The organism is Enterobacter cloacae complex sp. CARB60, assembly GCF_036487345.1.
Lineage (GTDB): Bacteria > Pseudomonadota > Gammaproteobacteria > Enterobacterales > Enterobacteriaceae > Enterobacter > Enterobacter asburiae_D.
Map to the genome: position 1 here is coordinate 2983179 of NZ_JAZKLC010000002.1, position 54972 is coordinate 3038150.

Genomic DNA, 54972 nt, shown 5'->3' on the forward strand with positions numbered 1-54972 from the left:
GTGGGCGAATGGGCAAGTTTACGCAACACCTCTCCGGAGATTGCCGAAGCTATCTTTGAAGTCGCGAAGTACGACGAGAAGCTGGCCGAGCAGATTTGGGAGGAAGGTAACGATGAGGTGCTGGTGCGCGCCTTCGAAAAAACGGACAAAGACTCGCTCTTCTGGGGCGAGCAAACCATCGAACGTAAAAACGTCTAAGCGTTTCCCCCCCGCCGCAGCGGGGGGTTCTCCTTTACTTCGCCGCGTTGTTCATGACCGCATTGAATTTATCGACGGGACAGAAGCCGTTCGCATCCACCGGACAGCCTTTCAGCTCCAGCGTCACGCGCTGCGCGGGCGACTGCAGCGACAGCACGCTGGCGTTACGCAGCTGTTCTGAGCTCTGATAGACATACTCAATTTTCATCAGCTCCTGGTTGGCATTTTTGTCATGCCAGCGCTGGAAGACAATTTTGCCGCCAATCGGAGTGCGCTCCTGCTGGTCGTGCAGCTGATACGGTTTGAAATCCAGGGCAGTCAGCAGGGAAGCAATGTTCGAGTCATGCCCCACCAGCAGGGTGATTTTAGGCGCTTTCGCCTGTTCGGTGACCAGGGTTTTATCAATGTACTTCACCAGCGGCTTCGCCACGTTTTGCGCCACTTCGGTGGAGGTAAACAGCGAATCCTGATAGCCGTTCTTCAGCTTCGACAGCACGCGCCACTGCTGGTCGGTTTTGATTTCGCCCCAGGCCACCTGGTCGGCCGGGAAGCCTTCGTAATACTGCAGCGTGAACGCGTCCACCAGCGAGTTACCCACCTTCAGCGGCCCGGATACGCCAGGCTCTTTTTCATAGTCGGCGCTGAAGGTATCTTTCGCGTCTGCCAGCGAGCAGACCTTTTTCTCTTTGCAGGACGGGGAATCCGCGTAGTTCGTCAGCTGTTCCAGCAGCTTATAGCTTTCCGCGAGCTGCATTTTCTGCCGCTCGGACTCCATCGCCTTGAGCGCTTTTTCGCGGAATTCCGGCGAGTTATCGGTAATCACCGGATTGAAGGTCGGATCCATGGTGCCCATTTTTTCCTGATGGTGCACGGGGACGTCGCAGCCCGGGAACGCGCCGGTGATAAAGAACTGTGCGGTGGCGACGGTGCGCTGCAGGCTGTTGGCATAAGCATAAACGCTATCCGCCGCTGGACACTCTCCCGTCTTCACCATCCCCTGCTGCGCCAGCCACTCGCGCATGTAATGGCCCATATAGACTTCCAGCACGCCCCCCTTGGTGGTGAGCTGGCCGCCCGGCACCTCCCACTCCGGCCACTGCTTCGGCGTGGACTGCTCCAGCACGCTGCCGTTATTGGCGAGCGGCGCGCGCAGGTTATGGCGACTCATGATTAAAACTTGCTCCAGCTGATACTCTTCCGGCGTCTCTTGCGCCTGCACGCCAAACGTTGCTGAAATGGAACCGGCGACTGCCAGCGCGAGTAGTGCTTTTCTCATCCCTAATTCCTCACTCGTTTTAAAATGTCGCGTTCAGTGTGACAGATTCGTGACAGTTTTCCGGGAAGCATTTCTCAAACTGATGATTAACCTGCTTACGACGCGCGCAAATTAGTTTTATAATAAAACCACACCCTACCGGAGAATTGACCGTGAAACGTACCCGCCTCGAAGAGAGCACCTGCCCCGTCGCCCGTTCGCTGGATATCATCGGCGACTGGTGGTCGCTGCTGATCGTGCGCGACGCGCTGCGCGGAATTAAACGCTTCGGCGAGTTCCAGAAAAGCCTCGGCATCGCGAAAAACATGCTGACCACGCGGCTCAAGCTGCTGGTCGACGAAGGGATCCTCCGGCTTCAGCCCGCGTCCGACGGTAGCGCCTGGCAGGAGTATGTCCTGACCGAGAAAGGGCGCGCCCTGCAAACGGTGCTGGTTGCATTGTCCCAGTGGGGCAATGAATTTTTGTTTGCTGAAAACGAATGCGGCACCGTGCTGGTCGATGCTGAACAGCGCAAACCCCTGCGCAAGCTGGCGCTTATCGCCGACGATGGGCGCGAACTAACGCCTGAAGAGATCGTGGCTAAACTCCCCTCCTGATCGTTCCCGACGGCAAAAGCACAAAATGATCGCCAGAATAGTTGCATTATAAAACCAAATAGCAGAGAGTTGATTCAGTTTCATATTGAAACCAAATAACCCACTTTGCCTTGAGGTAACACACGATGACTACGCAAATCACCACCGCCCTGATTACGGGCGCCTCTTCCGGGATTGGTGCCGTCTATGCCGACCGTCTTGCCGCGCGCGGCGCTAACCTGGTGCTGGTTGCCCGCCGCGAGGATCGCCTGAAGACCCTCGCCGCCGACCTGCGCGCGCGCTATGGCGTGGCCGTCGATATTCTGGTGGCCGATCTTACCGATGAAGCCGGGATCCGCGCCGTGGAGGAGGAGCTGCGCAGCAATACCGCCATTGATACGCTCATTAACAACGCGGGCACCGCGCAGATGGCACCGTTCCTCGCGGGCGAGGTAGCGCAGCATCAGGCCATTAACACCCTGAACACCACGGCGCTGATGCGTCTGACCTACGCCATCCTGCCACGCCTGGCGCAGAACAATCGCGGCACGCTGATCAATATCGCCTCGGTGTTAGCGCTGCACGTCCGCGCCGGTAGCGCCCTCTACAGCGCCACCAAGGCGTGGGTACTGAGCTTTACCCGTGGGTTACAGGAAGAGTTTGCCGACAGCAGCGTGCGCATTCAGGCCGTACTGCCCGCCGCCACGGCGACAGAAATCTGGAGCCATTCGGGCGTCACGGTGAACGATCTGCCGGAAGGATCGGTGATGACCACCGACGATATGGTGGATGCGTCGCTGGCGGGTCTGGATCAGGGTGAACCAATCACCATCCCGCCGATGCATGACGCAGGCCTGTGGGAGCGCTACGAAGCGGCGCGCCTTGAGCTGTTCAACAGCGCGCGCACCGGCATTCCGGCACCGCGCTACGTAAAACAGTAGCCTAACGCTCAAGCTGGTCGCCGTACTCGCTCATCCAGGCGGCCAGCGGCGAGAGCGCATTTTGCAGGGTTAACCCGAGCGCGGTAATTTGATACTCCACGCGCGGCGGGATCTCCGGGTAGACCGTCCGCGTCACCAGCCCGCGCTGCTCAAACAGGCGCAGCTGCTTCGTCAGCTCTTTCTGCGTGATGGGGGCAGCGGCACGCAGCAGATCGCCAAAGCGTACGGGCGTGTTGAACACAATCAGGCGGTAGAGAATGGGGATTGCCCACTTACCGGATATCAGGTTGACAAACTGCGTCATCGGGCAGGTATACGCCTCAGATTTTTTTTCGCAGCACGCCTCCAGCCTTTCTGCCATAGCACACCTCTTGCCTCGTTAGTATCCATTTGGTACCTGGTTTCCTTTCGATACTAACGTTTCTATAGTGCTTTCTCCAGAGACATTTCAGGAGAAGAACAATGGGTCGTTTAACAGATAAATATACGCTGATTACCGGCGGCACCAGCGGCATCGGCCTCGCCACCGCGCAGGCGTTTATCGCCGAAGGCGCGCGCGTCGCCGTGACCGGACGCAACCCGGAAACGCTCGCCGAGGCAGAACGTATTCTGGGCGATAAGGCCTGGGTAATCCCAACCGATGCGGGCGATATCGCGTCGCAAAAAGCGCTGGCGGAAACCCTCGCCGCCCGCTGGCCACGCCTGGACGCGGTGTTTCTCAACGCGGGCGACGTCACGCACGCGCCGCTGGAAGCCTGGCAGGAGGAGGCCTGGGACCGCCTGATGGGCATCAACCTGAAGGGACCGTTCTTTTTAATTCAGGCGCTGCTGCCGCTGCTGAATAATCCGTCGTCGGTCATCCTCTGCGGCTCCGTAAGCGCGCGCATCGGCCTGCCCACCAGCAGCGTGTATGCCGCGAGCAAGGCCGCACTGCTGTCGCTGGCGCGCACGCTGTCGGCGGAGCTGCTGCCGCGCGGGATCCGCGTCAACGGCCTGAGCCCCGGCCCGGTGGAAACCCCGGCGTTTACGAAGACGGGCCTAAGCGACGAGGCGCTTAACGCGATGATGGCAGAGGTCATTAAGCTGGTGCCGCTGGGCAGAATGGGCTCGACGACGGAGCTGGCAAAAGCCGCGCTCTATCTGGCGTCCGACGAGTCGAGCTACACGGTGGGAACGGAGCTGCTGGTCGACGGCGGGATGGGGAGTTTGTAACTCAAAAGGCGCTGATGCCGGTGACGATGCCGACATACAGCGCCGCCCATACGCAGGCGGAAATCAGGCCGACGGCGTAGACCTTGACCGCATTCAGCCTGAGCATCCCTGCCGCCAGCGGGACGATGTAACGCAACACCGCCAGAAAGCGCGACGTAAACAGCACGATGACCCCGTTCTTTTGCAGCTGATGCTGTACCCGCAAGAACTTATCGGCATGCTTTGAGGTAAAACGCGTGACCAGCCGGGAGTGCCCCATCAGCTGGCCGATATGGTAGTTCAGCACCGAACCCACCGTTGCCCCCAACACCACGGCCAGCCACGCCAGCGCAGGATGCATGCTCGTCTGGCTGACGGTAATCCCCGCCAGCAGCATCACCGAGGCGGGCGGCAGCACGGAGGAGATCAGCACCGTCGATTTACTCAGCGCCATTACGAATAACAGCGCGAAAAGATGTGCCGGATACAGCGCAAAATGATTCAGCAGATTATCAAACCACGCCATTTTCCTCTCCTCCGTTGATTATATAATCCTCCATTAGAAATGAATTATCTTAAATAAACCTTCAACGCTTTATTAATATCATTCTCCTAAACCGTTCTTAAACATTAATTAATTTCCTGAGCGCTAAAATTAAATAAGCGTATTATCCCTCTCGTTTTACAACGATCTCGTTATGGCGAGGCTCCTGTACAAATACACGTTATCGCTCTGGTGGGTTCGAGAGAACCGGCACAGGGTAAAACAGGCACTGTCGAATCAAGGCTTTGTCAGTATAACTTCCCTCACGGGATACGGTGTACAGTGCTGAACCCAGGACGTGGGGATCTCCTCTTCGACATGCCCTGTCTTGCTCGCCCCTGAGAGATGTTATTATTCAAAGGGAATTCACAATGTCTTACGCTATTCACAACCAAAACCTGGCATTCAATGACAGCGCGATCGCGCAATATATGAATACCGATTTTATCGTCCTCGATATTTCATTATGCGTGGCGCTGGCGCGCGAGCAATTCTTCGAAAAATTAAAAGACGACGATATTCCGTCTCATATTTTTATTGAAGACAATGGCCGCCTGGCGGGCATGATTGCCGTGCGTAAACTGCTGCAGACCGCCGATACGGTACAGCCGATGAAATCGCTGATGATTTCGCAGTTTTTGCAGGTCAAACCGGAGGATGAACGTGCCGACGTTGCCGGACTGCTGGCGCACGGCGGCGCGGACGTGGTGCCCGTGGTCACCCACGGCAAGCTCGTCGGCTGCCTGACCGAGCGCGAAATAGCCCATCTGCTGGAAGATGACGTCACCGAAGATGCTCAGCTTCAGGGGGCGACGCTGCCGCTGGAGAAACCCTATCTGGACACCAGCCCGTACAGCCTGTGGAAGAAACGCTCCGTCTGGCTGCTGCTGCTGTTTGTCGCGGAAGCCTACACCAGCTCGGTGATCCAGCATTTTGAAGAGGCGCTGGAGTCCGCCATCGCGCTGGCGTTCTTTATTCCGCTGCTGATCGGCACGGGCGGCAACAGCGGGACGCAAATCACCTCCACGCTGGTGCGCGCCATGGCGCTGGGGGAAGTCCGTCTGCGCGACGTTGGCCGCGTGCTGCGTAAAGAGATGACCACCTCGCTGATGATTGCCGCTACGCTCGGTATCGCCGGGTGTATCCGCGCCTGGATGATGGGTATCGGCCTGGAAATCACGCTTATCGTCAGCCTGACGCTGGTGTGCATCACGCTCTGGAGCGCGATTGTGTCGTCCGTGATCCCGATGGTGCTCAAACGTTGCCGGATCGACCCTGCCGTGGTGTCCGCGCCGTTTATCGCCACGCTGATCGACGGGACCGGGCTGATTATCTACTTCAAAATTGCCCAGTACACGCTGGGGCTGGAGTAACGCGGTTCCCTGCCGGGTGGCGCTGCGCTTACCCGGCCTACCTATCCCGTAGGCCCGTGCAAGCGTAGCGCCGCCGGGCAATATTCAGACCGCACCAAGCTTTCTCACCGCCCGCCCAAACGCCTCAATCGCCAGGGCAACGTCCTCAGCCATCACCGATTCCGCCGGATGGTGGCTGACGCCCCCTTTGCAGCGCACAAACAGCATGCCGACCGGCCAGCGTTCTGCCAGCGCGATGGTGTCATGCCCGGCACCGCTCGGCAGCGATAATGAGCGCCCCTGCACCGATTCAACGGCCTGTTCCAGCAGATCCTGCAAACGTGCATCGCACGGCGTGGCGGCGATACGGTAAAACTCCTCGGCGCTGAAGCTCAGCCCGCGACGAGCGGCAATGGTTTGCGCCTGCGCCAGCAGTTCCGCGAGCAGCGCGTCAAGCGGGCCATCCTGCGGGCCGCGAATATCCAGCGAGAGCGTAACCTCGCCCGGGATCACGTTGACCGCGCCGGGCAGGCAGCGCAGCTCCCCGACCGTCGCCACCCGATTACCGCCCTGCTGTCGGGTGGTGTTTTCGATCAGCACCATCCATTCGGCGGCGGCGGCCAGGGCATCCTTACGGTGATTCATCGGCACGGTTCCCGCGTGTCCGGCCTCCCCGGTGAAGCGGCAGCTGAGGCGGCGCGCGCCGTTAATGGCTTCCACCACGCCCAGCGCCAGACCTTCCTGCTCCAGACACGGCCCCTGTTCGATGTGCAGCTCCAGACAGGCGCTGAAATCGTCCGGATGGCGTGCCGCGAGCGCCACGCGGGCGGGATCGAGCCCCGCCTGCACCATCGCCTGCGCCACGCTGATGCCCTGGGCATCGCAGGTCTCCAGCCAGCCCTGCGGCCAGGTGCCCGTTATGCCCCGGCTGCCTAGCAGGGTGATCCCAAAACGGGTCCCCTCTTCGTCGCCAAACCCGACAATCTCGATGGCCTGCGCCAGATGCAGCCCCTGCTGGTGCAGGCTGTCCACCACCTCAATGGCGGTGAGCACCCCGAGCATGCCGTCGTAGCGCCCGGCGTTGCGCACGGTATCGAGATGCGAGCCGAGCAGCACCGCCTGCGCCCCTTCCTGCGCGCCCTCATAGCGTCCGCAGATGTTGCCCACGCTGTCCTGCCAGACGGTCATTCCCGCCTGGCGCATCCACTCGCCGACCAGCTGGTTGGCCTGCAGATGCTGCGCAGAGAGGTACACCCTCGTCAGCGCATCCGGGGTTTCGCTGATGGCGGCCAGCGCGTCGGCGCGCGCCATCACCCGTTGTGCCGCCGGGCTCATTGCGGCGTCTCGCGACGATAGTGGTCCCACGCGGCCTGCATGGCGGCTCCCTGCGTTGTGGTGAATTTCAGGTAGTTCAGCACCGACTCCAGCGCGCTCAGGGTGGTCATCACGCAGTCTTTGCGCGCGTTGTAGCCCATGGTGCCAATGCGCCACACTTTGCCGTGCAGCGGGCCAAACGATGTGCCGATTTCAATCCCGAAATCCTCCAGCATCAGCTTGCGCACCTGGTCGCCGTTAACGCCCTGCGGGATAACCACGCCCAGCACATTGTTCATCTTGTGCTTCAGGTCGCCGAAGGTCTCCAGCCCCATCGCCTGAATGCCCTTCAGCAATGCGTCACCGTGCAGCTTATGACGCGCGATGCCGTTATCCAGCCCTTCCTGCAGGATCAGCCGCGCGCATTCGCGGGCGCCAAACAGCGCGGTCGTGGCTTCGGTGTGGTGGTTCAGCCGCTCCGGCCCCCAGTAGTCCATCACCATGCCGAGATCGAAATAGTTGGAGTAGATCATCTCCTCGTCGCCGTCGCGGTGGGCGTCGGTGCGAATGCCTTCCTCAACGCATTTTCGGCGGCGGATCGCCTCCTCCATGCGCGCGCTCAGGGTGATCGGCGACGTGCCCGACGGGCCGCCGAGGCATTTCTGCATCCCGGCCGAGACGGCATCCAGCCCCCAGGCGTCGGTCTCCAGCGCGTTGCCGCCGAGCGAGGCGGTGGCGTCGGTGTAAAACAGCACGTCGTAGCGGCGGCAGAGGGCACCCAGCTCGGCGAGCGGCTGCAGCATGGTGGTGGAGGTGTCGCCCTGCACGGTCAGCAGCAGGCGCGGACGAATACGCTTAATCGCATCCTCGACCTGGTCCGGGGTGAACACCTCGCCCCACGGCACCTCAATGGTATGCACCTCCGCGCGGCAGCGGCGGGCAATTTCGCACAGCAGATGACCAAAGCGGCCAAAAACCGGCACCAGCACCTTATCTCCCGGACGAATGGCGGAAACCAGAATGGCTTCAATTCCCGCGCGGGAGGTACCGTCCACCAGCATCGTCCAGCGGTTCTCTGTGCGGAACACCCCGCGATAGAGCGCCATCACCTCGTTCATATAGTGGGTCATGGCCGGGTCGTACTGGCCGATCAGCTGGCTCGACATGGCGCGCAGCACGCGCGGGTCGGCGTTGATCGGGCCCGGCCCCATCAGCAGGCGCTGCGGCGGATTGATTTGCGGAAAGCGTGCGATATCCATTGTTAAGTCCTTATCAGTTGAGGCCGCGCACGGAGGAGATGAACTGCTTCAGTTCCGTGGTCTGCGGGTTGGCGAACAGCGTTTTGCTGTCGCCCTGCTCCCAGACTTTCCCCTGGTGCATAAACACCACGCGGTCGCCCACTTCGCGGGCAAAATTCATTTCATGGGTAACAAGTATGAGCGTCATCCCCTCGGCCGCCAGCTGCTCCAGCACCTTGAGCACTTCGCCCACCAGCTCCGGGTCGAGCGCGGAGGTGATCTCGTCACAGAGTAAAACTTTAGGCGACATGGCCAGCGCCCGGGCAATCGCCACGCGCTGCTGCTGGCCGCCGGAGAGGCTCGACGGGTAGTAATCCAGACGATCGCCTAAGCCCACTTTCTCCAGCATCTGCTGCGCCAGCGCCCGGCATTCGGCGGCGCTTTTCTTCAGCACCCGACGCGGGGCGAGCATCACGTTTTCCAGCGCCGTCATGTGCGGAAACAGGTTGAAGCTCTGGAACACCATCCCGACCGAGCGGCTAATTTCACGCGCCTGAGAATCCCGGTCGGTAATGGTCATGCCGCCCAGCTTGATGCTGCCGTCCTGATAGCCTTCTAGGCCGTTGATGCAGCGCAGCAGCGTGCTTTTGCCCGATCCGCTGCGCCCGATAATGGAGATCACCTGGCCCATGTCGATATCCAGATCGACGCCCTTGAGCACGTGGTTATCGCCGTAATACTTCTGCACCTGATTAATGGTGATGAGAGGCATTGAATTTCGTCTCCAGATAGCGGCTGTAGCGGGACAGCGGATAACACAGAATAAAGTAGCCCAGCGCCACCAGCGCAAAGACCTTAAACGGCTGATACGTCACGTTGGTCAGCATGGTCCCGGCCTTGGTCAGCTCGATAAAGCCGATAATCGACGCCAGCGCGGTGCCCTTGATCACCTGCACGGCAAAGCCGACCGTCGGGGCGATGCCGATGCGCAGCGCCTGCGGGGCGACCACGCGAAACAGGGTCTGGCCAAAGGTCAGCCCCAGGCAGCGCGACGCTTCCCACTGCCCTTTTGGCAAGGCGCGAATACTGCCAAACCAGATGTCGAGCAGAAACGCGCTGGTGTAGAAGGTTAACGCCAGCGACGCGGCGGTCCACGGCGAGACGTCGATGCCGAACAGCGCCACGCCGAAGAAGGCCAGAAACAGCTGCATCAGCAGCGGCGTGCCCTGAAACAGCTCAATATAGCCGCGAATAATGCGCTTCACCGTGCGCCCGCCCGTCAGGCGGAGCAGCAGGAGCGGCAGCGTCACCGCCGCCCCGCCGACAAACGCCACCAGCGACAGCAGCACCGTCCAGCGTCCGGCCAGCAGCAGGTTGCGAATAATGTCCCAGTCGGTAAAAGTGGTCATCATGCCTGCACCCCCAGCCATTTCCGTCCCGCCGCCATCATCAGCTGGCGCAGGGTAATCGACAGCGCTAAGTAAATCCCGGTTGTCACCAGATAAACCTCAAAGCTCAGAAACGTTCTGGACTGGATCAGGTTGGCGGCGAAGGTCAGCTCTTCATACGAGACCTGCGACACCACCGACGAGCCGAGCATCACGATGATGCACTGGCTCACCAGCGCCGGGTAAATGCGCTGCAGCGCGGGCGGCAGCACCACGCGAATAAAGGTCTGCAGGCGGGTCAGCCCCAGCACGCGTCCGGCTTCCCACTGCCCTTTCGGCGTGACCTGAATGCCCGCGCGGATAATCTCGGTGCTGTAGGCGCCAAGGTTCACGACCATGGCCAGCAGCGCCGCTTCCCCCGCCGTCATCTTCAGCCCCAGATTCGGCAGGCCGAAGACGATGAAAAACAGCTGCACCACAAACGGCGTGTTGCGGATGATTTCCACGTACGCGCCCCAGATACGGCTGAACCAGGTGGTGCGTCCGCTGCGGATCGCCGCCCCGAAAATCCCTATCGCCAGCCCGCCGACGGTTGCCATCACCGTCAGCTGAACGGTGACCCACAGCCCCGCCAGCAGCTCCGGCCAGTGCGGCCAGAGCGCGGAGAAATGAAGTTGCTCAGTCATCGGCTCAGGCGCCAAGGTTTGCCGGCAGCGGGGCCTTCAGCCATTGCTCAGACAGGCCGTTCAGCGTGCCGTCCTTGATGCCCTGCTCAATCAGCGCATCCACTTTTGCCTTCAGGGCCGGTTCGTTTTTCTTCAGGCCAATAAAGCACGGCGAATCTTTCAGCATAAAGCTCGGCACCGGGGCTTTATCCGCGTTCTGGCGCGAAATGGCCGCCACCACGAGGTTGCCGGTTGCCACGTACTGCACCTGTCCGGAGAGGTAGGCGGAGAGCGTGGTGTTGTTATCTTCGTAGCGCTTCACGTCCGCGTCTTTCGGCGCGAGGCTGGTCAGCACCATGTCCTCTACCGCACCGCGCGTCACGCCGATGGTTTTTCCGCTCAGCGCGGCGGCATCTTTCAGCTCGGCCCCTTTTGGACCAAACACGCCGAGGAAGAACGGCGCGTAGGCGCGGCTAAAGTCGATCACCTTCTCGCGCTCCGGGTTTTTACCGAGGCTGGAAATGACCAAATCCACCTTATCGGTTTGCAGGTACGGCACGCGGTTAGCGCTGGTCACCGGCACCAGCTGCAGCCTGAGCTTCATCTGTTTGGCCAGATAGCGCGCCATGTCGATATCATAGCCCTGCGGCTGCAGATCGGTCCCTACCGAGCCAAACGGCGGGAAGTCCTGCGGAACGGCAATGCGGATAGTGCCGCGCTTCTCGATATCCTGAAGCTGGTCAGCCTTTGCCGGCAGCTGTGTGAAGAGACATGCGGCCCCGGCCAGTGCAATCAACAATTTTTTCATGGTGCTTCCCCGTAACGTTAACATGAAACAAAAGATTCTTTGAATGTGATTTTGCAACTAATGTGCCAGATAAAGCGAAGCGGGAAATATTGTTGTGAAGCCTGATAAAACGCGGACGGGGCGAAAATGCTCTCCATTTTTGCCCCGTCAAATTGCACCATTTCAATGCAAAGCACCAGCCTGATGCCCCATTATCGCTGTTCGAGTTCGTCCAGCTGCTGGTAGAGGGAGGCAATCTCGTGAATGCGCGGACGGCCTTTGTCGAGAATTTCATGCAGGAAGGCATTCGCCAGCAGGTTAATCAGGCTGTTGACCGAGGAGTAGCTGTCATAGGCCGAGACGCTGTCCAGCGGGGCGCAGAGCTGCCAGCTCGCCAGCGGAAACAGGCTGTGCGCCTGCGGCTCGCACATCAGCAGCACCGGAATACCGCTGCTCTGAAGCTGCTGCATCAGCGGGCGGATAATGCGCGGGCGGCGGCGAAAGGCCATCATGACCACCAGATCGTCCGGCGTTAAATCCACCAGCTCTTCGCCCAGGCTCTGCCCCGGCTGCGGCAGGACCAGCACCTGACCGCGCGCCTGGAGCAGCTGCTGGCGCAGGTGCAGCGCCGCCGGATAGGCGTTACGCATGCCGATAATGACGATGCGCCGCGCCTTCACCATGCAGGCCATGGCGTCGGCAAACTGCTGCGCGTCGAGGGCATTGACCCACTGGGTCAGGTTCGCCATCTCCTGCTTATAGTGGCGCGCCAGCAGCGTATTGCCCTGCACCGCGTCGCGGTTATCGGTGAGCGGCATCCCGCTCTGGCGCAGGGTGCGCAGCTCGTCGCGCATGTCCTTATATTTCTCATAGCCCAGACGCTTAAACAGACGGCTGACCGTGGCTTTCGACACCCCGCTCAGCTGCGCCAGCTCGGCGCTGTTGTAGCTAATGAGATCGTCAAAATGGTCGAAAATAAAATCCGCCACCCGCTGCTCCTGCGGCGACAGCGACGGGTACTGTGCTTTCAGACGTTCGTCCAGTTGTTCCATAGCGCCTCTGTAACTTTTGTTTCATCACATTTTGCCTTTCATTCTACCTTTCATTATACGTGCCAGTTTACTGAAACTTTTCTTTCAGAACTGGAACAGCTTTTGCAGCACCTTGTGACTTTCAGGGTTACGAGGATGCTTCATGCAAAGTAATGTCTCCACGCACGGCATGGCCGTTGCGCCCCACCATCTTGCCAGCCAGAGCGCGCTGGCGGTGCTGCGCGAAGGCGGCAGCGCGATAGAGGCGATGGTCGCCGCGGCGGCCACCATCGCCGTGGTTTACCCGCACATGAACGGGCTGGGCGGCGACGGCTTCTGGCTTATCGTGCCGCCGGAAGGCGAACCTGTCGCCATTGACGCCAGCGGCGCGGCGGGATCGCGCGCAACGCTCGCCGCCTACGACGGTCTGGCGCATATCCCCCATCGCGGCCCCCGCGCGGCGCTGACCGTCGCCGGCACGGTCAGCGGCTGGGACGAGGCGCTGAAGGTCTCGCGCGAGATGACCGGCAAGGCGCTGCCGCTGGCTCGCCTGCTGGCCGACGCCATTGAGTACGCGCAGAACGGCACGCCGGTCACGGCCTCACAGGCCCACGCCACGGCCAGCAAATTCGACGAGCTGAAAGACATCCCCGGCTTCGCGGAAACCTGGCTGGTGGACGGTAAGCCGCCGCAGGTCGGGAGCCGCTTTTACCAGCCCGCCATGGCCACGACGTTGACGCGCCTGGCGGAAGACGGTCTGGACAGCTTTTACCGCGGCCCGCTGGCGGACGTGCTGGCGCACGGCATGGAGACGCTGGGCCTGCCCGTGACGCTGGCCGATTTACGCGCGCACGCTGCCCGGCGCACCGCGCCGCTGAGGCTGCAGCATCAGCAGGGGGAGATCTTTAACCACGCCCCGCCGACGCAGGGGCTGGTCTCGCTGGCGATACTCGGCATCACCGACCGGCTAAACATGGCGGAGGCCGACGACGCCGACACCCTTCACCGCATCGTTGAAGCCACCAAGCTGGCCTTTGGCCTGCGCGATGCCCACATCACCGACCCGCGCGAGCTGAAAACCGATATTCAGAAACTGCTGGATCCCGCCGCTCTGCAGGCGCTTGCCGACAGGGTTGACGACGGCCGCGCCGCGCCGTGGGGCACCGGAAAAGGCCCCGGCGATACGGTGTGGATGGGGGTGATGGACAACAGCGGGCTCGCCGTGTCGTTTATCCAGAGTATCTATCACGAGTTCGGCAGCGGCGTGGTGCTGCCCGACACCGGCATCGTCTGGCAGAACCGGGGGGCATCGTTCAGCCTCGATCCGAATCATCTTCTGGCTCTCGCGCCGGGCAAACAGCCTTTCCACACCCTGAACCCGGCGGCGGCGCGTCTTAAGGACGGACGCGTGATGGTCTATGGCTCCATGGGCGGCGACGGCCAGCCGCAAACCCAGGCCGCGATCTTTACCCGCTACGCGATTCAGGGCGTGCCTTTACAGGAGAGCATTTCCCGCCCGCGCTGGCTGCTGGGGCGCACCTGGGGACAAACCTCGGACACGTTAAAGCTGGAAGGACGCTTTAGCGCTGAAACGGTCTCACGGCTTCAGGCGCTCGGACATGAGGTTGAAATATTCCCTGACTTCAGTGAAGCGATGGGCCACGCGGGCGCGATTGTTCGCCACCCCAACGGGCTGTTCGAAGGGGCATTTGACCCGCGCAGCAACGGCGTGGCCGCCGGATTCTGAGGAGAAAACAATGACGACACCACAACCCGACTGGCAGGCGTATCTTGCACAAATGGAGTCCGTGCTCGGCGTAGAGCTGGACGATGCCCGCCGCGCCGAGCTGCATCTGCAGTTCAGCCGCATTGCCACCCTGGCAGCCCCGCTGATGGCGCTGCCGCTCGACGACCGTCTGGAGATCGCAGGAGTGTATAAAGCATGAGGCTACACGAGATGAGTATCAGCGCGATCCAGCATGCGCTGAGCGCAGGCGAGCTGAGCGCGAGCGAGATTGCCCGCCAGACGCTGGAGGCGATTGCGCGCGTGAACCCGCAGATTAACGCCTGGACCGCCGTGACGGAAGAACGCATGCTCGCCGAAGCCAAGAGCATTGACACCCTTCGCCGCGAGAAGCGCCCCCTGCCGCCGCTGGCGGGCGTGCCCTACGCGGTAAAAAACCTGTTCGACGTTGCCGGCCACACCACCCTCGCCGGGGCAGAGCTGTTCAGCCAGCGGCCCGCCGCCGCCGCTGACAGCTTCGCGGTGCGCCAGCTGCGCAGCGCGGGCGGGCTGCTGACCGGAATGGTGAATATGGACGCCTACGCCTATGGCTTCACAACCGAAAACAGCCACTACGGCACCACGCGTAACCCGCACGATCTGGCGCGCATTGCGGGCGGATCGTCCGGCGGTTCAGCCGCCGCCGTGGCCGCCGGGCTGGTGCACTTTTCGCTCGGCACCGACACCAACGGCTCGATTCGCGTTCCGGCCTCCCTGTGCGGCATCTATGGCCTTAAGCCCACCTTTGGCCGCCTGTCTCGATCCGGCAGCCATCCGTTTGTCGCGAGCCTGGATCATATCGGCCCCTTTGCCCGCCGCGTGTGCGACCTGGCGTCCGTATACGACGCGCTGCAGGGGCGGGACAGCAGCGACGGTTTTCAGGCAGAGAGCTCGCGCGAGCAGACGCGCCCCCTGCTCGATCGCGGGCTTGACGGCCTGCGCTGCGCGGTGCTCGGCGGCTATTTCACCACCTGGTGCGACGCGGATGCCAGAGACGCCGTGGCGCGGGTGGCGAAGGCGCTCGACGTGCAGGATGAGCTGCAGTTTCCGGACGCCGAGCTGGCGCGCTCCGCGGCGTTTATCATCAGCGCCTCCGAAGGAGGAAACCAGTACCTGCCCGCGCTTCGCCGCGAGCCCGAGCGTTTTGAACCGCATTCCCGCGAACGGTTGCTGGCCGGGGCGATGATCCCCTCCGCCTGGTATATTCAGGCCCAGCGGTTTCGCGCGCACGCCCGGCAGGCGTTTAAAACCCTGTTCGCGCAGGCCGACGTGCTGATCGCCCCGGCAACCCCGCGCAGCGCGACGCTCGCGGGTGAGCAGACCATGGAGATTAACGGCCAGCCGCTCCCCGTCCGCGCCAGCATGGGGATGCTGACCCAGCCGATTTCGTTTTTGGGCCTGCCCGTCACCACCGTTCCGCTGCGCACCGCCCAGGGTGCGCCGATTGGCCTGCAGCTGATTGCCGCGCCGTTTAACGAGCAGGCGTGCCTGCGCGTTGCGCGCGTGCTGGAAGAGAGTGGAATCACCGATGCCCGTCCGGCGGAGGTGGCCGCATGATGAATCACGATGACATTAACCTGCCGTGGGTGGTTGCCGAGGTGACCGCCGCGTTTTACCGCTATGAAGACGCGCTGGTCAGCAACAACGTTGCGGTGCTGGACGAGCTGTTCTGGCACGACAAAAACACGGTGCGTCTGGGGGCGGGTGAAAACCTGTACGGGATTGATGAAATCCGCGCCTTTCGCGCGGCGCGCCCGTCCGCCGGTTTACAGCGGACGCTGCGCCACACCGTCATCACCACCTTCGGAGAGGATTATGCCGTGTGCAGCACCGAATTTACCCGTGAGGGCACGGAACGCATTGGCCGCCAGCAGCAGACGTGGGTGCGGTTTGCCTACGGGTGGCGCGTTGTTGCGGCGCAGGTGAGTTTGATGGTGTAGCGCTGAAAAACCTGCCCGGTGGCGCTGCGCTTACCGGGCCTACGATGTCCCGTATGCCCTGTGGGTCTTGTAGGCCGGGTAAGGCGCAGCCGCCACCCGGCAAAACATCGCACAATTATTCCTGAAACGGATGCACCTGCCGCCCCGGTCGCCCCAGCAGAGACGTGGGTGCGGTTTGCCTGCGGGTGGCGCATCGTGGCGGCGCAGGTGAGTTTGATGGTGTAATGCTGAAAAACCTGCCCGGTGGCGCATTGTTGCGGCGCAGGTGAGTTTGATGGTGTAACGCCACCGGGAATACGAGGTCCTGTAGGCCGGGTAAGGCGCAGCCGCCACCCGGCTAAACACGGCACACTTACTTCTGAAACGGATGCACCTCTCGCCAGTGGTCGGCAATCTGCTGGCGGGTACAGACCCACACCCGGTCATGCTGCTGCACGTAATCCAGGAACCGCTGCAGCGCGCGAAAACGCCCCGGCCGCCCCAGCAGGCGACAGTGCATGCCGATGGACATCATCTTCGGCGCGCTTTCCCCCTCTTCGTACAGCACGTCAAAACTGTCCTTCAGATACGTATAAAACTGCTCGGCGGTGTTAAACCCCTGCGCGGTCGCGAAGCGCATGTCGTTCGCATCCAGCGTATAGGGCACAATCAGGTGTGGTTTTTGGGTGCCGTCGCCGCAGGCCACTTCCGTCCAGAAGGGCAGGTCGTCGCCATAGTAGTCGCTGTCGTAGTCCAAGCCGCCGTGCTCCACCACCAGCTGACGGGTGTTGGGGCTGTCGCGCCCGGTGTACCAGCCCGTCGGCGGCTTGCCGAACAGGTCGGTCAGCACCTGCACCGCCTTGTGCAGATGTTCGCGCTCCTGCTGGATATCCATGTGCTGATAGTGGATCCAGCGCCAGCCGTGGCTCACCACGTCGTAATCCGCCGCCCTGATTGCCTCGACGATCTCCGGGTGACGCGCCAGCGCCATCGCCACGCCAAAGACCGTCAGCGGCAGGCCGCGCTTTTGAAATTCACTGTGGATCCGCCAGAACCCGGCGCGGCTGCCGTATTCGTAGAGGGAGTCCATCGACATGTGTTTATCCGGGTAGCTGGCCGCGCCGATGATGTCCGACAGGAACTGCTCGGAGCCGGCATCGCCGTGCAGAACGTGGTTTTCCGCCCCTTCCTCATAATTGAGCACAAACTGCACGGCGATGCGCGCCTGATTCGGCCACCGCGCGTGCGGCGGGTTGCCCGCGTAGCCGCGCAGATCCCGCGGGTAATCCTGTTCAAAAAGCGCCATTACGTCTCCCCTCACCTTCAAAATGGATTCAATGCCTGAAACTGTCCGCTTAACGCTTTTTTCTCCGGGAAGGCCAGATCCCCGTGCTTGCTGGTCGACAGCCCCAGCGCCACCAGCGATTCCACCATCTTCACCGCCGCGCTGACGCCGTCGATGACCGGCACGCGCAGCTCGCGGGTCAGCTCCTGCGCCAGCGTCGCCATGCCGCCGCAGCCGAGCACGATGGCGCCGCAGCCATCCTCTTTCAGCGCCTGTATACAGCGCGCGCGCACCTTCTCCTGCGCCAGACCGGAGCCGTCTTCCAGCGCCAGCACCGGGAGATCGATAGCGTGCAGCGCCGCGCAGCGATCGTGAAAGCCATACTGGTGCAGCAGATGACGGGCAATAATCAGCGTGCGCGGCAGCGTGGTCACCACCGAAAAGCGCGTCGCCACCAGCGTCGCCATATGCATGGCGGCTTCCGCAATACCCACCACCGGCCCCTGCGCCAGCTCGCGCGCCGCCAGCAGGCCCGGATCGCCAAAGCAGGCGATGACGTGACCCTCCACGCCCTGCTCTCTGCCGAGCTTGACCTGTTCGAGAACGCCCACGGCGGCGATGGCTTCATCAAAGTGGCCCTCGATAGACGGCACGCCCGCGCTCGGGCAGACCGCGAGGATCTCCGTCCCCGGCGCCGCCACCGAACGGGCCGCCGCGCCGATGGTTTCCGTCATCGCGAGGCTGGTATTGGGGTTGATCACTTGTATACGGACAGAGGACATTACGACTCCTTGTGGCCGGCAAACAGCCGGGCAAAATCAGGCAGGCACTCGCCCGCCCGCTCGAAGCAGAGGCTGGCGACGATATGTTCAAAATGGTGCATTAAGGCATCGCTGAGCGGCTGGAGCGCCTTCTGGCGCAGCAGATCCACAAGCTGTTCGTGATCGTTGCAGCGACAGCCCTGACGCCAAGGCGCGCCCCAGGTGGCAATCACCAGAGACGAGCGCTGGCTCAGGCCGGTCACCATCTCCGTCAGCACCTGGTTGCCGGAGATGGCCTGCAGCTGAATGTGAAAATTGGCGGAGTGGCGGATCGCCGCCGGGCCGTCGTACGCCTCGTGCGCCTGCTGCTCCTGGCGAATGATGGCCTCCAGCGCGGCAAGGTGCGGCGGCTGACAGTGGGCCAGCACGTCCGGCAGGTTGGCGACCTCCAGCAGGGCGCGGGTGCGAAAGATGTGTCGCGCCTCTTCCACCGTCGGACTGGCGACGTGTGCACCACGCTTGGGCGTTAAGGTGACCATTTGCACAGCCGCGAGTCGTTGAAGCACCTTACGGATGCCCGTGCGGCTTACGCCAAACACCTCGGCCAGCGCCTCTTCCGGCAGTTTGCTCCCCGGAAGCAGCTGATGTTCGACAATCGCGGTCATCATCGCCTGAAAGATCGATTCATCTTTGTCATGCAGGTCTGGCGCGGTCTGCAGGGCGTTTATGTTGTTCATTCACCACTCCGTCTTTTACTCTTCGTTATCGAATCGTATACATAAAAATAAAATATTGCATACAAGATTTATTATTTTGGCCTGGATCCTGCAACACCGTCAGCACTCCCACTCAACGGGTTTTCATTCACAGGAGCAGGTTTCATGCCAAACAGTCAAAACGCGCAGCAGGGTACGGCCGCTGATTCCGGTGCGGTTTACAGCCCACGTCTTTGCAATGAGGATCTGGCACCGACGCGTGACCAGAACTGGAGCTGGTACAACATCTTTTCGTTCTGGATGTCGGACGTTCACAGCATGGGGGGTTATGTTGTCGCCGCGAGCTTCTTTACGCTCGGGCTGGCAAGCTGGCAGGTGCTGCTTTGCCTGCTGGTGGGGATTTGCATCGTGCAGCTGTGCGCCAACCTGGTGGCCAAACCGAGCCAGATGGCGGGCGTGCCCTACGCGGTGATCAGCCGTCAGGCGTTTGGCGTCTTCGGTGCCAATATTCCGGCGGTGATCCGCGGGCTGATTGCCTTCGCGTGGTACGGCATTCAGACCTATCTGGCCGCCAACGCCCTGATGCTGGTGGCGCTGAAGTTCTGGCCGTCGCTCTCTTCGCTTACCACCGGCGCGTTCCTGGGCCTGTCGCATCTGGGCTGGATCTGCTTTGCCATCATGTGGGTCCTGCAGGCGATGGTCTTCTGGCACGGCATGAGCGCCATCAAGCGCTTTATTGATATCGCCGGTCCGGCGGTCTACGTGGTGATGCTGGCCCTCGCAGGCTGGATTGTATACAAGACCGGTCTTGACGGCATTTCCTTCACCCTCGCCAGCAAATCCCTGAGCGCGGGCGAGCAGACCTGGCAGATGATCACCGCGACCGCGCTGGTGGTATCTTACTTCTCCGGCCCGCTGCTCAACTTCGGTGACTTCTCCCGCTACGGCAAAAGCATGGGCGAGATCCGCCGCGGCAACCGCTGGGGCCTGCCGTTTAACTTCCTGCTGTTCTCCATCGTCACGGTGGTCATTGTCTCCGGCACCCAGTCGCTGTTTGGCCGCATGATCACCGATCCGATTGAAACCGTCAGCCGCGTGGGCAACGATCTGGCCGTGGCGATTGGCCTGCTGACGATGATCACCGCCACCATCGGGATCAACATCGTCGCGAACTTCGTCTCTCCGGCGTTCGATTTCTCTAATTGCTCGCCGCAGAAGATCAGCTTCCGCACCGGGGGGATGATTGCCGCCGTCGGCTCGATCCTGCTCACCCCGTGGAACCTGTTCAACTCGCCGGAGCTTATCCACTACACCCTGGACGTCCTCGGGGCGTTTATCGGCCCGCTGTTCGGCATTCTGATTGCCGACTTCTACCTGATTAAACGCGGCAAGGTGTCGGTCGACGATCTGTTCGACGACACGCCAAAGGGCAAATACTGGTACCGCAACGGCTTTAACCCGAAAGCCATTGGCGCGCTGATCCCGTCCGTTGCCGTCGGCCTGGTGATTAGCTTTATTCCGACCCTGCATGAGGTGGCGAACTTCAGCTGGTTCATCGGCGTCTTCCTCGGCGGCGTGACCTACCGCTGGCTGGCGCGGGAAGATCGCGAGACGGCGGGCGCGACGTCGTTTAGCTCCCGCGTGGCGACGCAAAAAGAGTAACCCCTCCCTCCGGCCGCAGCGTATCTGCGGCCCTTTCATTCTGGCACCGTTCTTGCTGCGCCTTATCACCCCGCTACGCAAACACTAAGGCAGGAACCATGATGGATTACCAGACAGCGATCCGCGGTGCATTTTTTGATATTGCCCAGGTCTGCGACAGCGCAGACGCGATTGCCCAACACGCGCGCTACCTTGAGGACGGGCTGCTGTTTATACAGGGCGGGAAAATTCTGGCGCACATGCCCTGGCAGGAAGGCGAGCAGTATCTTGACCCTCACAAAGGCTATACCGACCTGCGCGGCAGGCTGCTGCTGCCCGGCTTTGTCGACACCCACGTCCATTATCCGCAAACGGAGATGATCGGCGCCTTTGGCGAACAGCTGCTGGAGTGGCTGACCACCTACACCTTCCCGGTTGAGAGCCAGTTTTCCGATGAAGCCTACGCGAAAGAGATCGCCGAATTTTTCATTCACCAGCTGGTGAGCAACGGCACCACCACCGCGCTGGTGTTTTGCACGCTGCATCCGGAATCGGTCGAGGCGCTGTTTACCGAAGCCCTGCGCCTCAACATGCGCCTTATCGCCGGAAAGGTGATGATGGACAGACACGCGCCGGACTACCTGAGCGAAGACGCGAAGCAGAGCTACCGGCAGACGCGGGCGCTGATCCAGCGCTGGCATCACCGTGGACGCCTGGGTTACGCCATTACGCCGCGCTTTGCCCCGACCTCATCCCCCGAGCTGCTTGCCGCGGTCAGCCTGCTCAGAGAGGAGTTCCCGGATACCTGGATGCAGACCCACCTGAGCGAAAACCCCAACGAAGTGGCCTGGGTAAGCGACCTCTGGCCGGAGCATGAGCGCTATCTGGACGTGTATCACCACTACAGCCTGACCGGCGAGCGCAGCGTGTTTGCCCACGCGATTCATCTTCACCACAGCGAGTGGCAGTGCCTGCATGACACCGGTTCGGCGGTGGCGTTTTGCCCCACCTCTAACCTGTTTCTCGGCAGCGGGCTGTTTCGCCTGCCCGCCTGCTGGCAGCACAGGGTGCGGATGGGCATCGGCACAGACGTCGGTGCGGGCACCACCTTCAGCATGCTGCGCACCCTGGGGGAAGCCTACAAGGTCGGCCAGCTTCAGAGCTACCGCCTGCGTGCCAGCGAGGCCTTCTACCACGCCACGCTGGGGGGCGCGCACGCCCTCCGGCTGGACGATAAGATTGGCAACTTCGCGCCCGGCAAAGAGGCGGATTTCGTGGTTATCGACCCTGACGTAACGCCGCTGCAGCGCCTGCGCAATCGCCGCTGCCAGGATATCTACGAGCAGCTTTTCGTGCTGATGACCCTGGGCGACGAGCGCAACATCAGCGAGACCTGGGTCAACGGCGAGCGGATATGGTCAACTGCCCCGGTAGGTTGACCACCCACCGGGCGCAATCACAAACGGCAGGTGGAAGTGCTCGCCTGCCGCTTCTCCCGTCACAAAATCAATTTGCGCGCAGGGGTAGAGCGTGTCCCGGCCGGTGTCGCTAAACCACGCGCCGATCTCCGCCACCAGCCGATAGCGGCCCGCGGGCAGGAAAGGGACAAATTCGGTGATGCGACCATTTACGCTGGTCACGCCCGTCGCCATGATTTCGCCCTCCCGTTCGAGATGAACCGTCACGCCCGCGGCGGGTTTGCCCGTCGAGATATCCAGAATATGGGTGCTGAGTGTGCTCATTCGCTAATGACTCCTTCCAGCCGTAGCAGCGTAATTTCCCGCAGCTGTTCCAGCGCGGCACGGACTTCCTGCGCGTCGCTGTTCTCCAGCCGCGCGTGCAGCGCCTGTAAAATATCCTCGCCGCTGCGGCCCTTCGCGCGGATCAGAAAGACGCGTCCGAAGCGGGCCTCGTAGCGGGCATTGCCCTCGCGCAGCGCCCGGGCAAGGTCAGCATCACCTTCATTCACCGCGCCCTGCTCCTGGCGCGACAGCGCCGCCTCCGCCTGTGAACCCGCAGGCTTTTCCCCGATGCGCGGATGGGCGCCCAATGCCTGCGTTAATGCCGCTTCGTCCCAGGCGTGCGTCAGCGCTTTTGCCGTACTGAGCAATTCGTCCCGGCTGGCGTAGGGCCGCCCCAGCGTCAGCGCGTCGGCCCAGCCGGGGAGCGCCGCGCAGGGGTGAATCAGCGCTAGCGCCTTTTCGTGGGGAAGATGATTGAACTCGTGCAGTGCGATCATAGCGTCTCCTTTATTGTCTTCCTCCAGGTTATTGCACAAACCACGCCACTCTGAGCGCGGGCGTGAAACAGTCGATTCCGCATAGCTCAACCGGAAATTTTTGATTCAAAAAAAGGCATGCTCACCGCGTTTGCGCACCTTAGCAGTGCAAACCCACCTCTCACAACGCCGTTTTCACCACTCTGCAGCCTGGTACGCAAATTGCTGAATGCCTTTACACCCTGCAAAAGGAGAGAAGCATGAGAGCAATCGTCATTGGCGCGGGTATTGGCGGCCTGAGCGCCGCCGTCGCGCTGAAGAAAGCGGGTATCGACTGTACCGTGTTTGAAGCCGTAAAGGCGATCAGGCCCGTCGGGGCGGCCATCTCCATCTGGCCTAACGGCGTGAAATGCATGCAGCACCTCGGCATGGGCGACATCATCGAGACTTACGGCGGGCCGATGCGTTTTATGGCCTACAAGGATTACCGGCGCGGCGAGACCCTGACCCGCTTTAGCCTTGCCCCGCTGGTTGAGCGTACCGGCGGGCGTCCCTGCCCCGTCTCGCGCACCGAGCTGCAGCGCGAAATGCTGGACTTCTGGGGGCGCGACAGGGTGCAGTTCGGCAAGCGCGTGGAGCGCGTAAGCGAAGACGACGCGGGCGTGAGCGTGACCTTCACCGACGGCACCACGGCATCCGGCGATTTTCTGATTGCCGCCGACGGCAGCCACTCGGCGGTTCGCCCGTACGTGCTGGGCTACACCCCGGAGCGCCGCTACGCCGGGTACGTGAACTGGAACGGGCTGGTGAAGATTGACGAAGAGATTGCCCCGGCGCACCAGTGGACCACCTTCGTTGGCGAAGGCAAACGCGTGTCGCTGATGCCCGTCTCCGGCGGTCGTTTCTACTTCTTTTTTGACGTGCCGCAGCCCGCGGGCCTGGCGGAGGATCGCACCACCCTGCGCGCCGATCTCACGGGCTACTTCCGCGGCTGGGCGCCGCCGGTGCAGAAGCTTATCGCGGCGCTGGATCCTGAAACGACCAACCGCATTGAAATCCACGACATTGAGCCGTTCGACAGCCTGGTGCGCGGCAACGTCGCCCTGCTCGGCGACGCCGCGCACAGCACCACGCCGGATATCGGCCAGGGCGGCTGTGCGGCGATGGAAGACGCCGTCGTGCTGGGGGAATGCCTGCGCGAAAACCACAGCATTACGCTGGCGCTGCGGCAGTACGAAGCGCTGCGCTGCGACCGGGTGCGCGACCTGGTGCTGAAGGCGCGTAAGCGCTGCGACGTCACCCACGGGAAAGACATGGCGTTGACGCAGGCCTGGTATCAGGAGCTCAAAGAGGAGACCGGCGAGCGCATCATCAACGGTCTGTGCGAGACCATTCAGGGCGGCCCGTTAGGCTGAACGCAAGAGGGACAACGATGAAAAGAGAACCGACTCCCCCCGCCCACTGCACGTTTGAGCCAGAGGACTGGCTGCGCCTGGCGAAATGCTGGCACCCGGTCGCGCGCGCCTGCGACGTCGGCCCGGCACCGCTCAAGGCGACCCTGCTGGATGAACAGCTGGTGATCTACCGGATTAACGACCAGGTCGTGGTCGCCCGTGACGTCTGCCCGCACCGCGGCGTGCCGCTGACGCTGGGCTTTCACGACGAGCACGGGATTATCTGCCCCTACCACGGCCTCCGTTTTGGGGAGGACGGGCGCTGCAATCGCATTCCGTCCAGCCCCGACCAGCCCGTTCCGGCGAAGCTGAACCTGATTAACTACGCCGTGGAGGAGCGCTTCGGCCTGATCTGGACCTGCCTGGCCTTTGACCCGGACAATCCTGCGCCACTTCCCACCATGCCGCACTGGGATGACGACGGATTTCAGCAGATCAACTGCCCGGCGTTTGAGGTGAACGGCTTCGCCGGACGTCAGGTGGAAGGCTTTCTGGACGTAGCGCACTTTGCGTGGATCCACACCGATACCTTTGCCGATCCCAGTAATCAGCTTGTGCCCGCCTATCAGCCGCAGGAGACGCGTTCGGCTTCGTGGCGGATTACTGGAGCTCCGTGAGTAACTATCCCGCCAGTTCGGACGTGCAGGCGCCAGAAGGGTTCCAGTGGCTGCGCCATTTTGAAATGCATCTGCCGTTTACCGCCACCCTGACGATTCATTTTCCGGGAGAGTCGAGACTGGTCATCATGAACGCCGCGTCGCCCGTGTCATCGCGCGTGACCCGTATGTTCGCCCCTATTGCGCGCAACGTTGACCTGCATATTCCGGTGGAAGACGTGCATGCCTTTAACCTGCGCATCTTCGAAGAGGATCGCCTGATGGTGGAAACCCAGCGCCCGGAAAGCCTGCCGCTGGATCTCACCCTGGAAGCCCATATTCCCGCCGATAAAAGCTCAATTGCCTACCGTCGGGGATTGAAAAAAATGGGCTTTGGCGAATTTTTCCTGATATGACGGAGGCCGACATGCTGAGCGTAATTGTTGACGGGCTGTGGCGCGAGGGCGACAAAAGCCTCGCCGTCAGGCTGGTGGCTGAAGACGGTGAAGCCCTGCCGCCGTGGCAGCCCGGCGCGCATATTGATGTCCACCTGCCCTGCGGCGTGGTGCGCCAGTATTCCCTGACAGGGGCATGTCAGGACGAGAGCTATATTATCTGCGTGGGGCGGGAAACCGCTTCGCGCGGCGGGTCGCGCTACGTTCACGAGACGCTGCGGCCAGGACAGACGCTGACCATCTCTGCCCCGCGCAATCTGTTTCCGCTTGCTCAGGCAGAGCGGGTTTTGCTGCTGGCGGCGGGCATTGGCATTACGCCGCTGTATGCGATGGCCCTGCAGCTGAAGGCGGCCGGAACGCCGTTTACGCTGCACTATTACGTCAGAAACCGCGAAAGCGCGGCGTTTGCGCGCGAACTCTCGCAGTGCGGTGGGTGCATCATTCATACCGCCAGCCCGCGCACAGCGCTGGCAGAGCATCTCCCGGCGGCCGAGGCGGGGCTTCACGCCTGGATCTGCGGTCCCGCAGGATTTATGGAAAAAGTGCGTGAGGTCGCCACGGCGAAGGGATGGGATGACGCCCATCTTCACAGCGAGGCGTTTCAGCCCGCAGTCCCTGCCGCAGGCGGTGAATCCGGCGAGATCTTTACGGTCAAACTCGCCTCCACCGGGGAGCGCTGGCCGGTGCCTGCGGATAAAACCATCGCCCAGGTGTTACAGGCAAACGGCGTGGACGTGCCGCTGTCCTGCGAGATGGGGATCTGCGGGGCCTGCCTGACGCCGGTGATTGACGGCGTGGTGGATCACCGGGACAGCGTGCAGTCGGAGGCGGAAAAAAGCGCGACGGAGCAGCAGGTGGCGCTGTGCTGCTCGCGGAGCCATTCGGGGGCGCTGGTGATCGGGCTGTAAAACGACATCAACATTTTAGCGGCCCTTCTTGCCGGGTGGCGCTGTGCTTACCCGGCCTACAATCCGTAACAATATCAATATATTGCACTATTCATTGTAGGCCCGTGCAAGCGTAGCGCCGCCGGGCGAAACTCACAAAACGCACTTTGCCAGCCCGTAAACGGGCTCGCTATCCTGCCACGCGTACTCAATATGGCTGGCCTGCTCTTGCGCCAGTGCCCCATCGCCCTGCAATCGCGCCGCCAGGGTAAAGGCGAAATCAAACGCGTTGCCCAGCCCGCGGCCGCTTAGCAGATTGCCGTCTTCCACCACGTCGGCATTGACGTAAATGCCATCGCTGACCGTTTTCCACAACTCGCCGGAACAGACATAGCGGCGCCCTTTGAGCAGTCCGTTGCCGCCCAGCACGCGGGCGGCGGCGGAGCAGATCGGGCAGATATATTTGCCCGCTTCATCATGGCGGCGAACGAAGGCAATCACCTCCGCGCTTTTCGCCAGGTTGACGCTGCCTTCCGGGCCGCCCGGCAGCACCACGGCGTCAAAGGTCCGATCGAGGCTGGCCTTCAGGGTGCTATCCGCCACCATTGGGATGGCGTGATAGCTCACCACTTCGCGACTCTCGCCGCAGGCAATCGTCTGCACCGTAATATTCAGGCGGCGCAGGATATCGATAGTGACAATCGCTTCCCCCTCTTCAAAACCGGGGGCTAATAGCACGGCTACGCTTTTCATCTTGCTCTCCATTGCTTAAGGGTTACCAGTACGGATGCCAAATCTGTCGCAGCCGCGCGAGCAGCTCAAGATAGAAATAGTCACCCCAGCTACAGCACTGATCGACGCCTTTACCGCTGCCCATATGATAAACCGAGTGCTGCAGCAGCCCTTCGGTCGGATCGTCGTCATGAGCAAGGTAGTTATCGGTCAGCGACTGCGCAATACGCAGCGCCATCTCTTCATAATACGCGCGGTGTGCGTCGAGCGTCGGCAGCGCCTTGACCAGCTCCAGCAGGCCACAGGCGGCTATCGCCGCCGCAGAACTGTCGCGCACGGCGTCGGTACCGAGCAGGGCCAGATCCCAGTGGCAAACGTCATCTTCCGGCAGACGGTTGAGGAAGTAATGCGCCAGGCTGCGCGACAGCTCAACCATCTGCTTATCGCCGGTGTGCTGATAGCTGAGCAGAAAGCCGTAAATACCCCACGCCTGGCCGCGCGACCAGCACGAGGTATCGCTGTAGCCCTGATGGGTATTGCCAAAGCGCGGCTCGCCCGTCTGCACATCCATATACCAGGTGTGGTACGTCGAGGCATCTTCACGCACGATATAGTTCGCGGCCTGTCCTGCGTGAGCCGTCGCCGCCTGCTCATAGCGCGGATCCCCGGTCTGTTCGCTGGCCCAGTACAGCAGCGGCAGGTTCATATTGCAGTCGATGATCATTCGCCCCTGCTGCTCCGGGTCGTTTAAATCACCCCACGCCTGAATAATGTTGGCCGTCGGATTAAAACGCTCCATCAGGCGCTCGGCTGCCAGCAGCGCCGACTGGCGAGCGGCTTCGTTGCCGGTGAGCCGCCAGGCGCTGATGCAGGAGAGCGAATAGAGAAACCCGAGATCGTGCGTTGCGGTGTCGATACGCTGCTCAATACGCCGGGCGAACGACGGTAAATAGCGCTCGGCGGCTTCGCGATAATGCGCTTTGCCGGTCATCTCCCACGCCAGCCACAGCTGGCCAGGCCAAAAGCTGGTGGTCCACTCCACGTTATCGGTGCGCGGCCAGACGCCCTTCTCACAGGCTTCGCCGGGGAACTTATCGCCAAAGGCGACAATATTTTTGTCGAGCTTGCGCGTTACGCGGGTTAAGGCCGCTTCCAGCTTCTGGCTCAGCGCCAGGCGATCGACCTGATGCAGTTCGATCGGCCGCAGCGCTTCGGTGATAACAGATTTGGTCATAACAACTCCTGAATTAATGTTTAGCCGGTTCGACCGGGGCGGTATCTAAAGCCGGAGCAAAGGGTCGTGAAACATCGCGATTCGACTGGCAGCGCGACAGCGTAAAGGCGGAAATCAGCGTAAATATCAGGGCGCAGCAGCCCATCAGCAGATAGGTATGCTCAAAGCCTATCCTGTCGTACAGGTAGCCGGCGGGCGGGGCGACCACAATCGAGCCAACGTAAATCATCGCCTGGTAGCCCAGCAGGTACATCGTGGCGTTAACCCGACGATGGAAATGTTCGGCGATGTATTTGAAAACCGAAATCAGCAGCAGCGCGATCTCGACGCCATAAAACGGTTTGATGATGGAGATAACAATCGGGTCGCTGGTCAGTCCGGAGGCGATCAGCCGTGCGCCTACCACGCAGCCGCAGAACAGCAGGCCGCGCTTAGCGCCGTAGTGGTTCACCAGCCACGGGATAAACATCATCATCACGAACTCCATCCCCGACTGGACGGTGCTCAGGTAGCCGTACCAGGCATTCCCCTGCTCTTTGGTGGCGAAGAACGACACGAAGTAGCGCGGGAACTGCTGCTCGGCGATAAACATCATCCACGCCACCCCGGCAACATAGAGGCTGAACATCCAGAATTTGCGGTTTTTCAGCAGCATCAGCACGTCGGCAAAAACGATCTTATTGGCGGAGATGACGCTGTTGTTGCGCAGCTGCTCGTCACCGATTTTGAGGCTGACCAGCACCAGCAGCATCAGTACCGAGGTACCGCTGCTGAGCAGAAAGTTGGCCAGCGGCGTGAAGTTAAACAACAGCCCGGAGACCGAAGCCGCCATCGCCCAGCCCAGCGAACCCCACATTCTGATGCGGCCAAACTCCAGCCCGTACAGGCGGCTAAAGCGGTCGGCGTATGATTCAGACGCCGCCACGCCGGCGTACCAGCCCAGGCTCAGATACAGCGCGCCGATGATAATCCCCGCCATCGCATGGCTTTGCAGCAGCGGCTGATACACCAGCGCGAAGAACGGCGCCATCAGCGCAGAAATGGCGCAGACAAAATAGAGCAGCCACTTGCTCATGCCGATTTTGTCCATGATGTAGCCGTACACCGGCTTCAGGACCACCGCGAAGACGCCGTTGATGGCGAACACGCTGCCGATGGTGATGCTATCGAGGCCCACTTTCTGGCTCAGCCACAGGGCGTACAGGCCAAAGCTGGAAGACCAGGTGAAGAAGTAGAGAAAAATAAAGGTACTCATTTTGTACTGTGCGGCGCGTACGGACGATGATGTGCTCATAGCGATGCCTCCGGGGCCAGAACGAGCGTCGTTTCCTGTCGTGCCGTCACGAAGCGTACCGCGTCATCGCTAATGATGGCCTGTGGGCAGCGTTGCGGATCGAAGTCGGCGGCATTTCCCGCCCACACCGCGCTTATCAACACATGCTTGCCGGGGTCGAGTTCACCGCGCAGCAGCGGCACCGCCGCGCGCTCGGCGAACAACAGATTACTGTTTGGCGGCGTCACCACCGTCTCGCCGCGCCGGGCTTGCGGGTGTAAACAGAAAATGGCTGATACATCCCGGGCAGTGCGTAACCAGCAGGCGCGGTCGCTCTCGTGTACGTGCGGCTGCGGGCGGTTTGCCAGGCTAAAGCCACCCTCCGCGCAATCCAGCGCGCGCCGGGTATTGATACGATGGACGCGCAGCTGCCAGTCGGCCAGCGCCAGCAGCCAGCTCTCAATTACCACATCGCGCCACGGCAGCCAGAGGCTGTAAATGGTGCCGTCTGCGGTGATCACGCGCTGGCATTCGCGGCGGCCACGCCAGTAGTTATCCTTTTCGGCCAGCAGCAGCATCGAATCGGGCGCGGCATGATTCAGGCCGTAGCGCCCGCGTTCGATGGTGAAGCCAAAGCGGGTGGAATAGGCGAATTTGCAGTATTTCGCTTCGGTATTGACGAAGTTGTTCAGCTCCAGCTGGCCGGAAGTCAGCATCCACAGGTGATCGGCCTGATGCACCACCACCTGATCCGCGTGGGCTATCGTGTGCCGGGCGGGCAGCGGCGGCAGCGGCAGCTCAGTCGCCTGCCAGAAGGCGTCGCCCTCCTCTAGTGCCAGCACCAGCAGGGTCTTCAGGCCCCAGTACGGCGAACCCGGCGCGTTGTAGTCTTCCGCCATCGCCAGATTCGGGTAGCTGTAGCCGACGCTGAGTACGCCGTCGCGGTCGAACATCGGCTGCTTCAGCCACCAGCGCAGATGGCGCAGAACGATGCCCTTAATAACGCCGGGTGAGAAGACCTCCAGCCCGGCGAAGGCCGCCGCACTCCAGAACGCCGCCTCGGCAAAGCGGTAGGTCAGGCTGCGGCCAAACGGGATCGCCGCGCCGTCTTCGGCGAAGAAATGGATGAAGTCAGAGGAGAAACGCGCCGCGCGGTGACGCAGCGTTGCACAACGCTTTGGATCGACCTCGACCATAAGCTTCGCGTAAATCAGGCCATAGAAATGAAAGCCCATCGAGATGTAATAGTCGCGCGGCCGCCCCGGACCATCAGAGTACCAGCCGTCGCCGAGATAGTAGTGCTCCATGGCAGCAAAATGATTTTCCAGCACCTGCGGGTTGGTCGGCATGCCGCAATGATGGAAGCCGACCTGCACCAGAATCGGAAAGAAGTGCCAGTTGTTATCGGGGATCTCCTGGGTTTCGCACTGCTTTAGCCAGCGCCATAAATTCGCTTTCTCCGTCTCGGTGAAGTGCGCCAGTACGGTATCGCCCGCCAGCGCCAGCAGCAGCCCGTAGGCCGCCATCTCGACGATTCGCTGATCGTATGGTTCGACGTCGCCCCAGTAATCGGCATGCTGCGGATTGGTGCCGTTTTTTATCGCCTGTAAATAGAAAGAGAAGCGTTGCGGCTCGCTGCCGCCGGCCAGCAGCGGCGTGACGCCCCACAGCAGGCGGGAAAAGGTTTCCATGCTTGCGACCTGCTGGCCGTAGTGAGCGGTAAAGTTCGCTAAATCAATGCGGCTGGCGTCGTTTTTAAACCAGGGCGCCACCGCGTTTAGCATGTCGTTGACCAGCCGTTGCACCTCTTCCCGGCTTGTCAGTGGATTATCCAGATGAATATTTTCAGGTTGCACAGGGTCCTCCCGCATTACACGAGGGTAGAGATAAGTTATTGTTATTAGGCTTTTTAAAGCCATGAGTGCGACGTCTGGATGAAGAGTAACTGCTTTTATTCCTGGCGCTGAGTGAGCAGACTCACAAAATTGAACCGCCATTTCATTTTTTCTGGATTTTGTCGGTCGCGAGGGGGATAAATTACAAATGATGGCCTAAAAATTTAAATCTGTTGTCCTGGAGGTAAAATGGGTGAAACGCAGCTGCTGGAACGCATCACGCTCGATCGGCAGGCCATTTCTTTTAACCGCCTGTACGCCACCAGCGCGATTTACTACCACTGGCATCAGTGCGTGGAATTGCTCTACATTTCCAGCGGCTACGGCATCGTGGTGGTGGATAATCAGCACTACACCGCCCGTCCGGGGCGATTATTTATCTTCCCGCCCTTCCGTTTGCACAAGGTGCAGGTCGATCATAGCGATAAGAACCCCTATCACCGCACCACGATGCACATTGAGCAAGCGGTCGTCGAAAGCGCGCTTAGCGCCTTCCCGCGCCATCAGGCCCGGTTCGCCGCGCTGGCCGCCAGCAATCTGCCGGCGCAAATTTACGATCTCAGCGAGCACGCGGCGTTTATTGAGAGGATCCTTGAGCAGTTTCAGCGCCAGGAGGGCAACGAGCAGACCGAGGCCTGTGAGGTGGCATTTCTGATGATGCAGCTCATGACATTTCTACCCGAGCAGCCGCAGCCCTACCCGCCGCGCCAGCAGACCGTCGCCTCGCGGATTATGAGCTGGGTCGAAGCCCACTATGCCAGCAAGTTTTCGCTCGACCAGCTAGCCCACGACCTGGGGCTTTCGCGCAGCTATACCTCACGCATTTTCCGCCAGCAGACCGGCGGTAGCATCCATGAATATTTGCTGACCCGGCGGATAAAAAGCAGCTGCGATCTCTTGCGGTACAGTGATGAGAGTATTGACGCCATTGCGCTGGCCGTCGGGTTTAGCGAGGTGACCTATTTCATTACCTGCTTTAAAAAGATGATGCGTCAGACGCCGCTGCAGTATCGACGCAGTATCCTCAGCCCCAGAAGGCCCTGTTAACGGGGTTTTGATAACGGGCCCAAAGCTGAAAAGGTTTACTGTAGCCCGAGCCTGGCCGGGGGTTTTCTGCGCATAAAAAAACCCAAGTCGCATAACGACCTGGGTTTCGAATTTGGCGGAAGCGTAGAGATTCGAACTCTAGAACCCTTTCGGGTCGCCGGTTTTCAAGACCGGTGCCTTCAACCGCTCGGCCACGCTTCCAAAGTGAGGCGCACTATAAACATCTATTAGCGCCTTGTAAAGCAGGAATTTTTCTATTTTTAGCCGGCGGCGTTTGACTGCGCAAAAAGTCACCCGGTTGCTTCTCCGGCCCCCGTTTCTGCTCTCTTGTACATACCGTAACACAGCAACGCTCATCCTTTTAAATCGCTCTGGTATAGAATGCCAAAAAAAATAAACGGCCATTTGTTGTGTAATTGTTATAAATCTGAGTACCCACAGATTGTAGAAATTACTGCCATGCAGTCTTACTGGTTGATGATGAAAATCAAAAATACGCTTTGCTTACATATCCTGATGGCGACCCTGGCCATATTGTTCCTCTGTGTTCATCCGTTAGTGACGAGCTTCAACCCGCCGCTCACCTTCCAGCCGCTGATTAAATCAATGGCGGGCACGCCTAAAGAGCAAGCGGAAAAAATTGCGACGATTTCCCATGCTTTAGAAGGGAATGCTATTTTCTTCATTGGCGCATCTGAAGTTGCCACTTCAGAAGATGAACATTACGCGGTATATAATTACTTTAATAATCAATTGCACAAACCCGTCGTGGCGTATGGCGATGCGTTTGTCGATGACGAAACGCAATTTTTACTCTTCTCACGTTTTAAAAATAGCCTTAACGCAAACAGTAAAGTTGTTTTGCTTCTGGCACCTGACAGCTTTTACTCAAAAGGACTGCCACCGGCTATCTATGCCGATAATTTCCCCGGTTCTATTTTTAATCCGCTGATGAAGGATCCTCAGGCGCGCCCGCTGCTGGTTAATTACTTAAAACATATTGATGCAAAAGAAATAAGCCATTTAATCTTTGGCCAAATGCGCGTGTTTGGCTGGCACCCCGATCTGATGTGGGACGAGCTGAGCTTCCAGTTCGCGAACGTCTGCACCCTGATAAAAAACGACTGGCTGGCGCTGCTCAACGTCACGCCCCAGACGGTTCAGCCCTGGCCGCAGCAGCCAACTACCCACATCGCCCCAGACTGGGATAAAGAGCTGGCGAACGCGCGCGAGTTAAATAAAAAACGCCAGCAGAGCGCGGCCACGCTGTGGATGGACAAAACGATTTACGAAGAGGACGGTAAGCCGCAGCAGTGGGATGACACGCCGGTCGTGCCTGCGCAAATCGCCGCGCTCAGTAAAACCGTCCAGCTGCTGAAAGAACGTCACGTGCAGGTGATTGCTATCGTCGACCCTGTTAACCCCTGGGCGCTTTACAATACCGATACCTTCCGCCCGGTTGATAAGCAAATTAAAACCATTCTGGAAAAGAACCAGATCCCTTATTTAGATATGTACGCCATGCCTTATCAGAATGGCTGGAACTGGGATCGTTTGCACCCTTCCGAACTGGCCTGGGTTCCTATGATTCGCTTTATTGCACAGAGTTTTAAATGATGAAAATCGCGATCCGTCTTTTTTTCCTTTATCTCCTGCTGGCGATCACTATCGTCGCGTGGACCTCTGTCGATGACAGCATGAGTATGCAGCTGCATTTTGAATATCAAAAGTTCTGAGGCCGAATGATGTACAGCTCAGGAATGTTTTTTGTTTATTTGTTTTCCTCCGCCCTGGCGTTTGCGCTGGTCAATCGCGTATTACGCCATCGCCTGACCGGGTTATCCGCGCTGTCGGTACTGACGGCACTGGGCTGGGGATATATATTTCAGGGGGATTATTTTGTCCCCGCCGCCGTTTTTTTCAGTTTTTATGTTTTCGCCACGTTAAAAGCGAAGGGATGGTTAAAAACGTGGCAGGCGGTCATTCTGACATTATTGCCGTTGTTGCTGGTGAAATTGCACTTAAATAACCACTGGGGGATGATCGGCCTCTCTTTCATGACGTTCCGCGCGGTGGACGTATTGCTCTATCGCAGCAAAAAAGAAGGTCAGAATTTCCTGCACTATTTCTGCTATCTGTTTATGCCCTTTATTATCCTGGCCGGCCCCATGTACCGCTGGCGGACATGGATGAGCGACGTCAGCAAGCCAGTATTTGCCCTTAACCGCGAGCAGTTTTTAGTGGCGTTAGAGCAGATCGTTACCGGTATTATCCAGAAGTTCCTGTTTGCCATGCTTGTCGATACGTTCGTTGTGCAGCCGTGGAGCCATAAGCCGTTTACGCTGACCGTCGGCGTGGTGATGTCGATTGCCTATAGCGCCTACCTGTACTTTGATTTTGCGGGTTACAGCAATATGGCCATCGGCGCAGGCCGCCTGTTTGGGCTCAACATTCCGGCAAACTTCAATATGCCGCTTCTGGCAAAGAACCCGCAGGATTTCTGGCGCCGCTTCCACATCAGCCTGTCTGAATGGCTGCGCGATGTGGTCTTTATGCCCGTTTACATGAACCTGATGAAGTTCAACTTTTTCCGTCAGAACAAAACGCTGGCGCAAAATATCGGTATTTTTTGCACCCTGTTCTGCATGGGGGCATGGAATGGCCTGGAGCGCCATTACGTCATCAGCGGCGCGCTGTTTGGCGCGATTTCCGTCACGCATAACATGCTGCTGTGGTCAGCCAAACGCAGCCCGGCATTGCACCGCGGCTTGCAGTATCCGGCCGTTGCGTTTTTAGGGCGAATTCTGACGCTGGGAAGCGCCGCGGGATCCCTTTACATCTTTAGTGGAATGTCACCTCTATGAAAAATCACTCCGATCTTCAGGAACTGCAGGATTTCTTGCGTGCGGCATTGTGCGATCCCGCCTCTCCGCAGCAGCTGGCCATCAGCGGCAGCGACGAAGCCTTAAGCTGGCTACAGCTTTCTGCTGCCGTGACGGACTGGGCACAGCGCTATCAGCGTTGCCAGCCTGTTGCCGGTACGCCGGTCGTACTGTACGGACACCAGCAGGCCGAGTTCGCCGTGGCGATTTATAGCTGTCTGCTGCACAACATTCCCTACATCCCGGTGGACTGCATCTACCCGCAGGAGCGCCTGCGGGAGATCTGCCATCTGGCCAATGCCCCTTACTATTACGACGTCGCGACCCGGCAGTTTATCGCCACCGGTGAACCGGGCAAGGTGCTGGAGGAGCAGGATCTGGCCTACATCATGTTTACCTCGGGCAGCACCGGTAAACCTAAAGGCGTGCAGATTGGGCGCGAAAGCGTATGGCACTTCATGAAATGGGTCAGCCAGGAGTTTTCACTGCCGGAAAAACCGGTCCTGATGAACCATGCGGTGTTCAGTTTTGACCTCTCCCTGATCCCTTTGCTGGCGAATCTGGCGATGGGCGGACATATCGTGCTGAACGCCAAAGAGGATATTCAGAAAGAGAACTGGCTGGAGCGACTGAAAAACAACGCGGTCTCCGCCTGGGTTTCCACCCCCTCTTTTGCCTACCAGCAGCTGCTTTCCCCGCAGTTCAACAGCGAGTATTTGCCTGCGCTGAGCGTCTTTATCTTCATTGGTGAAGTGTTAAATAAGGCGCTGGTTAAACAGCTCCGCCGCCGTTTCCCGCAGGCCAAAATCATCAACTCCTATGGGCCAACGGAAGCGACCATCGCGACGACCGTGGTTGAAATTACGGATGAGATCCTGAACAGCGACAGCGCCGTGCTGCCGGTGGGGGTCATGATGCCTGAGAGCAAAATGGAAATTTCTGCCGACGGCGAGCTGATTATCTGGGGTAAAAACGTCATGCGCGGCTACCTCGGCCTGCCGCAGGAGAACGCGGAAAAATTACTCCGCCGGGAAAATGAAGCGTTTCGCGGCTACCGGACCGGCGATCTGGGCTATAAAGCGGGGCTTATCTATTGCCAGGGCCGCAACGATAGCCAGGTCAAACTGAATGGCTATCGTATTGAAATCAATGAGATTGAAAACCGCCTGCTGGCCATGTCCGGCATCAACGAAGCGGTGGTTCTGCCGCTGATGAAATCCTGCGGCAGCGTGCTGCGCATTGCCGCGTTCTGCGTGACGGAGTTGGCGCCGGATACCATCAAAACGTCGCTGTCGAAGGTGGTTCCGCACTACATGGTGCCTTCACAAATTATCGTAAAAGACGCTTTGCCGCTGAATCCTAACGGCAAAATTGACCGCAAGCTGCTGGACGCTTACGCCCGCACCAATTAATGACTCCAGGAAAAATTATGGAACAAGAAATTCTCGCCCTGTTCGAAAAAGTGTTATCCCGTAAGGTGGGCTTTCACGATGAGCTGATTGAATCCGACATTCTCGACTCCATCCTGGCCGTCGATATGGTGCTGGAAGTGCAGGACGTTTACGGCTGTATGATCCCGCCAACTGACGTGGCGACGGTGCTGAAAACCCCGGCTGACCTGGCCCAATATATTGAAGAAAACCGCTAACCCGGAAGGCTCTGGAGGCATGCTCCAGAGCCTGTTTTATTGCTGCTGTCCAAATTACCTGCAAGCCCCCTACCGCTGTCCAGCCACACTCCCGATACAAAAAGCGATCTAAAGCGCCATAATTGATACGTACTTAACCCTTTTGTCAGGAATTCAGTATGCCGCCACGTACCGCCAGCGATCTCTATTCAGAAATGAAAAATATGTCCGTTGAAGAGCGGATCCGCTTCTTCTCCCTTTCGCTGGCGGAAATGCACAACGAGCTGCAGGAGAGCATCAGCCAGATAGAGTCGATGAAGCAGGCGCTTGAAGAGAGTGAAGAGTACCATCGTCAGCTGGTTGAAACCAGCGCAGGATGCGGTGATTACCATCGATCATGCCGGTAACGTTGTGAACTGGAACCAGGCGGCAGAGCGAATGTTCGGCTGGTCAGCGGAAGAAGCGATAGGCAACAGCCTTGGCAAGATGATCGTACCGGAAGCGTTTCGCGAGCAGCACGCGCGCGGCCTGATGCGCTTTAAGGCCGGGCAACCGTCGAATATTCTCAACCGCACTATCGAGATCGCTGCGCTGCATCGCACCAAAGGCGAGTTCCCTATTGAGCTCTCGATATGGCCGCATCAGCAAGCGGGTAAGCAAATATTTTCGGCATTTATTCGCGATATTACCGACCGCAAACAGCGTGAACATATCGCCTGGCTGCACGCTAACTTTGATGCCCTGACGGGGTTACCGAACCGGAGATTATTGGTTAACCGTCTGGAGCTGGCGATCGCCCACGATAAGGAAGTGGCGCTGCTGTTTATCGACCTCGACCGGTTTAAACCGGTGAACGATCTCCATGGTCATGCCGTCGGCGACGAGCTGCTGCGGCTGGTGGCATTCCGTCTGCAAAGCGTACTGCGCGAAGGTGACACCGTGGCCCGCCTCGGCGGCGATGAGTTTGTCGCCCTGCTCCCCCATTTAACGACCGACGATCCCTTACCCCCACAAACGGCGGAAAAGGTCAGCGCCGCGCTGGCACAGTCTTTTTTGATTAACGAGCAGGTGATTACCATCTCCGGCAGTATTGGCATTGCCCGCTTTCCTCATGACGCGGGTGATGCCGATACGTTGCTTAATAGCGCAGACAAGGCGATGTATACCCGCAAGCGGGTAACGCCGGGAGAACGATGATCGGGTTGGCGCTGTGAATACCTTTAACAGCAATGAAACCAACCGCTTTTACTATTTCTCCTACACTTTAGGAGTACTGTCGGTACGGGAAACAGAAAAAAGCCAACTTAATTAAGGTATTACTGATTCGCTGTGCGCTCAGCCTGCGATCGTTTTGCCTTTAACAGAGGAGTCTGCGGTATGGCATTCGTAATAACGAAAGACGGCGTCAATATTTACTACAAAGACTGGGGCCCAAAAGAGGCTCAGCCCATTGTCTTCCACCACGGCTGGCCTTTGAGTGCCGATGACTGGGATAACCAGATGCTCTTCTTCCTCGCGGAAGGCTATCGCGTTATCGCTATCGATCGTCGTGGTCATGGGCGTTCAGACCAGGTGAGCGAAGGCCACGACATGGATCATTATGCGTCCGACGCGTCGGCCGTGGTTGAAAGCCTGGATCTGCGCAATGCCGTGCACGTCGGTCACTCCACCGGCGGCGGTCAGGTCGCCCGCTATGTTGCCCGGTATGGACAACCACAGGGTCGCGTCGCCAAAGCGGTGCTCGTCAGCGCCGTGCCGCCGCTGATGGTCAAAACGGACGCTAACCCTGGCGGTACGCCCATCGAGGTTTTCGACGGCTTCCGCAAAGCGCTGGCGGCTAACCGCGCCCAGTTTTACCTCGACGTCGCCAGCGGCCCGTTCTACGGTTTTAATCGCGATGGCGCAGAGGTTTCTCAGGGTACGATCGAGAACTGGTGGCGTCAGGGGATGATCGGGAGCGCTAAGGCCCACTATGAGGGGATTAAGGCGTTTTCAGAGACCGACCAGACGGAAGATTTGAAAACCATCACGGTTCCCGTTCTGGTGTTGCAGGGTGATGACGATCAGGTTGTGCCGTATAAGAATGCGGCCCTGCTGCAGGACAAGCTGCTGGCGAACAGCGTACTGAAAATTTATCCGGGCTTCCCGCACGGGATGCACACCACCCATGCGGACACCATCAACGCGGACATTCTGGCCTTTATCCGCTCATAACGCCGCGTTTCTTGCCGGGTGGCGCTGCGCTTACCCGGCCTACATTTGCACAATTCAATGCATGAACGCCACCCGAGGGTGGCGTTGTTTATTGCCCTTAGCGCTTCTGCGCAACCAGTTGGATCATGTTGAAATATGCCCCGGCGCCCGCATCCATAATGGGCACCATCATCTCCTGGGCGATCTCGCATTGCATAAACTCATCCCACGCCTGCTGGCAGGTGTCCATCTCCCGCACGGTGGTCAGCGCCGCACCGGGCTCTTTTTCCCACAGCGCTTTCCACCAGGAGAGCGGATAGAAATACCACTCTGGGGTCCAGAAAGGCTTAACCACCTCCGGAAGATGCGTTTCGCTGTACTCCCCGATAAACCCGGGAACGGCAACCGCAATATGTCCTCCGGGTTTCAGGAAAGGTAGCAGCGTGCCCAGCATGGCGTCATTGTTGCCAAAGTATTGATACGCATCCACGCTCACGATCAGGTCGAAGTAATCATGCGCGAACGGGATCGCTTTCGTGGCATCAACCCGCAGCGGAAAGATTTTTCCGTCCAGACCCCGTTCGCTGAAACGCGCTGCGTTTTCGCTCGGCGTAATCCACAGATCGGCGGCAAAAACCGTGGCGTCATATTTTTCGGCGAGCAGGATAGAAGAGATCCCTTTCCCGCAGCCGAGATCGAGTATGCGCATTCCGGGATCAATCTGCAGTTGAGCAACCAGCTCCTCGGTAAGCCGCATGGCGTTTGGGCCCATCATGGTGTCGAGCAAAAAAGCGCGGTCATAGCTATCTGTGTAAGGTGTATTCATCACTGCTCCTTAGCGATTATCCAGCTGGGCGCGAACGTTGTTCAGCCCGGTGGTGTTGATGCGGTAAGCCTGCCCGTTCACGGATCGGATCAGCTTTTTAGTACGGAGTTTTTTAAAGACGTTAAGCGTGCAGTCGCTCAGCAGCAGCCCTTCACGGGTGTAGCACTCAACGGACGTGACGCGGCCAGAACTGTCGCGGACGTGCACAATTCGTCCACCTTTGGCGAGAACGTGTAAGGTACGTTGTTCCTGACGGGATAAATTCATACTGGAAAACCTGTGTAATCATCATGCGTAAAAACGAGCCCACACCCGCAGGTGCGTGCGTAAGGTTTAAGCGCAGCGATAACCAGTCCGTCCTGAAAAGGGCGGGAAACTGATTATCTGATGAAAACATTCTCCAGCATCAAAGCCTCGGTAAGAGATGAAAAGATATTTACGGGGTGAATGATAACGCCTGGTTTTTACAGGGGAATAGCGGGAGGTTAAAAGTGTGAGGCGGATCGGTCATTCCAAAAGAAAAACCCCAGGTTAACGAGTAACCTGGGGTTTATGTTTGGCGGAAGCGTAGAGATTCGAACTCTAGAACCCTTTCGGGTCGCCGGTTTTCAAGACCGGTGCCTTCAACCGCTCGGCCACGCTTCCTAAGTGAGGCGAACTATAAACACCTCACCGCGTGCTGTAAAGAGTGGCTGCACTCGTTCGCTGTAAAAATAGTCAAAACGTGTTTAATCGGTTGAACTGACGACACATCGACGATTTTATCAGCACAGGCTTAGTGCTTTTTGATGTACATGTCTTTCGTGAAATAGTACCCCAGCTTATCCGGCGTAAATCCACCCACCCACGGTTTCACCAGGTGCGTGCGGACGTAGTGATAAACCGGAATGGCCGGCACATCACGACCCAGCAGATCTTCCGCCTGCTGGTAGTACTTACCCCGCTCCTCGGCTGTTTTGGCTTTTGCGGCATTCACCAGCGCGCCATCGTAGTCCGGATTGCTGTACTGGCTGGTGTTTTCGCTGTCGCCCGTGCGGAAGTTGTTCAGGAAGGTCGCCGCATCGTCGTAATCGGCAATCCACGCGTAGCGCACCGCGTCAAAGTTGTGGGTGTGCATAGTATCCAGCATGGTTTTCCACTCCTGGTTTTGCAGCTTTGCCTCCACGCCAAGGTTTTTCTTCCACATGGAGCTGGCCGCAATCGCGATGCGCTGGTGCGATTCAGAGGTGTTATAGAGCAGGTTGAAGCTCAGAGGATGGCTGGCGTTATACCCGGCCTCGTTCAGCAGCTTTTTCGCCTCAGCGATGCGCTTGTCCAGCGGCCAGCTGGCGTAATCCGGGTTCTGTAGCTTAACGCCGCCGATATCCGGCTGGCTGATGAGCCACGCCGGGCGCTGCCCCTGCCCTAATACTTTTCCGGCAATGATGTCTTTATCCAGCGCCATGTTGAGCGCCTTACGCACGCGCGCGTCGTTGAACGGCGGCCGGGTGGTATTGAACTCGTAGTAATAGGTCGCAAGCTGAGGTGAAACGTCCAGCTGGCTGCCCAGGGTTTTCTTGAGCTGGGCAAACTGGTTAATCGGCACCGTGTACACAATATCAATTTCGCCCGCTTTATAGCGGTTCACATCCGAGGCCTCGGACGTGATGGGCAGGTAGGTGACCTTGTTAATCACGGTGTGCGCGTTATCCCAGTAGCGCGGGTTACGCTCCGCCACGATGCGTTCGTTGACCACCCACTGCGACAGCTTGTACGCCCCGCTGCTGACGAAATGCTCCGGCTTGGTCCACTTTTCGCCGAAACGGCCAATCAGCACTTTATCCACCGGCACCAGCGACGGGTGCGCCAGCATCGCGAGGAAGGCCGCGTTTGGCTGCGTGAGCGTCACTTCCAGCGTGGTGTCGTTAATTGCTTTGACGCCCAGCGTATCGGGCGCTTTTTTCCCCTGGGCGATATCGGCCGCGTTGGCGATATGCATGTTGCCCGGATAGCTCGCATAAGGCGAAGCCGTTTTCGGGTCGATCAGGCGCTGCCAGCTCCAGACCACATCCTCTGCGGTAATCGCCGTGCCGTCGCTCCAGGTGATGCCCGGACGCAAATGGAACGTCCAGACGGTGTTATCCTTGTTCTCCCATTTTTCCGCCAGGCGGGGCTGGACTTCTCCTGTCGGAGAGACGCTGACCAGCCCTTCGAATAAATCACTGATAATATTGAATTCGACGTCGCTTTCGACTTTATGCGGGTCGAGCGAAGCCGGTTCACTGCCATTATTCCTGACCAGTTCCTGCTTATCGGCCAGCGCGGTTCCTGCCGGCACGTTAGCCGCCCAGGCTGCCGTGCTGGCGCACAGGATCCCTGCGGTTAACAAAGAGAGCGTAAAGTTCGTGCGTGTTTGTGGTTTCATTTCCTTCGCCTTATTGTCTGTTTTATGACGATCCGGAAATAACTCTTAGCGCTCGAATGGTAATAACGCAATATTTTTCAGTAACCTATAAGAGCTTGATCTGGTAAATTGTCGCAAACCGCTGTTCATACTGGTGAAACGCGCTTCTGCAGAAGAAATAACCACCTCCAGCGCTAACGTGCTGAGTAAAGATGGGTAAAACCACTTTGAGACTGGCGTGCCGTTTCCTATTCTTTCCGCTAATTACATCTGTCATAAGAGAGTGACTCATGGATCGTATAATTACTTCTTCACGCGATCGCACATCGCTACTCAGTACCCACAAGGTGCTGCGCAATACCTATTTCATGCTCAGCCTGACGCTGGCGTTCTCAGCGATCACCGCCACCGCCAGCACCGTGCTGATGCTGCCGTCTCCGGGGCTGATCCTGACGCTGGTGGGTATGTATGGTCTGATGTTCCTGACCTACAAAACCGCTGACAAACCGGTCGGTATTCTTTCCGCGTTTGCCTTCACCGGCTTCCTGGGCTACATCCTGGGGCCGATGCTGAATGCGTATCTGTCTGCCGGAATGGGCGATCTTATCGGCATGGCGCTGGGCGGTACCGCGCTGGTGTTCTTCTGCTGCTCGGCCTACGTGCTGACCACCCGTAAGGACATGTCCTTCCTCGGCGGTATGCTGATGGCGGGCGTTGTAGTGGTGCTGGTGGGTATGGTGGCAAACATCTTCCTGCAGCTGCCTGCCCTGCATCTGGCGATCAGCGCCGTGTTTATTCTGATTTCTTCAGGCGCGATCCTGTTTGAAACCAGCAACATCATTCGCGGCGGTGAGACGAACTATATCCGCGCCACCGTGAGCCTGTACGTGTCGCTGTACAACATCTTCGTCAGCCTGCTGAGCATCCTGGGCTTCGCCAGCCGCGATTAAGCAGACCTGCTGAAACAAAAAGGAGAATGCCACCGGCATTCTCCTTTTTTTATGCCCTACTCACCCCGGCAAATATAGGTGGGATAACGCCGGTCCTGAATCAGCCACACGGAAGGCGAGAGTTCAGAGATCGTAAGGTAATAGCGTGCGGTCGGATTAGCGAAGCTACCCCATTGGGCATCCGGCGTATTGTCATTGTGCCGACGCCAGGTTTTGGTGTAACTCAATACAATGACGTTATCATCGTCCCGCTGCTCCCAGGTAAAGTCCACATCCCTGTCAACGATTAAACTTTGCCCGCCAGCCCTTGCCGCACCTTTATAGGTGGTCAACCCGGTACCGTCCCGATGAAAATAGAACTGGGCAACGGCATTGACCTTCACCTCACTGGCTTTTCCCTCATTGCGCGTAAAGTTAAATTCCGTGCTGCAGGCCAGCACATCCTTTTTACCCACACAGCCGGAATAGTAAAACAGCGCCAGGGCACCACCGACCAGCGCACCGCCCAGCCCAAAAAGAAGTTTTATTTTCATTTTTGCGCCCCGCTTTTATAACGTATGGTTTTGCACAGGCTGGTTTTGCTAGCCGGACAGGCGCCAATGAACACCTCATCTGCATCGGAAATAGAAAAACGGGCGCTGAAATAATAAATGTCGTACGCCTCTCGTCCGCACGCCACGTTATTAGCCTCCAGCCGCTCCGCTAATTTTGATAACACCAGCGGTCTTCCGTGATCGTTGATAATCCAGATGCTGCAACGCGCGATTTTTTCCTTAACCGGCTTGAGCTTCGCCGGAACGATGATCCCCTGCTGTCGGCTAAAGTAGAGGCTCGCCCCGAGCGCAGCGACGATCGATACGGCCACAATTGCCCATTTTTTCATGGATGCGCGTTGAGGCTTTACCTCTTGCGGTGCGGAAGAGGGTTGCGGATCGGCGGATGGAATATTCTCTCCGGGCTGAAAAACAACATCAGCATCAAAACGAAACCCGTAACGGGGCACCGTCACGATAAATTCGTACCCCTCTCCCAGAGACTGGAAGCTTTTACGTAATTCGCTAACCGCTTTATTGAGGTTATTTCCCGATGGCGTAAAGCCAAATTCTTCCCACACGCGAGCAATCAATTCCTCCCGGCTCAGGTCGCGTCCTCTGTGTTTTATAAATTCCTGCAAAAGCCGAACGGCCGGCGCCGAAAGCGTTAATACAGATTCTGGTTGTCCAACAAGACTTATTGCATGTGCTTCAGGATCGAATAACAACGAATTATTGCATATAAAAAACATCTTTTATTCTCGGCAGTTACCGCATGCTTTTTTATCCCTGGTACATCGACATGAAAACCGCCTCCTGATCTGCTTATTTTTTCATCAGAAGGAATTTTCTTCCCATCCCTGGTCGCGGTATTTTCGCTTAACTATACAACCTTAAAGCCAGAAAATCAGGATAAAAAACTGTATTTAACGAGTTAATTAATACAAATTTTCACAAACCGCTGTTCTGGTTAAAGTTTCCCTGCCCTGAAGCGATACGAAAGCAGACGGTGTCCTGGTGTTAACGCGCCGCCGATGAACTCAGAGCAGGCAGACTGGATGTGAAACAGAAAAATAGAGTGAGCATGAAAACAGCCTTTTATGTCGCCGCGCTGTCATTGCCATTTTTCTCAGAAATGACAATGGCCAATATGAGCGTGTACCCCATGGAGCTGAATGTGGACAGGTCCGGTGCGGCGCAAATTAAGGTGGCTTCGAAAACCGATGATATTCAGTTCATTCGGGTGAGGCAAAAGAAAATTCTTAATCCCGGCACGGCCCAGGAAAAAGAGATTGACGTGGCCTCGTGGAAAGAAGGTGGCGTTGTTGTCACGCCTGAAAAATTTGCGCTTGCGGCAGGTGCAATGCGCGTGGTTCGCCTGGTATCGCTTACGCCACCAGAAAAAGAGACCACCTGGCGCGTCTATTTTGAAGGGGTAAAACAACCTGACAGCATTATTCCAGGCAAGGCAGAAACCCCTGCCGCGACGGCAACATTGGGCGTCAATGTAATCTGGGGTGCCCTGATCCACCTCGCCCCGGAAAAAAACGTGGTTTCACTCTCGCTAAACCCTCTCAAGGGTACGTTAAAAAACAACGGCACGCTGCGCGTGCCGCTGAGAGAGATCGGTATTTGTGACGCAGATTCGTCGTGTAAATGGGTTAAAGAAGACGCGACGATTTATCCGGATACCGAACGGAAATTAAAAGCGCTCACAAAGACGCAAGGCCAGAAATATAAATTCCGCTACTTCAACTGGGTGAATAAAACCGCTGAAGAAGCTGACTTACCCGTCGTGTATTAACACGACGTCACTGTAAAAACCCATGTGGGTTGTTTAAAGAGCCAGGGTGCTCATTTGTAAATATGGAGATATCAATGCGTAAGTATTTTAAACCTCTGATGATTGTTGCCGCGATGACCACGTCCGTTAGCGCGCTGGCGATTCAAAAAGATATTACCGTCAACGCCAGCGTTGATTCACAGCTGGATATGACCCAGGCCGATAACACGCCGCTGCCGGCAAGCATCGATATGCAGTACCTGCCTGGCCGTGGCCTGGAAAGCTACCGCCTGAATACCAAGGTATGGTCTAACTCCGCCACCAGCAACGTGAAAGTTCGTCTGGTTAGCGCCGCGAAGCTGGCAAATGCCGACGGTGCAGAGACCATCCCAATGACGGTGATGCTGGGCGATAAAACCCTCTCTACCGCCGATGTGGAATATACCGGTACCGAACTGTTCCCGGGGAGCATTGAAAACGGTTCAGCGGTTCTGCCGCTGACCATTTCTCAGACCACCAAAGGCATTCTGAAAACCGGTCAGTACAGCGGCGTTGTCAGCCTGATGCTGACGCAGGCAACTACCACGGAAGGCGGTGCGTAACACCACAGCACCTAAGGAATAACGTCAGAGGGTGCCCACCCTCTGACGTCAGGATGATGTCGAGGCTCGTTCATGGCGTTTCACAGAAATACTCTCCTCTTTGTTGCTTTGTTACCCGCATCCATCCAACTCGCCTGCGCCGGGATGGCCGTCCCGGCAGGTTTTGAAGATCTGGCAAAAACGCAGCGCCTGTGGACAGAGGTGAACCTCTACGGCGAATCGCTTGGCCTTTTTGAAACGGATATCACGCTTGAAACGGTCAGTTTCGTCGCACCTGAAACCGTGGTTGCGGCCATCAAACGACGGTTTAATGACGCCCCTGCCCTCGTTGCCACCGTGTCTGCCGCGCTGGCCGTTCCGCTTGCCCGTAACGGTAACCTGGCCTGCAGCAGCAACGGCTCCGCGGCGGGCTGCGATTACATTGATACCGACCGCGCGGCCATTATCTATGACGAGAATAACGCCCGCATTAGCCTGTTTTTGGACAAGAAATTTCTGCCTAAAGCCACCGCGGAAAATCAGTGGTATCAGCCCACGCAGGACACCGAAAATGCGCTGATCCATCAACAGAATATTAATTTTGTTGCCGACAGGGATTATCAGTCAGCCACCGTGCAGGGCAATGGCGCGCTGGCGCTCACGCAGGACGGCTATGTTAATCTCGACTGGACCTGGCTGGGACAGCGTTCACGCCACCAGCAGCAACAGGAGATAACCGTCAACAACGCCTGGTTCCGCCAGGATATCTTGCGTCAATACTATGTCCAGCTAGGCGAGATGGATACCCGCGATCTGTTCAGCAATGCCGGCGGGAATATCAACCTCAGCCAGCTGCCGCTGGGCAAAATTCGCGGTCTGCGCACCGGTTCAACAAGGGCGTGGATGAATCCGGTTCAGCAGTCGAAGGGCACCCCCATCACCGTGCTGCTTTCCCATGACGCGCGTATCGACGCCCGCCGCGGCAATCAGCTGCTGGCCAGTTTTTACCTGAATGCCGGGGCGCAAACCCTGGACACGCGGTCGTTCCCGGACGGGAGCTATACCGTAACGCTGTCCGTCTATGAAAATAACCGGCTGACGCGCACCGAGCAGGTGCCGTTTACCCGAACCGGCATTACGCCATTCGACCGCGTCGAGTGGTTCCTGCAGGCGGGCGAAACCGACAATAGCGATCGGAACGAAGAACGTAGCGCGGTTGCGCAGGCGGGCGTCCGCCTGCCCGTCACCCCGACGCTGGCGCTGACCAGCGGTGCAACGATAAAGAAAAACCAGCGCTTCCTGGAAAATGCACTCGACTGGAGCCGGGGCTTCAACGCGGGCCCGATCGACGGCGTGCTGAGCACCCGGTTTAGCTACCTTTACGGCAGCGAAGGCCAGCGCGGCAATATTCAGCAAATCAGCTACAACGACGGTTTTTCACTGAGCCTCTATCGCAACGCGCTATCAGCGGAAAACTGCAACACCCGAAGCGCGGGGTTTGACGCCGTGAACGGCTGTTATCGAACCCTCTCGGTGATGTTTTCCGTCCCTGTCGGCACCTGGTATGCGAGTCTGGGGTATTCGGATAACCGCAATGAAGGACGGTACGTTTCACGCCGGGAGCTCCCGGACAGCGACGATCGCCACGATGCGGGTTTGCCGTGGGAATCGGTCTATATGACCCGCTCGCGCACGCGGGCCTGGCAGGGGGGTCTGAGCAACGCCTTCAGCACCCGAGGCCTGAACATTAACAGCAGCATTAACCTGTTTATGCGTAACGATGACTCCCGCGAAGGCAGAGACAAAGGCGGCTACCTGAGCGTGAGCCTTTCCATGGCGCATAACCGTCAGGGTGATGCGTCAAGCTACACCTCTCTGGGCGCAACGTGGCAGCACCAGCTGCGTGAAAAAAATCAGCTGAGCTACAACGTCGCGCATAACTGGTACGCCGATGCACGCGGTGAAAATGAGTACGGTCTGAGCGCGTCGGGCATTAACAGCGATTCGCTGAATACCTCAGCCTATATGCGCCAGGGCGGGCGATACGGCAACGGGAGTCTGACCGTCAGCGACGCCTGGGATCGTCAGGACAGCCGTCATACGCTAAGCAGCAGCGGCAACTACAGCTCGACCCTTGCGCTGTCGCGTTCTGGCCTGTGGCTGGGGCGCTGGAGCGACGGACGTCCTGCTTCAGCCGTCGCGGTTAACGTTGCCACACCGGAAGATACCCAGGATCCGAGCGTCGCCGTATCGCTGGATAACGGCGGCAGCGCAAACATTCCGGGCAATAGCCGCGCGCTTTTCGCCGTGCCGGGCTACCAGCAGACAACGTTGACGATTAACGAATCGCTGGATGTCTCACGGGGGGCCAGCAGCGAGATTACGCAGGGATCAGGCAGCAGAACGCTGTTTATGGTGCCGGGCAAACTGCTGCGTCGGGACGTACAAACCACCACCAGCTACACCTGGCTCGGCCAGCTAACCGACGAGCGTCATTCGCCGTTTATCGGCGGCGTGCCGTTGAACGTAAACGGCTGGAGCGATCTCGGCAACGGCGGGTTTAGCGCCCAAAGCGACGCCCTGCTGCATAACCTCTACCTGGTGCGTCAGCAGCAGTTTTATCAGTGCGCGCTGAACGTGAAGAGTATGCGCGACGTGGTGCGTTATGTCGGTTCCATTCCTTGCCGGGAGTTAACCTTCTCAGCCCTGCCGGTTGCCGTCCAGCAGCAGGCACAACTGATGCTCGCCGGACGCACGGTGCCTGCGGGCCCGACTGCCATGAACGCTGAGAACCTCACTAAAGGGAAATGATGTGATTAAGTACCTCTTTATTTTACTGCTCTTAAGCCTGTGGGCTGGCCAGACGCTGGCGGGCGCCCCTGCGGGGCGAAACACCACCGTTGGTATAAGCTACGATCGCGTAGCCCCACCTGCGCGCCTTGATATTTGGGTTCATGAGCCGAGCGGCTATGATGCCGCCGACCCGCAAAAATGGGGGCGCAATACCCTGACCTGTCTTTCCCGGACCGACACCACGTACGGAGCCTGCATGACCGCTCCGGTCTGGTTCTCCGGGAACCCGGCCCCGCCCTATGCCATCAATGTACGTTTCACACATGCCCTTACCAGCAAAACGGTGGATATCAAGGTGTATGGCGATCACTACATGTTTATCAACAATAAAGTGTTTACCTTCGCCAGTTTTGTCACTGGTGGAACGGGCGATCTCAGCGCATGGAACAGAGAGCCCTACTTCGATTTCTATATTGTGAAAAGCGAATTGGATAAGCTCGCCCTGCCGGGGATCTGGACCGCAACGCTAAAGCAGAACCTGCGTCAGTGGGGGAGCGCCGACTGTGGCGGGAACTTCAATGACGTAAACGTCGGATGTCCTGGCTATCTCACCGTCGCCAGCTGGCAGGCAAATATTCGCATTGAGGTGGTCGACCCGGGTAATCAGCAGATCTATCTGCCGGCGTTTCCGCACTCTACGCCCATCGTTAACCTCAACCTGACCAACTTCCCGGGACGTCCCGTGGGCAGCGAGATCCAGGGTGAAAACACGCTGGATATGTGCCTGTACGACGGCAAAAACAGTACCAGCCCCCGTGCCTATCTTCGCTTTGAGGACGACGGAATGACGTCAGCGGACCGTGCCGAAGGCGCGTTTTCTATCAGGCGACGCGGCGGTAGCCAGACCGATGCGCGGGATCGTCTCGATTATCGGGTCTCCGTCACCAATCCAATAACAGGCGCAACCGAAGCCGTCGCGAACGGTAAAACCCTGGTCTGGCAAGGCACAAACGATCCGCAGCATCTGCGTCAGGTCGTGCTGCCCGGCGGGCGCGAGAGCGTACTGTGCATCCCTGCCCCTATTATCCTGAAAACCCCCGCGTTTGCCGCCAGCAGCAAAAACGCGGGCGACTATACCGGCACGCTGCGCGTTATCTATACGCCCAGCACGTTATAACGAGGTCACCGTGAGTTACGCCATTCTCGACAATAATCGATTTTACGCCGAAGGGTTGCGCTACGCGCTGCTGCGTCGGGGCGTTCAGTTAGAGGTCCAAAGCGGCACCGTGCAATGGCAGCCAACGCTGCTTACCCGCCGCGTGCTTGTTGTGCGCTGCCGTTTTTCCGTGGCGGCTACGCATCAGGCGCTGATAAACATTTTGCTCAGACTGGAAGCCGCCCGCTGGAAAGGCAGCCTTTATCTGGTCTGCAATGAAAAAGGGTGGGCGCTGGCGACGCATTTACGCAAGCGTTTCAGTACGTTAACCCTTTATATTATTGATGACAGGATCGCCGTGGCGGATGCGGCATATCTGCTGGCCAAAGAACCCCGTCACGTTCGAAGCCTTGACAGCTGCCTTACCGTTCCTGAATTCAACGTGCTCGATCTGATGCTTACGGGGTTGCCGGTTCGCCATATTGCCATCGTGACGCACATGTCGGAAAAACAGGTTTCAACACATAAATGCAACGCGCTGAAAAAGCTTAACGCCAACAATCTGCTGCAGCTACTCCTGTAGGTCACGGTTTATCCTGAGGCCGCTTTTTTGCTACACTGTTGCCGATTTTTTCACACACGACAGAAGATTATGTTCATTTTTGCAGGCCAGGAAATTGAGACCGATAGCGAAGGCTATCTGAAAGATACCATGCTCTGGAGCGAACCGCTGGCGGAGAAAATTGCGGAAAACGAAGGGATTACCCTCTCTCCCGAACACTGGGAAGTGGTGCGTTTTGTGCGCGAGTTCTATCTTGAATTCAACACCTCTCCGGCCATCCGCATGCTGGTCAAAGCCATGGCCAATAAGTTCGGCGAAGAGAAAGGCAACAGCCGCTATCTTTATCGTCTGTTCCCGAAAGGCCCGGCAAAACAGGCAACAAAGGTTGCTGGCCTGCCGAAGCCGGTGAAGTGTATTTAATAGCGAATACCGAAGTTAACGTACTCCCGGCCGGGTTGATGCGGTTCCGTTAAGACCTTATCAACCCGTGCGCTGCGCGGCCCACCCGCTTTCAGCCACGCTATCAGCTTGTCGACCTGCTCCGCTTCGCCGCAGGCGACCACCTCAACGCTGCCGTCATCCATGTTTCGCGCGTATCCCGTGAGCCCAAGCTCAATCGCTTCGCGCTGGGTGCTGTAGCGGAACCCGACGCCCTGAACGACGCCGTGAACCCAGGCAATGGTGCAGACTTTTGACATCTTCCTTCTCCTTATCCATCTGGCGCGTTGCATTTCCCCAGCGAACTCGGGAAAATGGCGGCCATTTTCTTGAATCGACAGAACAGCAAATTATGAGTGTACGTTTAGTGTTAGCCAAAGGGCGCGAAAAATCATTACTGCGCCGTCATCCCTGGGTCTTTTCCGGCGCGGTTGCCCGTATGGAAGGCAAAGCCAGCCTCGGTGAAACCATTGATATCGTTGACCATCAGGGGAAATGGTTAGCGCGAGGCGCTTACTCGCCAGCGTCCCAGATCCGGGCTCGCGTCTGGACCTTTGATAAAGATGAAACCATCGACATCGACTTCTTCGTCCGCCGCCTGCAGCAGGCGCAGCAGTGGCGCGACTGGCTGGCAAAACGCGACGGGCTGGACAGCTACCGCCTGATTGCCGGTGAGTCCGACGGTATGCCGGGCGTGACTATCGATCGCTTCGGTAATTTCCTGGTGCTGCAGCTCCTGAGCGCCGGCGCGGAATACCAGCGTGCCGCGCTGATTAGCGCGCTGCAAACGGTGTTCCCGCAGTGTGCCATTTATGACCGCAGCGACGTTGCGGTGCGCAAAAAAGAAGGTATGGAGCTGACTCAGGGGCCCGTCACGGGCGAACTGCCACCGGCCCTGCTGCCGATTGAAGAGCATGGCATGAAGCTGCTGGTGGATATTCAGGGCGGGCATAAGACGGGTTACTACCTCGACCAGCGCGACAGCCGTCTGGCTACGCGTCAGTACGTTGCCGACAAACGCGTGCTGAACTGCTTCTCCTATACCGGCGGTTTTGCCGTTTCGGCGCTGATGGGCGGCTGTGCCCAGGTTGTCAGCGTGGACACCTCGCAGGAAGCGCTGGACGTGGCAAAACAGAACGTCGAGCTCAACAAGCTGGATTTGAGCAAAGCGGAGTTTGTGCGCGATGACGTCTTCAAGCTGCTGCGTAAATATCGCGACCAGGGCGAGAAGTTCGACGTCATCGTGATGGATCCACCAAAGTTTGTGGAAAACAAAAGCCAGCTGATGGGCGCGTGCCGTGGGTATAAAGATATCAACATGCTGGCTATCCAGCTGCTGAACCCGGGCGGGGTTCTACTCACCTTCTCCTGCTCCGGCCTGATGACCACAGATTTATTTCAGAAAATCATCGCCGACGCCGCTATAGATGCTGGCCGTGATGTACAATTTATAGAGCAGTTCCGTCAGGCAGCCGATCACCCCGTGATTGCTACCTACCCGGAAGGACTGTATCTGAAAGGGTTTGCCTGTCGCGTCATGTAACTTGAAAAGAGAAATATTGCCCGCACATAACGTGTAAGTAGTGTTTCCCGGGAGGTGACTATGATTGCCAGCAAATTCGGTATCGGCCAGCAGGTCCGCCACACTTTGCTAGGGTATTTGGGTGTGGTCGTGGATATCGACCCGGAGTATTCCCTTGATGAACCGTCAGCAGACGAGCTGGCGGTGAACGCAGAGCTTCGCGCCGCGCCCTGGTACCATGTGGTGATGGAAGGTGATGATGGACAGCCCGTCCACACCTATCTGGCCGAAGCGCAGCTGAGTAGCGAGCTGCAGGAAGAGCATCCGGAGCAACCCACAATGGATGAGCTTGCTCAGACTATCCGCAAACAGTTACAGGCTCCGCGCCTGCGGAACTAAGCGTGTAAAAAAAGCCCGATGAACGGGCTTTTTTTTTATTACTTCGCCAGCCCCAGACGGGGGATGTCGATCGCCGGACAGCGGTCCATGACGACCTTCAACCCCGCATCCCGCGCCAGCACGGCGGCCTGCTCGTTAATCACGCCCAGCTGCATCCACAGCGTTTTCGCTCCGACGGCGATAGCGTCCTGCGCCACTTCCCACGCCGCCTCGGAATTACGGAAGACATCGACCATATCAATTTTTTCCGGCACGTCAGCGAGCGTGGCATAGCCCTGCTGGCCCAGCAATGTTTTCCCCGCCACTTTTGGCGAGACCGGGATGACGTGATAGCCCTGATCGAGAAGGTATTTCATCACCCGATAGCTTGGACGATCGGGTTTATCGCTCGCACCCACCAGCGCAATGGTACGCGTGGATGTCAGAATCTCGGCAATATCGTTCTCTTTCATGGTTTTTCTCCTGGCTTTTTTAAAAGTGTACGCCAAACCGCACATCTCAACCATCCATCCCATACAGATGCATGAGGGCAAAACGGCGAAATATGTCTATATGTTAGTAAACGTGATTCTCGAAAAATCTAGATACATTAATGCGGCGACAGGATTTCTGACGGGAGCCTTCTATGAAAACCGGTATTGCCACTGCCCTGATTGCGTTAGTGATGCCGGTCTGCGTTTTTGCTACCACGCTTCGGCTCTCTACCGACATTGACCTTCTGGTCCTGGACGGGAAAAAGGTCTCCAGCTCGTTATTGCGGGGTGCAGACAGCATCGAATTAGATAACGGACCGCATCAGCTGGTCTTCCGGGTAGAAAAATCGATCGGTCTGGCTAATCATGAGCAAAGGATGTACATCTCCCCGCCGCTGATCGTCAGCTTTAATACCCGGCAAATCAGTCAGGTGAACATCACCCTACCCCGCCTTGAAACGGAGAAGGAATCTGCGGCCTTCGACGCTTCACCCCGCATTGAACTGCTGGATGGAGATGCGATGCCGATTCCGGTGAAGCTGGATATTCTGGCGCTGACGGCCTCACCGAAAGGGGATTACGAGGCCGCGACCCAGACCTATAACAAAGCGGGTAAACGCGCCTCGCTTCCGCAGTTTGCCACCATGATGGCGGACGACAGTACGCTGCTATCCGGCGTCTCTGAACTGGACGTTATTCCTCCCCAGTCCCAGACCCTGACGGAACAGCGCCTTAAATTCTGGTTCCAGCAGGCCGATCCCGACACGCGGGCCCGGTTTTTACAGTGGGCAAAACAACAACCTTCATCATAAGCCACATTTTTTACGCCTTTCTCTTGCAGCGTCAGGCGGTTCCCGTCATCGTGTAGTCAGTTAACCTGATGGATATGATTATGGAACTGACAACACGCACGCTGCCTGAACGCAAACACATTGCTCTGGTGGCGCACGATCACTGTAAACAAATGCTGCTTAACTGGGTTCGCCGCCATCAGTCTTCGCTGGAGAAGCACGCCCTGTCGGCGACCGGCACAACCGGTAACCTGATCCAGCGCGAAACGGGTCTGCAGGTGAATGCCATGCTGAGCGGCCCGATGGGCGGCGATCAGCAGGTCGGCGCGCAGATTTCCGAAGGGAAAATTGATGTGCTGATTTTCTTCTGGGATCCGCTGAACGCGGTTCCGCACGATCCGGATGTTAAAGCGCTGCTGCGCCTGGCGACGGTGTGGAATATTCCGGTGGCGACGAACCTCTCCACGGCGGATTTCATCATCGAATCGCCGCAGTTTAACTCACCGGTAGATATCCTTATTCCGGACTATCAGCGTTATCTTTCCGACAGGCTAAAGTAGCTTTACGCCCGGCGGCGCTGCGCTTGCGCGGGCCTACCGGTTTTGTAGGCCGGGTCAGGCGAAGCCGCCACCCGGCAATCCCGCTACGGCTTTCTCTCCACCGGCACATCAATACTCTTCAGGA

60 protein-coding genes, 2 tRNA genes, 2 pseudogenes and 1 riboswitch (2 of these 65 running past the window's edge) are annotated in these 54972 nt (G+C 58.4%); of the genes and pseudogenes, 35 read left to right on the forward strand and 29 right to left on the reverse strand.

Annotated features, from left to right (window positions below; genetic code table 11):
• Window positions 1–198, forward strand: partial view of a YccJ family protein gene (locus tag V4835_RS15335; RefSeq protein ID WP_008499832.1) — the 3' portion only. The gene continues 30 nt to the left of window position 1, outside the view; the window shows 198 of its 228 coding nt (coding positions 31–228); the start codon falls outside the window, past its left edge; it ends in the stop codon at window positions 196–198.
• Between the two features lie 34 nt (window positions 199–232).
• Here the strand turns inward: V4835_RS15335 and agp are convergent, their stop codons facing one another.
• Complete coding sequence (gene agp, locus V4835_RS15340; protein WP_331412692.1) at window positions 233–1474, reverse strand: bifunctional glucose-1-phosphatase/inositol phosphatase; 1242 nt, start codon at window positions 1472–1474, stop codon at window positions 233–235.
• A 152-nt stretch (window positions 1475–1626) separates the two neighbouring features.
• Between agp and V4835_RS15345 the strand changes: the two genes are divergently transcribed.
• Window positions 1627–2070 carry a winged helix-turn-helix transcriptional regulator gene (locus V4835_RS15345; RefSeq protein WP_047650821.1) on the forward strand — a complete coding sequence of 148 codons (444 nt, stop codon included), beginning with the start codon at window positions 1627–1629 and terminating at the stop codon, window positions 2068–2070.
• A gap of 125 nt (window positions 2071–2195) precedes the next feature.
• Complete coding sequence (locus tag V4835_RS15350) at window positions 2196–2990, forward strand: SDR family NAD(P)-dependent oxidoreductase (protein WP_331412693.1); 795 nt, start codon at window positions 2196–2198, stop codon at window positions 2988–2990.
• A gap of 1 nt (window position 2991) precedes the next feature.
• Here V4835_RS15350 and V4835_RS15355 read toward each other — a convergent pair whose 3' ends face one another.
• Complete coding sequence (locus tag V4835_RS15355; RefSeq protein WP_063143935.1) at window positions 2992–3351, reverse strand: winged helix-turn-helix transcriptional regulator; 360 nt, start codon at window positions 3349–3351, stop codon at window positions 2992–2994.
• Between the two features lie 101 nt (window positions 3352–3452).
• Here V4835_RS15355 and V4835_RS15360 point away from each other — a divergent pair, with 101 nt between their 5' ends.
• The gene (locus tag V4835_RS15360; RefSeq protein ID WP_331412694.1) at window positions 3453–4202 is read left to right on the forward strand and encodes an SDR family oxidoreductase; all 750 of its coding nucleotides are present in this window, start codon (window positions 3453–3455) and stop codon (window positions 4200–4202) included.
• A gap of 1 nt (window position 4203) precedes the next feature.
• Here V4835_RS15360 and V4835_RS15365 read toward each other — a convergent pair whose 3' ends face one another.
• A complete protein-coding gene (locus tag V4835_RS15365) occupies window positions 4204–4707 on the reverse strand; it encodes a DedA family protein (RefSeq protein WP_331412695.1) in 504 nt (167 codons plus the stop codon).
• A 159-nt stretch (window positions 4708–4866) separates the two neighbouring features.
• Window positions 4867–5036, forward strand: a riboswitch (M-box (ykoK) riboswitch).
• A gap of 60 nt (window positions 5037–5096) precedes the next feature.
• Here V4835_RS15365 and V4835_RS15370 point away from each other — a divergent pair.
• Window positions 5097–6098, forward strand: coding sequence for a magnesium transporter (locus V4835_RS15370; protein WP_331412696.1), 1002 nt, complete (start codon window positions 5097–5099; stop codon window positions 6096–6098).
• Window positions 6099–6182: 84 nt separating this feature from the next.
• Here the strand turns inward: V4835_RS15370 and hpxK are convergent, their stop codons facing one another.
• From hpxK to hpxU, 7 genes are all read right to left on the reverse strand, one after another.
• Window positions 6183–7412, reverse strand: a complete 1230-nt coding sequence (gene hpxK / locus V4835_RS15375) for an allantoate amidohydrolase (protein WP_331412697.1) — start codon at window positions 7410–7412, stop codon at window positions 6183–6185.
• Window positions 7409–8650, reverse strand: a complete 1242-nt coding sequence (locus tag V4835_RS15380; RefSeq protein ID WP_219324040.1) for a pyridoxal-phosphate-dependent aminotransferase family protein — start codon at window positions 8648–8650, stop codon at window positions 7409–7411. Before V4835_RS15380 ends, hpxK begins: the two co-directional genes overlap by 4 nt.
• A gap of 13 nt (window positions 8651–8663) precedes the next feature.
• Window positions 8664–9401, reverse strand: coding sequence for an amino acid ABC transporter ATP-binding protein (locus V4835_RS15385; protein ID WP_023327069.1), 738 nt, complete (start codon window positions 9399–9401; stop codon window positions 8664–8666).
• Window positions 9382–10038: an amino acid ABC transporter permease gene (locus V4835_RS15390; protein WP_213328423.1), complete on the reverse strand. Its 657-nt coding sequence runs from the start codon at window positions 10036–10038 to the stop codon at window positions 9382–9384. Before V4835_RS15390 ends, V4835_RS15385 begins: the two co-directional genes overlap by 20 nt.
• Window positions 10038–10703 (reverse strand): amino acid ABC transporter permease, encoded by a 666-nt coding sequence (locus tag V4835_RS15395; protein WP_045401934.1) that lies wholly within the window; start codon window positions 10701–10703, stop codon window positions 10038–10040. The genes V4835_RS15390 and V4835_RS15395 overlap by 1 nt, the downstream gene beginning before the upstream one ends.
• Window positions 10704–10707: 4 nt before the next feature.
• Window positions 10708–11490, reverse strand: a complete 783-nt coding sequence (locus V4835_RS15400; RefSeq protein WP_331412702.1) for a transporter substrate-binding domain-containing protein — start codon at window positions 11488–11490, stop codon at window positions 10708–10710.
• 191 nt (window positions 11491–11681) lie between these two features.
• On the reverse strand, window positions 11682–12521 hold the full coding sequence (hpxU, locus tag V4835_RS15405) for a MurR/RpiR family transcriptional regulator HpxU (RefSeq protein ID WP_023311063.1): 840 nt from the start codon (window positions 12519–12521) through the stop codon (window positions 11682–11684).
• 142 nt (window positions 12522–12663) lie between these two features.
• On the opposite strand from hpxU, the gene hpxW reads away from it, so the two are divergent.
• The 5 genes from hpxW to V4835_RS24430 are packed head-to-tail and all read left to right on the forward strand — an operon-like array spanning window position 12664 to window position 16448.
• Window positions 12664–14247, forward strand: coding sequence for an oxamate amidohydrolase (gene hpxW / locus V4835_RS15410; protein WP_331412703.1), 1584 nt, complete (start codon window positions 12664–12666; stop codon window positions 14245–14247).
• 10 nt (window positions 14248–14257) lie between these two features.
• Complete coding sequence (gene hpxX, locus V4835_RS15415; RefSeq protein ID WP_063143944.1) at window positions 14258–14446, forward strand: oxalurate catabolism protein HpxX; 189 nt, start codon at window positions 14258–14260, stop codon at window positions 14444–14446.
• Window positions 14443–15840 (forward strand): AtzE family amidohydrolase, encoded by a 1398-nt coding sequence (locus tag V4835_RS15420; RefSeq protein WP_331412704.1) that lies wholly within the window; start codon window positions 14443–14445, stop codon window positions 15838–15840. Before hpxX ends, V4835_RS15420 begins: the two co-directional genes overlap by 4 nt.
• Window positions 15837–16223: an oxalurate catabolism protein HpxZ gene (gene hpxZ, locus V4835_RS15425; RefSeq protein ID WP_331412705.1), complete on the forward strand. Its 387-nt coding sequence runs from the start codon at window positions 15837–15839 to the stop codon at window positions 16221–16223. Before V4835_RS15420 ends, hpxZ begins: the two co-directional genes overlap by 4 nt.
• A 60-nt stretch (window positions 16224–16283) precedes the next feature.
• A complete protein-coding gene (locus tag V4835_RS24430; protein ID WP_442877315.1) occupies window positions 16284–16448 on the forward strand; it encodes an AtzH-like domain-containing protein in 165 nt (54 codons plus the stop codon).
• Window positions 16449–16575: 127 nt separating this feature from the next.
• On the opposite strand, the gene puuE is transcribed toward V4835_RS24430, so the two are convergent.
• The 3 genes and pseudogenes from puuE to V4835_RS15440 all read right to left on the reverse strand — a co-directional run bounded on the left by puuE (window position 16576) and on the right by V4835_RS15440 (window position 18985).
• On the reverse strand, window positions 16576–17475 hold the full coding sequence (gene puuE, locus V4835_RS15430; RefSeq protein ID WP_331414139.1) for an allantoinase PuuE: 900 nt from the start codon (window positions 17473–17475) through the stop codon (window positions 16576–16578).
• Window positions 17393–18269, reverse strand: a pseudogene (hpxA, locus tag V4835_RS15435) (allantoin racemase). Before hpxA ends, puuE begins: the two are co-directional and overlap by 83 nt.
• Window positions 18269–18985: a GntR family transcriptional regulator gene (locus V4835_RS15440; protein ID WP_331412707.1), complete on the reverse strand. Its 717-nt coding sequence runs from the start codon at window positions 18983–18985 to the stop codon at window positions 18269–18271. The pseudogene hpxA and the gene V4835_RS15440 overlap by 1 nt, the downstream one beginning before the upstream one ends.
• Window positions 18986–19129: 144 nt before the next feature.
• On the opposite strand from V4835_RS15440, the gene V4835_RS15445 reads away from it, so the two are divergent.
• Together V4835_RS15445 and guaD are read left to right on the forward strand one after the other, a co-directional pair.
• Entirely contained in the window at window positions 19130–20626 is a 1497-nt protein-coding gene (locus V4835_RS15445; RefSeq protein WP_331412709.1) for an NCS1 family nucleobase:cation symporter-1, read from the forward strand.
• 98 nt (window positions 20627–20724) lie between these two features.
• Window positions 20725–22044 carry a guanine deaminase gene (gene guaD / locus V4835_RS15450; RefSeq protein ID WP_331412710.1) on the forward strand — a complete coding sequence of 440 codons (1320 nt, stop codon included), beginning with the start codon at window positions 20725–20727 and terminating at the stop codon, window positions 22042–22044.
• Here the strand turns inward: guaD and V4835_RS15455 are convergent.
• Window positions 22024–22347 (reverse strand): hydroxyisourate hydrolase, encoded by a 324-nt coding sequence (locus tag V4835_RS15455; protein WP_331412711.1) that lies wholly within the window; start codon window positions 22345–22347, stop codon window positions 22024–22026. The genes guaD and V4835_RS15455 overlap by 21 nt on opposite strands.
• On the reverse strand, window positions 22344–22844 hold the full coding sequence (uraD, locus tag V4835_RS15460; protein WP_331412712.1) for a 2-oxo-4-hydroxy-4-carboxy-5-ureidoimidazoline decarboxylase: 501 nt from the start codon (window positions 22842–22844) through the stop codon (window positions 22344–22346). Before uraD ends, V4835_RS15455 begins: the two co-directional genes overlap by 4 nt.
• 239 nt (window positions 22845–23083) lie before the next feature.
• On the opposite strand from uraD, the gene hpxO reads away from it, so the two are divergent.
• From hpxO to V4835_RS15475, 3 genes and pseudogenes are all read left to right on the forward strand, one after another.
• Window positions 23084–24238: an FAD-dependent urate hydroxylase HpxO gene (hpxO, locus tag V4835_RS15465; RefSeq protein ID WP_331412714.1), complete on the forward strand. Its 1155-nt coding sequence runs from the start codon at window positions 23084–23086 to the stop codon at window positions 24236–24238.
• A gap of 17 nt (window positions 24239–24255) precedes the next feature.
• Window positions 24256–25289: pseudogene (hpxD, locus tag V4835_RS15470) on the forward strand (molybdenum cofactor-independent xanthine hydroxylase subunit HpxD).
• A gap of 11 nt (window positions 25290–25300) precedes the next feature.
• Window positions 25301–26236: a PDR/VanB family oxidoreductase gene (locus V4835_RS15475; RefSeq protein WP_331412716.1), complete on the forward strand. Its 936-nt coding sequence runs from the start codon at window positions 25301–25303 to the stop codon at window positions 26234–26236.
• Between the two features lie 132 nt (window positions 26237–26368).
• Here the strand turns inward: V4835_RS15475 and V4835_RS15480 are convergent, their stop codons facing one another.
• From V4835_RS15480 to V4835_RS15495, 4 genes are read right to left on the reverse strand one after another with little or no spacing between them, the layout of a single operon-like run.
• On the reverse strand, window positions 26369–26968 hold the full coding sequence (locus V4835_RS15480; RefSeq protein WP_331412718.1) for a DJ-1/PfpI family protein: 600 nt from the start codon (window positions 26966–26968) through the stop codon (window positions 26369–26371).
• A gap of 22 nt (window positions 26969–26990) precedes the next feature.
• Complete coding sequence (locus tag V4835_RS15485; RefSeq protein ID WP_331412720.1) at window positions 26991–28181, reverse strand: glycoside hydrolase family 88 protein; 1191 nt, start codon at window positions 28179–28181, stop codon at window positions 26991–26993.
• A gap of 13 nt (window positions 28182–28194) precedes the next feature.
• Window positions 28195–29475: an oligosaccharide MFS transporter gene (locus tag V4835_RS15490; protein WP_213821768.1), complete on the reverse strand. Its 1281-nt coding sequence runs from the start codon at window positions 29473–29475 to the stop codon at window positions 28195–28197.
• Complete coding sequence (locus V4835_RS15495) at window positions 29472–31310, reverse strand: DUF2264 domain-containing protein (protein ID WP_331412721.1); 1839 nt, start codon at window positions 31308–31310, stop codon at window positions 29472–29474. Before V4835_RS15495 ends, V4835_RS15490 begins: the two co-directional genes overlap by 4 nt.
• A gap of 228 nt (window positions 31311–31538) precedes the next feature.
• On the opposite strand from V4835_RS15495, the gene V4835_RS15500 reads away from it, so the two are divergent.
• On the forward strand, window positions 31539–32396 hold the full coding sequence (locus V4835_RS15500; RefSeq protein WP_331412723.1) for an AraC family transcriptional regulator: 858 nt from the start codon (window positions 31539–31541) through the stop codon (window positions 32394–32396).
• A 113-nt stretch (window positions 32397–32509) separates the two neighbouring features.
• Here V4835_RS15500 and V4835_RS15505 read toward each other — a convergent pair.
• Window positions 32510–32597 (reverse strand) — tRNA-Ser (locus V4835_RS15505).
• A gap of 279 nt (window positions 32598–32876) precedes the next feature.
• On the opposite strand from V4835_RS15505, the gene V4835_RS15510 reads away from it, so the two are divergent.
• The 8 genes from V4835_RS15510 to V4835_RS15545 all read left to right on the forward strand — a co-directional run bounded on the left by V4835_RS15510 (window position 32877) and on the right by V4835_RS15545 (window position 39119).
• Window positions 32877–34013, forward strand: coding sequence for a D-alanyl-lipoteichoic acid biosynthesis protein DltD (locus V4835_RS15510; protein WP_331412725.1), 1137 nt, complete (start codon window positions 32877–32879; stop codon window positions 34011–34013).
• Window positions 34010–34132 (forward strand): hypothetical protein, encoded by a 123-nt coding sequence (locus tag V4835_RS15515; RefSeq protein ID WP_023335174.1) that lies wholly within the window; start codon window positions 34010–34012, stop codon window positions 34130–34132. The genes V4835_RS15510 and V4835_RS15515 overlap by 4 nt, the downstream gene beginning before the upstream one ends.
• A gap of 9 nt (window positions 34133–34141) precedes the next feature.
• Window positions 34142–35260 (forward strand): MBOAT family O-acyltransferase, encoded by a 1119-nt coding sequence (locus V4835_RS15520; protein WP_063143961.1) that lies wholly within the window; start codon window positions 34142–34144, stop codon window positions 35258–35260.
• Window positions 35257–36690: an AMP-binding protein gene (locus V4835_RS15525; RefSeq protein ID WP_331412728.1), complete on the forward strand. Its 1434-nt coding sequence runs from the start codon at window positions 35257–35259 to the stop codon at window positions 36688–36690. Before V4835_RS15520 ends, V4835_RS15525 begins: the two co-directional genes overlap by 4 nt.
• A 17-nt stretch (window positions 36691–36707) precedes the next feature.
• Window positions 36708–36926 (forward strand): acyl carrier protein, encoded by a 219-nt coding sequence (locus tag V4835_RS15530; RefSeq protein WP_331412730.1) that lies wholly within the window; start codon window positions 36708–36710, stop codon window positions 36924–36926.
• A 158-nt stretch (window positions 36927–37084) separates the two neighbouring features.
• Window positions 37085–37312: a hypothetical protein gene (locus tag V4835_RS15535; protein ID WP_331412732.1), complete on the forward strand. Its 228-nt coding sequence runs from the start codon at window positions 37085–37087 to the stop codon at window positions 37310–37312.
• On the forward strand, window positions 37287–38102 hold the full coding sequence (locus V4835_RS15540; RefSeq protein ID WP_331412734.1) for a sensor domain-containing diguanylate cyclase: 816 nt from the start codon (window positions 37287–37289) through the stop codon (window positions 38100–38102). Before V4835_RS15535 ends, V4835_RS15540 begins: the two co-directional genes overlap by 26 nt.
• 180 nt (window positions 38103–38282) lie before the next feature.
• Window positions 38283–39119, forward strand: a complete 837-nt coding sequence (locus tag V4835_RS15545) for an alpha/beta fold hydrolase (protein WP_331412736.1) — start codon at window positions 38283–38285, stop codon at window positions 39117–39119.
• A gap of 97 nt (window positions 39120–39216) precedes the next feature.
• On the opposite strand, the gene V4835_RS15550 is transcribed toward V4835_RS15545, so the two are convergent.
• The 4 genes from V4835_RS15550 to V4835_RS15565 all read right to left on the reverse strand — a co-directional run bounded on the left by V4835_RS15550 (window position 39217) and on the right by V4835_RS15565 (window position 42328).
• Window positions 39217–39924, reverse strand: coding sequence for an SAM-dependent methyltransferase (locus V4835_RS15550; protein WP_063143965.1), 708 nt, complete (start codon window positions 39922–39924; stop codon window positions 39217–39219).
• 9 nt (window positions 39925–39933) lie between these two features.
• Window positions 39934–40191 (reverse strand): YjhX family toxin, encoded by a 258-nt coding sequence (locus tag V4835_RS15555; RefSeq protein ID WP_063143966.1) that lies wholly within the window; start codon window positions 40189–40191, stop codon window positions 39934–39936.
• 290 nt (window positions 40192–40481) lie between these two features.
• Window positions 40482–40569: transfer RNA gene (locus V4835_RS15560), tRNA-Ser, on the reverse strand.
• 130 nt (window positions 40570–40699) lie between these two features.
• Complete coding sequence (locus tag V4835_RS15565; protein ID WP_331412737.1) at window positions 40700–42328, reverse strand: ABC transporter substrate-binding protein; 1629 nt, start codon at window positions 42326–42328, stop codon at window positions 40700–40702.
• A 269-nt stretch (window positions 42329–42597) separates the two neighbouring features.
• Between V4835_RS15565 and yccA the strand changes: the two genes are divergently transcribed.
• Window positions 42598–43257, forward strand: a complete 660-nt coding sequence (gene yccA, locus V4835_RS15570; RefSeq protein ID WP_023335168.1) for an FtsH protease modulator YccA — start codon at window positions 42598–42600, stop codon at window positions 43255–43257.
• A 56-nt stretch (window positions 43258–43313) separates the two neighbouring features.
• Here the strand turns inward: yccA and V4835_RS15575 are convergent, their stop codons facing one another.
• Complete coding sequence (locus V4835_RS15575; RefSeq protein WP_063143968.1) at window positions 43314–43790, reverse strand: hypothetical protein; 477 nt, start codon at window positions 43788–43790, stop codon at window positions 43314–43316.
• Entirely contained in the window at window positions 43787–44542 is a 756-nt protein-coding gene (locus tag V4835_RS15580) for a winged helix-turn-helix domain-containing protein (RefSeq protein ID WP_063143969.1), read from the reverse strand. Before V4835_RS15580 ends, V4835_RS15575 begins: the two co-directional genes overlap by 4 nt.
• Window positions 44543–44850: 308 nt before the next feature.
• Between V4835_RS15580 and V4835_RS15585 the strand changes: the two genes are divergently transcribed.
• The 6 genes from V4835_RS15585 (at window position 44851) to tusE (ending at window position 51085) form a co-directional block, all read left to right on the forward strand.
• Window positions 44851–45594, forward strand: coding sequence for a fimbrial protein (locus V4835_RS15585; protein WP_331412738.1), 744 nt, complete (start codon window positions 44851–44853; stop codon window positions 45592–45594).
• Between the two features lie 74 nt (window positions 45595–45668).
• On the forward strand, window positions 45669–46175 hold the full coding sequence (locus V4835_RS15590) for a CS1 type fimbrial major subunit (RefSeq protein WP_047648150.1): 507 nt from the start codon (window positions 45669–45671) through the stop codon (window positions 46173–46175).
• 72 nt (window positions 46176–46247) lie between these two features.
• Entirely contained in the window at window positions 46248–48965 is a 2718-nt protein-coding gene (locus tag V4835_RS15595; RefSeq protein ID WP_331412739.1) for a TcfC E-set like domain-containing protein, read from the forward strand.
• Between the two features lies 1 nt (window position 48966).
• A complete protein-coding gene (locus tag V4835_RS15600) occupies window positions 48967–50124 on the forward strand; it encodes a CfaE/CblD family pilus tip adhesin (RefSeq protein ID WP_331412740.1) in 1158 nt (385 codons plus the stop codon).
• Window positions 50125–50134: 10 nt separating this feature from the next.
• Window positions 50135–50686, forward strand: coding sequence for a LuxR C-terminal-related transcriptional regulator (locus V4835_RS15605; protein ID WP_331412742.1), 552 nt, complete (start codon window positions 50135–50137; stop codon window positions 50684–50686).
• A gap of 69 nt (window positions 50687–50755) precedes the next feature.
• On the forward strand, window positions 50756–51085 hold the full coding sequence (tusE, locus tag V4835_RS15610) for a sulfurtransferase TusE (RefSeq protein WP_331412743.1): 330 nt from the start codon (window positions 50756–50758) through the stop codon (window positions 51083–51085).
• On the opposite strand, the gene yccX is transcribed toward tusE, so the two are convergent.
• Window positions 51082–51363, reverse strand: a complete 282-nt coding sequence (gene yccX, locus V4835_RS15615) for an acylphosphatase (RefSeq protein ID WP_331412745.1) — start codon at window positions 51361–51363, stop codon at window positions 51082–51084. The two genes, tusE and yccX, sit on opposite strands and share 4 nt — an antisense overlap.
• A gap of 92 nt (window positions 51364–51455) precedes the next feature.
• On the opposite strand from yccX, the gene rlmI reads away from it, so the two are divergent.
• Window positions 51456–52646: a 23S rRNA (cytosine(1962)-C(5))-methyltransferase RlmI gene (gene rlmI, locus V4835_RS15620; protein ID WP_331412747.1), complete on the forward strand. Its 1191-nt coding sequence runs from the start codon at window positions 51456–51458 to the stop codon at window positions 52644–52646.
• Between the two features lie 60 nt (window positions 52647–52706).
• A complete protein-coding gene (hspQ, locus tag V4835_RS15625) occupies window positions 52707–53024 on the forward strand; it encodes a heat shock protein HspQ (protein WP_008499919.1) in 318 nt (105 codons plus the stop codon).
• A 38-nt stretch (window positions 53025–53062) separates the two neighbouring features.
• Here the strand turns inward: hspQ and V4835_RS15630 are convergent, their stop codons facing one another.
• A complete protein-coding gene (locus V4835_RS15630) occupies window positions 53063–53476 on the reverse strand; it encodes a CoA-binding protein (protein WP_028012609.1) in 414 nt (137 codons plus the stop codon).
• Window positions 53477–53649: 173 nt separating this feature from the next.
• On the opposite strand from V4835_RS15630, the gene csgI reads away from it, so the two are divergent.
• Both csgI and mgsA read left to right on the forward strand, forming a co-directional pair.
• A complete protein-coding gene (gene csgI, locus V4835_RS15635; RefSeq protein ID WP_063143978.1) occupies window positions 53650–54309 on the forward strand; it encodes a curli synthesis inhibitor in 660 nt (219 codons plus the stop codon).
• 80 nt (window positions 54310–54389) lie between these two features.
• Window positions 54390–54848, forward strand: coding sequence for a methylglyoxal synthase (mgsA, locus tag V4835_RS15640; protein WP_023311034.1), 459 nt, complete (start codon window positions 54390–54392; stop codon window positions 54846–54848).
• 83 nt (window positions 54849–54931) lie between these two features.
• On the opposite strand, the gene helD is transcribed toward mgsA, so the two are convergent.
• Window positions 54932–54972: the end of a DNA helicase IV gene (gene helD / locus V4835_RS15645; RefSeq protein ID WP_331412748.1), read on the reverse strand. The gene runs 2014 nt beyond the window's last position; only the last 41 of its 2055 coding nucleotides appear in the window; its start codon lies beyond the right edge, outside the window; the stop codon is at window positions 54932–54934.

Coding starts and splice junctions, on each gene's coding strand:
- agp (WP_331412692.1), bottom strand. CDS start 1,474: ATGAGAAAAGCACTACTCGCGCTGGCAGTCGCCGGTTCCATTTCAGCA.
- V4835_RS15350 (WP_331412693.1), top strand. CDS start 2,196: ATGACTACGCAAATCACCACCGCCCTGATTACGGGCGCCTCTTCCGGG.
- V4835_RS15355 (WP_063143935.1), bottom strand. CDS start 3,351: ATGGCAGAAAGGCTGGAGGCGTGCTGCGAAAAAAAATCTGAGGCGTAT.
- V4835_RS15360 (WP_331412694.1), top strand. CDS start 3,453: ATGGGTCGTTTAACAGATAAATATACGCTGATTACCGGCGGCACCAGC.
- V4835_RS15365 (WP_331412695.1), bottom strand. CDS start 4,707: ATGGCGTGGTTTGATAATCTGCTGAATCATTTTGCGCTGTATCCGGCA.
- V4835_RS15370 (WP_331412696.1), top strand. CDS start 5,097: ATGTCTTACGCTATTCACAACCAAAACCTGGCATTCAATGACAGCGCG.
- hpxK (WP_331412697.1), bottom strand. CDS start 7,412: ATGAGCCCGGCGGCACAACGGGTGATGGCGCGCGCCGACGCGCTGGCC.
- V4835_RS15380 (WP_219324040.1), bottom strand. CDS start 8,650: ATGGATATCGCACGCTTTCCGCAAATCAATCCGCCGCAGCGCCTGCTG.
- V4835_RS15385 (WP_023327069.1), bottom strand. CDS start 9,401: ATGCCTCTCATCACCATTAATCAGGTGCAGAAGTATTACGGCGATAAC.
- V4835_RS15390 (WP_213328423.1), bottom strand. CDS start 10,038: ATGACCACTTTTACCGACTGGGACATTATTCGCAACCTGCTGCTGGCC.
- V4835_RS15395 (WP_045401934.1), bottom strand. CDS start 10,703: ATGACTGAGCAACTTCATTTCTCCGCGCTCTGGCCGCACTGGCCGGAG.
- V4835_RS15400 (WP_331412702.1), bottom strand. CDS start 11,490: ATGAAAAAATTGTTGATTGCACTGGCCGGGGCCGCATGTCTCTTCACA.
- hpxU (WP_023311063.1), bottom strand. CDS start 12,521: ATGGAACAACTGGACGAACGTCTGAAAGCACAGTACCCGTCGCTGTCG.
- hpxW (WP_331412703.1), top strand. CDS start 12,664: ATGCAAAGTAATGTCTCCACGCACGGCATGGCCGTTGCGCCCCACCAT.
- hpxX (WP_063143944.1), top strand. CDS start 14,258: ATGACGACACCACAACCCGACTGGCAGGCGTATCTTGCACAAATGGAG.
- V4835_RS15420 (WP_331412704.1), top strand. CDS start 14,443: ATGAGGCTACACGAGATGAGTATCAGCGCGATCCAGCATGCGCTGAGC.
- hpxZ (WP_331412705.1), top strand. CDS start 15,837: ATGATGAATCACGATGACATTAACCTGCCGTGGGTGGTTGCCGAGGTG.
- V4835_RS15440 (WP_331412707.1), bottom strand. CDS start 18,985: ATGAACAACATAAACGCCCTGCAGACCGCGCCAGACCTGCATGACAAA.
- V4835_RS15445 (WP_331412709.1), top strand. CDS start 19,130: ATGCCAAACAGTCAAAACGCGCAGCAGGGTACGGCCGCTGATTCCGGT.
- guaD (WP_331412710.1), top strand. CDS start 20,725: ATGATGGATTACCAGACAGCGATCCGCGGTGCATTTTTTGATATTGCC.
- V4835_RS15455 (WP_331412711.1), bottom strand. CDS start 22,347: ATGAGCACACTCAGCACCCATATTCTGGATATCTCGACGGGCAAACCC.
- uraD (WP_331412712.1), bottom strand. CDS start 22,844: ATGATCGCACTGCACGAGTTCAATCATCTTCCCCACGAAAAGGCGCTA.
- hpxO (WP_331412714.1), top strand. CDS start 23,084: ATGAGAGCAATCGTCATTGGCGCGGGTATTGGCGGCCTGAGCGCCGCC.
- V4835_RS15475 (WP_331412716.1), top strand. CDS start 25,301: ATGCTGAGCGTAATTGTTGACGGGCTGTGGCGCGAGGGCGACAAAAGC.
- V4835_RS15480 (WP_331412718.1), bottom strand. CDS start 26,968: ATGAAAAGCGTAGCCGTGCTATTAGCCCCCGGTTTTGAAGAGGGGGAA.
- V4835_RS15485 (WP_331412720.1), bottom strand. CDS start 28,181: ATGACCAAATCTGTTATCACCGAAGCGCTGCGGCCGATCGAACTGCAT.
- V4835_RS15490 (WP_213821768.1), bottom strand. CDS start 29,475: ATGAGCACATCATCGTCCGTACGCGCCGCACAGTACAAAATGAGTACC.
- V4835_RS15500 (WP_331412723.1), top strand. CDS start 31,539: ATGGGTGAAACGCAGCTGCTGGAACGCATCACGCTCGATCGGCAGGCC.
- V4835_RS15510 (WP_331412725.1), top strand. CDS start 32,877: ATGAAAATCAAAAATACGCTTTGCTTACATATCCTGATGGCGACCCTG.
- V4835_RS15515 (WP_023335174.1), top strand. CDS start 34,010: ATGATGAAAATCGCGATCCGTCTTTTTTTCCTTTATCTCCTGCTGGCG.
- V4835_RS15520 (WP_063143961.1), top strand. CDS start 34,142: ATGTACAGCTCAGGAATGTTTTTTGTTTATTTGTTTTCCTCCGCCCTG.
- V4835_RS15525 (WP_331412728.1), top strand. CDS start 35,257: ATGAAAAATCACTCCGATCTTCAGGAACTGCAGGATTTCTTGCGTGCG.
- V4835_RS15530 (WP_331412730.1), top strand. CDS start 36,708: ATGGAACAAGAAATTCTCGCCCTGTTCGAAAAAGTGTTATCCCGTAAG.
- V4835_RS15535 (WP_331412732.1), top strand. CDS start 37,085: ATGCCGCCACGTACCGCCAGCGATCTCTATTCAGAAATGAAAAATATG.
- V4835_RS15545 (WP_331412736.1), top strand. CDS start 38,283: ATGGCATTCGTAATAACGAAAGACGGCGTCAATATTTACTACAAAGAC.
- V4835_RS15550 (WP_063143965.1), bottom strand. CDS start 39,924: ATGAATACACCTTACACAGATAGCTATGACCGCGCTTTTTTGCTCGAC.
- V4835_RS15555 (WP_063143966.1), bottom strand. CDS start 40,191: ATGAATTTATCCCGTCAGGAACAACGTACCTTACACGTTCTCGCCAAA.
- V4835_RS15565 (WP_331412737.1), bottom strand. CDS start 42,328: ATGAAACCACAAACACGCACGAACTTTACGCTCTCTTTGTTAACCGCA.
- yccA (WP_023335168.1), top strand. CDS start 42,598: ATGGATCGTATAATTACTTCTTCACGCGATCGCACATCGCTACTCAGT.
- V4835_RS15575 (WP_063143968.1), bottom strand. CDS start 43,790: ATGAAAATAAAACTTCTTTTTGGGCTGGGCGGTGCGCTGGTCGGTGGT.
- V4835_RS15580 (WP_063143969.1), bottom strand. CDS start 44,542: ATGTTTTTTATATGCAATAATTCGTTGTTATTCGATCCTGAAGCACAT.
- V4835_RS15590 (WP_047648150.1), top strand. CDS start 45,669: ATGCGTAAGTATTTTAAACCTCTGATGATTGTTGCCGCGATGACCACG.
- V4835_RS15595 (WP_331412739.1), top strand. CDS start 46,248: ATGGCGTTTCACAGAAATACTCTCCTCTTTGTTGCTTTGTTACCCGCA.
- tusE (WP_331412743.1), top strand. CDS start 50,756: ATGTTCATTTTTGCAGGCCAGGAAATTGAGACCGATAGCGAAGGCTAT.
- yccX (WP_331412745.1), bottom strand. CDS start 51,363: ATGTCAAAAGTCTGCACCATTGCCTGGGTTCACGGCGTCGTTCAGGGC.
- rlmI (WP_331412747.1), top strand. CDS start 51,456: ATGAGTGTACGTTTAGTGTTAGCCAAAGGGCGCGAAAAATCATTACTG.
- hspQ (WP_008499919.1), top strand. CDS start 52,707: ATGATTGCCAGCAAATTCGGTATCGGCCAGCAGGTCCGCCACACTTTG.
- V4835_RS15630 (WP_028012609.1), bottom strand. CDS start 53,476: ATGAAAGAGAACGATATTGCCGAGATTCTGACATCCACGCGTACCATT.
- csgI (WP_063143978.1), top strand. CDS start 53,650: ATGAAAACCGGTATTGCCACTGCCCTGATTGCGTTAGTGATGCCGGTC.
- mgsA (WP_023311034.1), top strand. CDS start 54,390: ATGGAACTGACAACACGCACGCTGCCTGAACGCAAACACATTGCTCTG.